This window comes from Pseudomonas sp. xss_4 (genome assembly GCF_043104125.1).
Lineage (GTDB): Bacteria > Pseudomonadota > Gammaproteobacteria > Pseudomonadales > Pseudomonadaceae > Aquipseudomonas > Aquipseudomonas parafulva_B.
Genome location: NZ_JBICKJ010000083.1, coordinates 57,672 through 107,157, shown reverse-complemented (window position 1 = coordinate 107,157; position 49,486 = coordinate 57,672). Strand labels below are relative to the sequence as shown.

At 62.0% G+C, this 49,486-nt stretch carries 39 protein-coding genes and 11 tRNA genes (1 of these 50 running past the window's edge); 40 read left to right on the top strand and 10 right to left on the bottom strand.

The genetic code is table 11. The features are described 5' to 3' along the window. Window positions 1-723: 723 nt before the first annotated feature. The 4 genes from ACF8GB_RS18215 to ACF8GB_RS18200 all read left to right on the top strand — a co-directional run bounded on the left by ACF8GB_RS18215 (window position 724) and on the right by ACF8GB_RS18200 (window position 5,697). Window positions 724-1,359: a TetR/AcrR family transcriptional regulator gene (locus ACF8GB_RS18215; RefSeq protein WP_058605557.1), complete on the top strand. Its 636-nt coding sequence runs from the start codon at window positions 724-726 to the stop codon at window positions 1,357-1,359. A gap of 100 nt (window positions 1,360-1,459) precedes the next feature. Next, on the top strand, window positions 1,460-2,065 hold the full coding sequence (locus tag ACF8GB_RS18210; protein WP_058605556.1) for a DUF4823 domain-containing protein: 606 nt from the start codon (window positions 1,460-1,462) through the stop codon (window positions 2,063-2,065). A 9-nt stretch (window positions 2,066-2,074) separates the two neighbouring features. Further along, entirely contained in the window at window positions 2,075-2,641 is a 567-nt protein-coding gene (locus tag ACF8GB_RS18205) for a DUF1285 domain-containing protein (protein ID WP_197844350.1), read from the top strand. 122 nt (window positions 2,642-2,763) lie between these two features. Next, window positions 2,764-5,697: a membrane-targeted effector domain-containing toxin gene (locus ACF8GB_RS18200; protein WP_197844349.1), complete on the top strand. Its 2,934-nt coding sequence runs from the start codon at window positions 2,764-2,766 to the stop codon at window positions 5,695-5,697. A 211-nt stretch (window positions 5,698-5,908) separates the two neighbouring features. On the opposite strand, the gene ACF8GB_RS18195 is transcribed toward ACF8GB_RS18200, so the two are convergent. Together ACF8GB_RS18195 and ACF8GB_RS18190 are read right to left on the bottom strand one after the other, a co-directional pair. Then, window positions 5,909-5,984: transfer RNA gene (locus tag ACF8GB_RS18195), tRNA-Asn, on the bottom strand. Between the two features lie 61 nt (window positions 5,985-6,045). Continuing rightward, the gene (locus tag ACF8GB_RS18190; protein ID WP_058605554.1) at window positions 6,046-7,242 is read right to left on the bottom strand and encodes an amino acid aminotransferase; all 1,197 of its coding nucleotides are present in this window, start codon (window positions 7,240-7,242) and stop codon (window positions 6,046-6,048) included. 282 nt (window positions 7,243-7,524) lie between these two features. On the opposite strand from ACF8GB_RS18190, the gene uvrB reads away from it, so the two are divergent. The 11 genes from uvrB (at window position 7,525) to ACF8GB_RS18135 (ending at window position 14,376) form a co-directional block, all read left to right on the top strand. Continuing rightward, the gene (gene uvrB / locus ACF8GB_RS18185) at window positions 7,525-9,540 is read left to right on the top strand and encodes an excinuclease ABC subunit UvrB (protein WP_058637685.1); all 2,016 of its coding nucleotides are present in this window, start codon (window positions 7,525-7,527) and stop codon (window positions 9,538-9,540) included. Window positions 9,541-9,715: 175 nt separating this feature from the next. Next, entirely contained in the window at window positions 9,716-11,197 is a 1,482-nt protein-coding gene (gene gltX / locus ACF8GB_RS18180) for a glutamate--tRNA ligase (protein WP_392475201.1), read from the top strand. Between the two features lie 272 nt (window positions 11,198-11,469). Next, window positions 11,470-11,545 (top strand) — tRNA-Ala (locus tag ACF8GB_RS18175). 73 nt (window positions 11,546-11,618) lie between these two features. Further along, window positions 11,619-11,694: transfer RNA gene (locus ACF8GB_RS18170), tRNA-Glu, on the top strand. Between the two features lie 51 nt (window positions 11,695-11,745). Then, window positions 11,746-11,821: transfer RNA gene (locus tag ACF8GB_RS18165), tRNA-Ala, on the top strand. 42 nt (window positions 11,822-11,863) lie between these two features. Continuing rightward, a tRNA-Glu gene (locus ACF8GB_RS18160) sits at window positions 11,864-11,939 on the top strand. A 51-nt stretch (window positions 11,940-11,990) separates the two neighbouring features. After that, window positions 11,991-12,066: transfer RNA gene (locus ACF8GB_RS18155), tRNA-Ala, on the top strand. Between the two features lie 42 nt (window positions 12,067-12,108). After that, window positions 12,109-12,184: transfer RNA gene (locus ACF8GB_RS18150), tRNA-Glu, on the top strand. A gap of 159 nt (window positions 12,185-12,343) precedes the next feature. Continuing rightward, window positions 12,344-12,778, top strand: coding sequence for an acyl-CoA thioesterase (locus ACF8GB_RS18145; protein WP_392475313.1), 435 nt, complete (start codon window positions 12,344-12,346; stop codon window positions 12,776-12,778). Between the two features lie 50 nt (window positions 12,779-12,828). Further along, complete coding sequence (locus ACF8GB_RS18140) at window positions 12,829-13,800, top strand: tRNA-dihydrouridine synthase (RefSeq protein WP_058637682.1); 972 nt, start codon at window positions 12,829-12,831, stop codon at window positions 13,798-13,800. Window positions 13,801-13,932: 132 nt separating this feature from the next. After that, window positions 13,933-14,376 carry an Hsp20 family protein gene (locus ACF8GB_RS18135; protein ID WP_027916483.1) on the top strand — a complete coding sequence of 148 codons (444 nt, stop codon included), beginning with the start codon at window positions 13,933-13,935 and terminating at the stop codon, window positions 14,374-14,376. Window positions 14,377-14,442: 66 nt separating this feature from the next. On the opposite strand, the gene ACF8GB_RS18130 is transcribed toward ACF8GB_RS18135, so the two are convergent. Both ACF8GB_RS18130 and ACF8GB_RS18125 read right to left on the bottom strand, forming a co-directional pair. Then, entirely contained in the window at window positions 14,443-17,727 is a 3,285-nt protein-coding gene (locus ACF8GB_RS18130) for a bifunctional diguanylate cyclase/phosphodiesterase (protein ID WP_078478225.1), read from the bottom strand. Between the two features lie 56 nt (window positions 17,728-17,783). Beyond that, window positions 17,784-18,662 carry a LysR family transcriptional regulator gene (locus ACF8GB_RS18125; protein ID WP_058637680.1) on the bottom strand — a complete coding sequence of 293 codons (879 nt, stop codon included), beginning with the start codon at window positions 18,660-18,662 and terminating at the stop codon, window positions 17,784-17,786. Between the two features lie 130 nt (window positions 18,663-18,792). On the opposite strand from ACF8GB_RS18125, the gene leuC reads away from it, so the two are divergent. From leuC to ACF8GB_RS18020, 21 genes are all read left to right on the top strand, one after another. Then, a complete protein-coding gene (gene leuC / locus ACF8GB_RS18120) occupies window positions 18,793-20,226 on the top strand; it encodes a 3-isopropylmalate dehydratase large subunit (protein ID WP_058637679.1) in 1,434 nt (477 codons plus the stop codon). Beyond that, window positions 20,223-20,867 (top strand): 3-isopropylmalate dehydratase small subunit, encoded by a 645-nt coding sequence (gene leuD, locus ACF8GB_RS18115; RefSeq protein ID WP_058605545.1) that lies wholly within the window; start codon window positions 20,223-20,225, stop codon window positions 20,865-20,867. Before leuC ends, leuD begins: the two co-directional genes overlap by 4 nt. A gap of 139 nt (window positions 20,868-21,006) precedes the next feature. After that, window positions 21,007-21,771 carry a class I SAM-dependent methyltransferase gene (locus tag ACF8GB_RS18110; protein ID WP_058637678.1) on the top strand — a complete coding sequence of 255 codons (765 nt, stop codon included), beginning with the start codon at window positions 21,007-21,009 and terminating at the stop codon, window positions 21,769-21,771. Between the two features lie 54 nt (window positions 21,772-21,825). Then, a complete protein-coding gene (gene leuB / locus ACF8GB_RS18105; protein WP_023535973.1) occupies window positions 21,826-22,908 on the top strand; it encodes a 3-isopropylmalate dehydrogenase in 1,083 nt (360 codons plus the stop codon). 62 nt (window positions 22,909-22,970) lie between these two features. Continuing rightward, entirely contained in the window at window positions 22,971-24,083 is a 1,113-nt protein-coding gene (gene asd, locus ACF8GB_RS18100) for an aspartate-semialdehyde dehydrogenase (RefSeq protein WP_058637677.1), read from the top strand. 181 nt (window positions 24,084-24,264) lie between these two features. Then, complete coding sequence (locus tag ACF8GB_RS18095; RefSeq protein WP_078478227.1) at window positions 24,265-25,269, top strand: aspartate-semialdehyde dehydrogenase; 1,005 nt, start codon at window positions 24,265-24,267, stop codon at window positions 25,267-25,269. 71 nt (window positions 25,270-25,340) lie between these two features. Next, window positions 25,341-27,956: a FimV/HubP family polar landmark protein gene (locus ACF8GB_RS18090; protein ID WP_392527408.1), complete on the top strand. Its 2,616-nt coding sequence runs from the start codon at window positions 25,341-25,343 to the stop codon at window positions 27,954-27,956. 111 nt (window positions 27,957-28,067) lie between these two features. Continuing rightward, window positions 28,068-28,922 (top strand): tRNA pseudouridine(38-40) synthase TruA, encoded by an 855-nt coding sequence (gene truA, locus ACF8GB_RS18085; RefSeq protein WP_392527407.1) that lies wholly within the window; start codon window positions 28,068-28,070, stop codon window positions 28,920-28,922. 58 nt (window positions 28,923-28,980) lie between these two features. After that, complete coding sequence (locus ACF8GB_RS18080; RefSeq protein ID WP_145256428.1) at window positions 28,981-29,601, top strand: phosphoribosylanthranilate isomerase; 621 nt, start codon at window positions 28,981-28,983, stop codon at window positions 29,599-29,601. A 218-nt stretch (window positions 29,602-29,819) separates the two neighbouring features. After that, on the top strand, window positions 29,820-30,713 hold the full coding sequence (gene accD, locus ACF8GB_RS18075; RefSeq protein ID WP_058605537.1) for an acetyl-CoA carboxylase, carboxyltransferase subunit beta: 894 nt from the start codon (window positions 29,820-29,822) through the stop codon (window positions 30,711-30,713). Beyond that, window positions 30,713-32,020, top strand: coding sequence for a bifunctional tetrahydrofolate synthase/dihydrofolate synthase (gene folC / locus ACF8GB_RS18070; protein WP_182140604.1), 1,308 nt, complete (start codon window positions 30,713-30,715; stop codon window positions 32,018-32,020). The genes accD and folC overlap by 1 nt, the downstream gene beginning before the upstream one ends. After that, window positions 32,004-32,660: an SPOR domain-containing protein gene (locus ACF8GB_RS18065; RefSeq protein ID WP_392527405.1), complete on the top strand. Its 657-nt coding sequence runs from the start codon at window positions 32,004-32,006 to the stop codon at window positions 32,658-32,660. The genes folC and ACF8GB_RS18065 overlap by 17 nt, the downstream gene beginning before the upstream one ends. A gap of 159 nt (window positions 32,661-32,819) precedes the next feature. Next, window positions 32,820-33,377, top strand: coding sequence for a CvpA family protein (locus ACF8GB_RS18060; RefSeq protein WP_392527404.1), 558 nt, complete (start codon window positions 32,820-32,822; stop codon window positions 33,375-33,377). Window positions 33,378-33,419: 42 nt separating this feature from the next. After that, window positions 33,420-34,925, top strand: a complete 1,506-nt coding sequence (gene purF / locus ACF8GB_RS18055; RefSeq protein ID WP_058605533.1) for an amidophosphoribosyltransferase — start codon at window positions 33,420-33,422, stop codon at window positions 34,923-34,925. Window positions 34,926-34,942: 17 nt separating this feature from the next. Then, a complete protein-coding gene (locus ACF8GB_RS18050) occupies window positions 34,943-36,154 on the top strand; it encodes an O-succinylhomoserine sulfhydrylase (RefSeq protein WP_027916499.1) in 1,212 nt (403 codons plus the stop codon). Further along, a complete protein-coding gene (locus ACF8GB_RS18045) occupies window positions 36,151-36,924 on the top strand; it encodes an SDR family oxidoreductase (RefSeq protein WP_058605532.1) in 774 nt (257 codons plus the stop codon). Before ACF8GB_RS18050 ends, ACF8GB_RS18045 begins: the two co-directional genes overlap by 4 nt. A 220-nt stretch (window positions 36,925-37,144) precedes the next feature. Then, a tRNA-Val gene (locus ACF8GB_RS18040) sits at window positions 37,145-37,220 on the top strand. A 66-nt stretch (window positions 37,221-37,286) separates the two neighbouring features. Then, window positions 37,287-37,363: transfer RNA gene (locus ACF8GB_RS18035), tRNA-Asp, on the top strand. Window positions 37,364-37,461: 98 nt separating this feature from the next. Next, window positions 37,462-37,538: transfer RNA gene (locus ACF8GB_RS18030), tRNA-Asp, on the top strand. Window positions 37,539-37,671: 133 nt separating this feature from the next. Further along, window positions 37,672-37,748 (top strand) — tRNA-Asp (locus ACF8GB_RS18025). Window positions 37,749-37,944: 196 nt separating this feature from the next. Beyond that, window positions 37,945-38,823 (top strand): DUF2242 domain-containing protein, encoded by an 879-nt coding sequence (locus ACF8GB_RS18020; protein WP_058637670.1) that lies wholly within the window; start codon window positions 37,945-37,947, stop codon window positions 38,821-38,823. Window positions 38,824-38,872: 49 nt separating this feature from the next. On the opposite strand, the gene ACF8GB_RS18015 is transcribed toward ACF8GB_RS18020, so the two are convergent. From ACF8GB_RS18015 to ACF8GB_RS18000, 4 genes are all read right to left on the bottom strand, one after another. Beyond that, complete coding sequence (locus ACF8GB_RS18015; RefSeq protein ID WP_058637669.1) at window positions 38,873-39,532, bottom strand: 3-oxoacid CoA-transferase subunit B; 660 nt, start codon at window positions 39,530-39,532, stop codon at window positions 38,873-38,875. Continuing rightward, entirely contained in the window at window positions 39,529-40,230 is a 702-nt protein-coding gene (locus tag ACF8GB_RS18010; RefSeq protein ID WP_058637668.1) for a 3-oxoacid CoA-transferase subunit A, read from the bottom strand. The genes ACF8GB_RS18015 and ACF8GB_RS18010 overlap by 4 nt, the downstream gene beginning before the upstream one ends. 435 nt (window positions 40,231-40,665) lie before the next feature. Further along, complete coding sequence (locus ACF8GB_RS18005) at window positions 40,666-41,706, bottom strand: AraC family transcriptional regulator (RefSeq protein WP_392527403.1); 1,041 nt, start codon at window positions 41,704-41,706, stop codon at window positions 40,666-40,668. A gap of 4 nt (window positions 41,707-41,710) precedes the next feature. Then, on the bottom strand, window positions 41,711-42,829 hold the full coding sequence (locus ACF8GB_RS18000; protein WP_392527402.1) for a nitrilase-related carbon-nitrogen hydrolase: 1,119 nt from the start codon (window positions 42,827-42,829) through the stop codon (window positions 41,711-41,713). Between the two features lie 185 nt (window positions 42,830-43,014). Here ACF8GB_RS18000 and ACF8GB_RS17995 point away from each other — a divergent pair, with 185 nt between their 5' ends. Both ACF8GB_RS17995 and ACF8GB_RS17990 read left to right on the top strand, forming a co-directional pair. Beyond that, a complete protein-coding gene (locus ACF8GB_RS17995) occupies window positions 43,015-45,051 on the top strand; it encodes an NADPH-dependent 2,4-dienoyl-CoA reductase (protein ID WP_058637665.1) in 2,037 nt (678 codons plus the stop codon). 42 nt (window positions 45,052-45,093) lie between these two features. Further along, window positions 45,094-45,984 (top strand): 1-aminocyclopropane-1-carboxylate deaminase/D-cysteine desulfhydrase, encoded by an 891-nt coding sequence (locus tag ACF8GB_RS17990; RefSeq protein ID WP_392527401.1) that lies wholly within the window; start codon window positions 45,094-45,096, stop codon window positions 45,982-45,984. On the opposite strand, the gene ACF8GB_RS17985 is transcribed toward ACF8GB_RS17990, so the two are convergent. Together ACF8GB_RS17985 and ACF8GB_RS17980 are read right to left on the bottom strand one after the other, a co-directional pair. Continuing rightward, on the bottom strand, window positions 45,975-46,520 hold the full coding sequence (locus tag ACF8GB_RS17985) for a cytochrome b (protein ID WP_058605524.1): 546 nt from the start codon (window positions 46,518-46,520) through the stop codon (window positions 45,975-45,977). The two genes, ACF8GB_RS17990 and ACF8GB_RS17985, sit on opposite strands and share 10 nt — an antisense overlap. Before the next feature lie 129 nt (window positions 46,521-46,649). Then, entirely contained in the window at window positions 46,650-47,579 is a 930-nt protein-coding gene (locus ACF8GB_RS17980; RefSeq protein WP_153008544.1) for a DUF1853 family protein, read from the bottom strand. Window positions 47,580-47,669: 90 nt separating this feature from the next. On the opposite strand from ACF8GB_RS17980, the gene ACF8GB_RS17975 reads away from it, so the two are divergent. Together ACF8GB_RS17975 and ACF8GB_RS17970 are read left to right on the top strand one after the other, a co-directional pair. After that, window positions 47,670-48,560: an NAD(+) kinase gene (locus ACF8GB_RS17975; RefSeq protein WP_023533692.1), complete on the top strand. Its 891-nt coding sequence runs from the start codon at window positions 47,670-47,672 to the stop codon at window positions 48,558-48,560. Further along, window positions 48,560-49,486, top strand: partial view of a metallophosphoesterase gene (locus ACF8GB_RS17970; RefSeq protein ID WP_058605522.1) — the 5' portion only. 45 nt of this gene lie beyond the right edge of the window; the window shows 927 of its 972 coding nt (coding positions 1-927); its start codon is at window positions 48,560-48,562; its stop codon lies off the right edge, out of view. Before ACF8GB_RS17975 ends, ACF8GB_RS17970 begins: the two co-directional genes overlap by 1 nt.

Genomic DNA, 49,486 nt, shown 5'->3' with positions numbered 1-49,486 from the left:
TGCCTGTTTGAACGCCAGGTTGTATTTCGTCATGGAACACCCTCCGGTGAGATAGGTGTCCAACATTCGGGGGTCAGTTCAACGGCGAGTCACTTTTTGTCAAACGCGACAAAAAGTAACCAAAAAACGCTGCGCTCCATTCATACGGCCCCTACGCTGCGATTCGGGGTTCCCTCACTCCGGTCTTGCTCCCGGGAGGACCGCGCTGTAGGCCCCATCCTGGGGCCCAGCGCTTGACAGGCATCCATGCCTGTCACCTCCCTCCGCAAGCCCTGCGTTCGGCCTTCTGAAGTCGCGAAGATCAAAAGCAAGATCAAGATCAAGATCAAGATCAAGATCAAGATCAAAAGCAAGAGCAGAGGGATAGCGGGGAGATGGCGGGACCTGCCTCAAACACCTTACCCAAAAAAAACCCGGCTTCTGGGGGAGGAATCCGGGTTAAGACCATTAGGAGTAGAACAAAGGTACGCGGTCCCTGAGTACCTTTATCGCCGCGTCACTCGGGGGGATGCGCCGCGACGACCCTTTGAGTATCGCCCAGGCTACGCACAATGCCAGCCAAAACTGATCGTTTTTTAAACAGATTTGGAATACCCCAGGCCAAGCTGCCAACGATCGAGATCCCCCTCACACCAGTACAAACCGAGATGACCACGGATGATCCGTGCAATTTCGCGCAAGTTAGGCATAATAATCCGCTTCGATCGTCAGCCAGTCCTTCCCATGCAGAAAGAACCTCGTAAGGTCCGTGAGTTTCGCCGTCGCGAACAGGAAATCCTAGACACCGCCCTCAAGCTGTTCCTCGAGCAAGGCGAGGACAGCGTCACCGTCGAAATGATCGCCGACGCCGTGGGTATCGGCAAAGGCACGATCTACAAGCATTTCAAGTCCAAGGCAGAAATCTACCTGCGCCTGATGCTGGACTATGAGCGCGATCTCAACGAGCTGCTGCACTCGGCCGATGTGGACCGCGACAAGGAAGCCCTGTCGCGCGCCTACTTCGAATTTCGCATGCGCGACCCGCAACGCTACAGGCTCTTCGATCGTTTGGAGGAGAAGGTCGTCAAGGGTAACCAGGTGCCCGAACTGGTCGAGCAACTGCATAGTATTCGCGCCTCCAACTTCGATCGCCTTACGCAACTGATCAAAGGCCGCATCAGTGAGGGCAAGCTTGAAGATGTACCCCCTTATTTCCACTATTGCGCCGCCTGGGCACTGGTCCATGGGGCTGTAGCGCTCTATCACTCCCCGTTCTGGAGCAATGTGCTGGAAGATCAGGAAGGCTTCTTCCAGTTCCTGATGGACATCGGCGTACGCATGGGCAATAAACGCAAGCGCGACCCCGACCCCGCCAATTGAGTCAGCACCGGCCCACGCTGGTGATCAAATCAAAGCTGGCGCAAAAGCTGCATTCGTCAGCCATTCGCCGGCTTTTTTGACGCCGGCCATTGGAGGAATGATGCGGAGCCTGGTCTTGGTGCTGACGCTTGCGGCGTTGGGCGGGTGCATGAAAGTGAGTGATATGGGGGAAGGTGTTCGCTATCACATGAGCGATGCCGGCCTGCTGGATCACAGCGATACCCGTCGTACGCTGTCGATTCGACTGCAGCCCGATTCCTTCATCTTCATTGGGCAAGGCGCATTCGTGCCGCCCGGCAAAGGCCCTGTTCCGCAGCACAATGCGGTGGCCGAAGAGGCCTTCAAAAGCTTCGTCGAGTATTTCCCGATGGTGCGCCGTGCCGAGGCACCGCTGGGTCTGGAAGAGGCGATCGCGCAGGCACGTTCATTTGGGGCCGACTACGTGCTCTATACCCGTTTCGCTCGCACCGATGACCGCATCGGCAATGGGGACGAGTGGTATGACGAACAGGCCGTGGACCGACTGGGTTGGGATAGCGGCGTGGTACAGATGATGCTCATCGAAACCAGTACCCGCTACCTGATAGACACGGTCCGTATCAAAAGCCGTGGCGGTTTGTTGACGTTCCATGACCAGACGCCCAGGGATTTGCTTGCGGCGCCCATGCGCGAGTACGCTCGTAGCCTTCTTGGCATGAGTCGGTGAGGCACTGCGATGAATGAGACGGGCAAGGCCAATGACCTGCTGACGCAGCTACCAACGTCCAAGGGCTTGCCGCCTGTGCACCTCTGGAATCCCGATTTCTGCGGCAACATCGACATGCGTATCGCACGGGACGGGACCTGGTACTACCTGGGCACGCCTATCGGCCGCAAACCGATGGTAAAGCTCTTTTCTTCGATCATCCGCCGCGACGGGAATGATTACTTTCTGGTGACGCCGGTCGAGAAGGTCGGCATCACAGTTGATGACGCGCCGTTCGTGGCCGTGGCCCTGGATGTGACGGGGGAGGGGGAGCAGCAGGTGTTGCGCTTCACCAACAATGTGGACGATCAGGTCGAAGCAGGGCCTGACCACCCGCTGCGGGTAGTGACTGACCCCGTCACCCAAGCGCCTTCACCTTATGTGCTGATGCGCAGCAATCTTGAGGCGTTGATTCACCGCAATGTCTTCTATCAGCTGGTCGAGTTGGCCGTTACCCGGCAAATCGCAGATCAGCAATGGCTGGGCGTGTGGAGCCGAGGTGAGTTCTACCCCATAGGGCAGGTGGATCACTCCTGACTTACGCTTCACCGCACGTTTCACGGAGGATGAAGGCCGTGTGGAAGGTGGTTGATAACTAGCGCTCCAAAAAATTGTAACGGCTCAACCTCATGGCTTCATACACCTTGAGGAACTTAACCATGGGCCTGCAGATTCTGTCCCCGCACGCCGAATCCCAGCTACGCGCCATCGCCGCTCCGCTTGTGGCAGCCTGCCCTGATATGCGCCAGTCGGCCCGGGACACCGCCGTGGCGCTGTTGAGAAAACACAACTTGTCGCACCTAGACCCTGACCAGGTCTACCTCAACCGTTTCGATACCGCCCAGAGCAGCCCTCGCACCTTCAGCGGCTGGCAGCACCTGGACCCGCCTGTCCAATCCTTCACACTGCCGCAGTTGGTCATGCACCGTTTCGACGTTCATGACCAGGACAACAGCGACCTGCTCAGTTATCTGACCGGCTTTTACAGTAATGGCCCTGGCCCTGGTTTCTATGACGAGCACAATGAGATCCGTTTGGAGCCCCAGGCTGTGCTCGAGGATTTCTGGCAAATCGACTTCAGTACCCAGTTCCACCATAGGCTCCAGGCGTTCTGGCAAAAACATGCTGAGCATTTTCGCGTACTGGCGAAGGTCAACTTCCTCGCCAAGGTGATCGAGATGTGCGCGGCCGACAGCAGTACCGCGTTGGCCCACCTCGTTCGCCGCGTCGCCACGGCGCTGACGGGTCTTGATATCGCATCACCCACGTTGGAGCAACTTCAGGCAGTTGTACCGCCAGCTGCCGGTTATCGCGTGTGTACCTTCGACATTGGCGGGCACGTTGCCAGCGATTTTCTGCGCATTATGCTGGAGGATGGTTCGCAACTGCTGTACACCCCAGGTGAAACGGAGGCCCTGCACTTTTTCCCAACGCGTCAGGACCTTTACTGGTGGGTATTGAACAATACCAATGAAGCCGAAAACCGGGCGCGCTTCATGGCGCACTTCCCATTGTCCAGCCGTGCGCAAAAAGACGATCGCCTCGGCCTCAATCACCTGATCGATCTACTGTTCTTCAATTGGGGTGGTGATGATCACAAGTGCCTCAATCAGCTCGATTCGACCCTGTCGGGCGATGCGTTCAGCCACCTGCGCGATGCCGCGCACCAGCGCATGATCGACGACGCACAGTTCGCCCTGCGCAGCAACGCTGACCTGCGTAAACAACTGTGGATCGGCTACCTCAAGGCCTTCGGCCAGGTAGCAGGGCCCATGACAGCGGTCGACTGGCCGATTGCACTGGCGGTGGTCGGCGCAGGCCTTGCGGATATGGGGCTGAACATCGACCAGGCTGTCAACGGTCATACTACGAGCGAGCGACAGGCCGGTGTGACCGGCGCAATCTTCGCCGCCATCGACACCCTGTTCAACACCGCCATGCTGGCCGGTGCCGTAGGCGTAGGTGACGAGCAAATGCTGATTGATCCACAGGTGCCTGAGGGCGAAACCCTGGCCACGCCGGAAGAGGAGGCGGCCTGCGCGACACCCGCCGAGATTGAAACCTGGGTACCTGAACCGTTCCGGCCGGTTGACCAGCACGACCTGCTGGCGCCTTTTGAAACCAACATCATCCTCAGCGCTGAGCCTGGGAGTGGCGGGCAGGAGGGTATCTATCTGCAGAATGGCAAGTTCTATGCGCTGATTGACGAGCGACCCTTCGAGGTCCGTTTTGTGCAGCAGATGGGCAGCTGGGTGGTCATCGACCCGGAGAATCCATACTCGTTCTATCGCAACCTGCCCATCCGCATGACAGCAGACGGCCAGTGGCAACCTCTACAGCGCTCGGGTTTACAGGGTGGCGGGCTGCCCCGCAAATTGCTCGGGGCATGGGGGCGGCGAAGCGATGCGCCTGCCGTGCAGTCTCTGCCTGCAACGCCCTACGAGATTCCGAGCGAAACGCGTCCTCTGCTTGAGGCCGCCGCCAATGCCCCGGGGGAGGAGCGCGCGCTGAGTGGAATCATGAGCAGCTTAGACCCTCAGGTAGAAGCAAGCTACCGGGCATTCCGTGCCAGCCGCGACGCGCTTGCAACCGACGCCGTCGGCTATCTTGAAAATGTCATACCACCCGCGCGGCCTGCAATACCGACTCTGCCTCGTGATGCCAGCGCCAAGCTGATCATCCGCAGCCTCTACCAGAACAGCGAAGGGCTGGTCATCGGTGAAAGTCATTCGGGGCTGGGCAGCAAGCAGTTTCTGATAGACAACATGCCTATGCTCAGGCGCGAAAAAATCAAGGTGCTCTACGTTGAGCATTTCATGACCGACTTCCATCAGGCTGACCTTGATGTATTCAACCGCTCGGGCAAGATGCCCGCCCGGTTGAGCACCTATGTGAATAATCTGGATGAAGGTCACGGGGTCGATCTGGCGAGCCGTTATTCGTTTCGCAACGTGCTGATTGCGGCGCAGAAGGCCGGTATCCGTATCCAGTCCATCGACTGCATGGCCAGTTATCGCCAGGCTTGGGCCGACCCGCCATCGGCGGTGATCCGCCAGCAAATGATGAACTTTTACGCGCATGAAATCATCGAGGCGGACCAGGGGGTGCGAGGCCCGAGCCGGTGGGTTGCGCTGGTGGGGAATAGCCACGCCAGCGATTTCGAAGGTGTGCACGGCGTAAGCGAACTTCAGGGGGCAATCAGCTTGCGCGTCGAGGATATTGAGGTGGGTCTGCCCGGCGGCATTGGTGCCGATCCTGGACTGGCGGCCATTGATGAGGCCATGGATGTACGCCGGGTCAAGAGCGATCTTCGCCTGCAGGTAGCGATTAAAGCGGCGAAGCCGGCCAGCGAGGAACTGTCGGTCATGCTCAGGCATACCGGCGCATTCACGTTCGAGAGCACCGATGGGCAGTTGCAGTTGGTGCATCGCAGCCGCACGGGCGGGCTGGTGTATACGCCCATCGCTCAGGAAGGTGAGCGGTTTCATGTCCGGCGACCGGAGTGGCCGTGGATCAGTGAGCGACGGCTCGTCAGCCTGCGAGAAATGCGTACCCTGCTGGAGCATCACGGGTTGCAGTATGTGCTGACGTGATGAGTCGATGCGCTGGAGAAAGGTCTATGGCCTTGGACCCAGTTGAGCGCCTGAACGGTATCCACGCCACGCGGATCAAGCTATAAGCACCAGCCCAGGCATACCCACAGCGGGCACAAAAAAGCCGCTTTGGGTATGTCTGTTTCGACAGCATCCCTCAAAGCGGCGTTTCTGGATTCTTCTCAAAACCCTGTGAAGGATCTTGATTATCTGGCTCCGCGACCTGGACTCGAACCAGGGACCCAATGATTAACAGTCATTTGCTCTACCGACTGAGCTATCGCGGAATGTGCACGTATCTTACTCAACAGCAGGGGTAAGTCAAGTCACCCCTGCGAAATCAATCAGTTACAGCACTTCAACGATGGCTTTGGTCACCACATGGATATTGCTCTGGTTCAGCGCAGCCACGGCTATGCGGCCAGTGTCCAGTGCGTAGATGCCGAACTCGTTCTTCAGCCGGGCGACTTGCTCCACGGTCAGGCCCGAGTAGGAGAACATGCCGACCTGGCGACCCACGAAGCTGAAGTCGCGCTTGGCACCATAATGGGCCAGCAACTCGACCATCTGCTTGCGCATACCATGAATGCGCTCGCGCATTTCTGCCAGCTCGGTTTCCCACATCTGCCGCAACTCTGTGCTGTTGAGCACCGTCGCAACGATCGTGGCGCCATGGGTAGGCGGGTTGGAGTAGGTGGTACGGATGACCCGCTTGACCTGGGACAGGACGCGGGTGCTTTCGTCTTTGGACGCCGTCACGATCGACAGTGCGCCCACGCGCTCACCGTACAAGGAGAACGATTTGGAGAACGAGCTGGAGACGAAGAATTCAAGGCCCGACTCGGCAAACAGGCGCACGGCAAAGGCGTCCTCGGCGATGCCGTCTCCAAAGCCTTGGTAGGCCATGTCCAGGAAAGGCACATGACCTTTGGCCTTGACCACTTGCAGGACGTTCTTCCAGTCTTCCAGGTCCAGGTCCACCCCGGTCGGGTTGTGGCAGCAGGCGTGGAGCACCACGATGGAGCCAGCGGGCAACGCTTCGAGGTCCTCGAGCATGCCAGCCCGATTCACGCCGTTGGTCGGGGCGTCATAGTAACGATAGGTATGAACCGGGAAGCCCGCTGACTCGAACAGCGCGCGGTGGTTTTCCCAGCTAGGATCGCTGATGGCGACCACGGCCTCGGGGGATACGCGCTTGAGGAAGTCGGCGCCGATCTTCAGTGCGCCCGTACCGCCCACTGCCTGGACGGTAACCACCCGGCCATCGGCCAGCAATGGGGACTGGGCACCGAACAACAGTTTCTGCACCGCTTGGTCATAGGTCGCGATGCCGTCGATCGGCAGGTAGCCACGCGAGGCATGCTGGGCGGCACGCTGGGTCTCGGCTTCGATCACGGCCCGCAGCAGCGGAATGCGGCCTTCCTCATTGCAGTAGACGCCCACCCCAAGGTTCACCTTGTCGGTGCGTGGGTCGGCATTGAATGCTTCGTTGAGGCCCAGGATAGGGTCGCGGGGTGCCAGCTCGACAGCGGAAAACAGGCTCATTGTTACCTTGGCTCGGATAGGAGTGTAAGGGGAGTATCCGCTCCAGCCGAATGCACTGAAGCGGGGCACAAACGGGGAGTCAGTATAGTGATCCGGCACGGTCACTGCGACACTGCGACGCCGCTTTTACGACTATTTGCGCAAAAAAATTTCGACCCTTGCAGCCTTTGCCCTGTCCACCGTAACACGGGGTCACCGTTGGGCCTTCAAAGCGTCCCCCAGCGTGCCCATTTGGGTATAGACTACTGGCTAAATTTACAGTGCAGCACCGCGAGGTTCGACATGTCCGAGTTCCAGCTCGTCACCCGGTTCCAGCCAGCAGGCGATCAGCCAGAGGCCATTCGGCAAATGGTCGAGGGCATCGAGGCGGGGTTGGCGCACCAGACTTTGCTGGGCGTGACCGGCTCTGGCAAGACCTTCAGCATCGCCAACGTGATCCAGCAGGTGCAGCGCCCCACTTTGGTCCTGGCACCGAACAAGACGCTGGCAGCACAGTTGTACGGCGAATTCAAGGCCTTCTTCCCCAATAATGCGGTGGAGTACTTCGTCTCCTACTACGACTACTACCAGCCCGAAGCCTATGTGCCCTCATCGGACACCTTCATCGAGAAGGATGCCTCGATCAACGACCATATCGAGCAGATGCGCCTTTCCGCCACCAAAGCGCTGCTCGAACGGCGTGACGCAATCATCGTCACCACCGTGTCCTGCATCTACGGCCTGGGCAGCCCTGAAACCTACCTCAAGATGGTGCTGCACATCGACCGGGGCGACAAGCTCGACCAGCGCGCGCTGCTACGCCGGCTGGCCGACTTGCAGTACACCCGCAATGAAATGGACTTCGCCCGTGCCACCTTCCGTGTGCGTGGGGATGTCATCGATATCTACCCGGCCGAATCGGACCTCGAAGCCATCCGCGTCGAGCTGTTCGACGACGAGGTGGAAAACATCGCCGCATTCGATCCGCTGACGGGCGAAATCCTGCGCAAGTTGCCAAGGTTCACGTTCTACCCCAAGAGCCACTACGTGACGCCGCGAGAAACGCTGCTTCAGGCGGTGGAAGGCATCAAGGAAGAATTAGCCGACCGGCTTGAGTACCTGCACAAGGCCAACAAGCTCGTGGAGGCCCAGCGTCTTGAGCAGCGTACCCGCTTTGACCTGGAAATGATCATGGAGCTGGGTTACTGCAACGGTATCGAAAACTACTCTCGCTATTTGTCCGGTCGTCCTGCAGGTGCACCACCACCTACGCTGTATGACTACCTGCCCGCCGACGCGCTGCTGGTCATCGATGAGTCGCACGTCAGCGTTCCCCAGGTGGGTGCCATGTACAAAGGGGACCGTTCGCGCAAGGAAACGCTGGTGGAGTACGGGTTTCGTCTGCCGTCGGCGCTGGACAACCGCCCCATGCGCTTCGACGAATGGGAGAGCGTCAGTCCGCAGACCATCTTCGTATCCGCAACGCCCGGCCCCTACGAAGAGGCTCATGCTGGGCGCGTCGTCGAGCAGGTAGTGCGTCCGACAGGTCTGGTCGACCCGCAGATCGAAATACGCCCTGCGCTGACCCAGGTAGACGACCTGCTGTCGGAGATCCGCAAGCGTGTGGCCCTGGGCGAGCGTGTGCTGGCCACCACATTGACCAAGCGCATGTCCGAGGACTTGACCGATTACCTGGCAGACCATGACGTAAGGGTCCGTTACCTGCACTCAGACATCGACACCGTGGAACGTGTCGAGATCATCCGCGACTTGCGGCTGGGCACGTTCGATGTACTGGTCGGCATCAACCTGTTGCGCGAAGGCCTGGACATGCCCGAGGTTTCGCTGGTTGCCATTCTGGATGCGGACAAGGAAGGCTTCCTGCGCTCCGAACGTTCACTGATCCAGACCATTGGCCGTGCTGCGCGCAACCTCAATGGCCGGGCGATTCTGTATGCCGACGCCATCACCGGTTCGATGCAGCGGGCCATTGACGAGACCGAGCGGCGTCGAGAAAAACAGATCGCCTTCAACCAAGCGCACGGTATCGTGCCCAAGAGCGTGGTCAAGGACATCACCGATATCCTTGAAGGTGCAACCGTCCCGGGTGCTCGTAGCAAAAAACGCAAGGGGATGGCCAAGGCGGCAGAGGAGAGCGCGCGCTACGAAGCCGAGTTGCGCACCCCAGGCGAGATCACCAAGCGTATCAAGCAGCTCGAAGACAAGATGATGCAGTATGCCCGTGACCTGGAGTTCGAAGCCGCTGCCCAGTTGCGTGACGAGATCTCCCAGCTGCGAGATCGCCTGATCGCAAGTTGATGCCTGGTGGCCTGCATGAGCAGGCGACATCGCCCTGCACGCAAGCCGCCCCACGGTAGGCCATACCGAGGGCGCGGCATCATGAGGGCAGGCCCAGGTTAACCGCATCGCTGGAGCCCGGTGCCCGCCACCTGCTAACATCGAGGCTTTGTTTCATCTTCCGTTCGAGACTCCCATGACCACCGTACGCACGCGTATCGCGCCATCGCCTACCGGCGACCCCCATGTCGGCACCGCTTACATCGCCCTGTTCAACTACTGCTTCGCCAAGCAGCACGGCGGCGAGTTCATCCTGCGCATCGAAGACACCGATCAGTTGCGCTCCACGCGCGAGTCAGAGCAGCAGATCTTCGATGCTTTGCGTTGGCTGGGTATCGAGTGGAACGAGGGCCCGGACGTGGGTGGCCCGCATGGCCCGTATCGGCAGAGCGAGCGCGGTGAGATCTACGCCCAGTATGCCAAGCAGCTGGTCGACGCCGGTCATGCGTTCTACTGCTTCTGCACCGCCGAGGAGCTGGAGCAGATGCGCGCCGAACAGCAGGCCCGCGGCGAGACGCCTCGTTACGACGGGCGTGCACTGCTGCTGAGCGCCGATGAAGTGCAGCGCCGGCTGGACGCAGGCGAGCCCCATGTGATCCGTATGAAAGTGCCCACCGAGGGTGTGTGCGTGGTGCCGGACATGCTGCGCGGCGACGTGGAGATCCCGTGGGATCGCATGGACATGCAAGTGTTGATGAAAAACGATGGCCTGCCCACGTACTTCCTCGCCAATGTGGTCGATGATCACCTGATGGGCATCACCCACGTACTGCGCGGTGAAGAGTGGCTGCCGTCGGCGCCCAAGTTGATCAAGTTGTACGAGTACTTCGGTTGGGAGCAACCCAAGCTGTGCTACATGCCCCTGCTGCGTAACCCGGACAAGTCCAAGCTTTCCAAGCGCAAGAACCCGACGTCGGTGACCTTCTACGAGCGCATGGGCTTCATGCCCGAGGCCATGCTCAACTACCTGGGCCGGATGGGTTGGTCCATGCCCGATGAGCGCGAGAAGTTCTCGCTGGCCGAGATGGTCGAGCATTTCGACCTGTCTCGCGTTTCGTTGGGCGGGCCGATCTTCGACATCGAGAAGCTCTCCTGGCTCAACGGCCAATGGCTGCGTGAGCTCCCGGTGGAGGCCTTTGCCCAGCGCCTGCAGAAGTGGGCGTTCAACAGCGACTACATGATGAAGATCGCGCCGCATGTGCAGGGCCGGGTTGAAACGTTCAGTCAGGTGGTGCCCCTGGGCGGGTTCTTCTTCGAAGGCGCACTGAAGCTTGACGCCAAGCTGTTCGAAAGCAAGAAGTTGTCGGCCGATCAGGTGCGCCAGGTGTTGCAATTGATCCTGTGGAAGCTAGAGAGTCTGCGTCAATGGGAGAAAGAGCGCATCACCGGTTGCATCCAGTGCGTGGTCGATGCATTGGAACTGAAGCTGCGTGACGCCATGCCCTTGATGTTCGCCGCCATTACTGGGCAGACAAGCTCGGTGTCGGTGCTCGATGCCATGGAAATCCTCGGCCCTGACTTGACCCGCTATCGTCTGCGTCAGGCATTGGATTTGCTGGGCGGTGTTTCCAAGAAAGAAAACAAGGAATGGGAAAAGCAGCTGGCTACCATCGCTTGAGATGAGGCAGGCGGGCAGGCTGTCGTTTCCATGACGGTCTGCCGGTCTCGCGCGCAATGATCCAAGGCTGAAGACTGTTCTGACCCTGCTGATCGGCCGACATTGCGGGGCAGGGCGGTAAGTGATTGTTATCTGTGAAAAAAATTTTGGTTTTTTTGAAGATTTAGTTTGACAGGCCTGCACCTGGAACTTAATATGCGCCCCGTCCACAGCGATGAACATAAACGAAATGCTAGGCACCCAGCCAGCGTATCGGTTCAGCGTGACTCTGTGGGGCTATAGCTCAGCTGGGAGAGCGCCTGCATGGCATGCAGGAGGTCAGCGGTTCGATCCCGCTTAGCTCCACCAAATTCCTGTTGTCAGCCAATGGCTGGCACGTAGAACGGGCACCAGCAGCACGTTCTTGAAGGTAAGAAGGTTCGTCCCCTTCGTCTAGTGGCCTAGGACACCGCCCTTTCACGGCGGTAACAGGGGTTCGAGTCCCCTAGGGGACGCCAGTTTTATACAAGCATTGTTTCGGCAGTGCTGGGCCGCGAGGCTAAAAATCTGGGGCTATAGCTCAGCTGGGAGAGCGCCTGCATGGCATGCAGGAGGTCAGCGGTTCGATCCCGCTTAGCTCCACCAATTATTGCCAGGGTTTGCATTGCAGACTTTTGCGAAGGTTATGTCCCCTTCGTCTAGTGGCCTAGGACACCGCCCTTTCACGGCGGTAACAGGGGTTCGAGTCCCCTAGGGGACGCCAGTTTTACACAAGCAGTGTTTCGACAGTGCTGGGCCGCGAGGCTAAAAATCCGGGGCTATAGCTCAGCTGGGAGAGCGCCTGCATGGCATGCAGGAGGTCAGCGGTTCGATCCCGCTTAGCTCCACCAATTACTGCCAGGGTTTGCATTGCAGACTTTTGCGAAGGTTACGTCCCCTTCGTCTAGTGGCCTAGGACACCGCCCTTTCACGGCGGTAACAGGGGTTCGAGTCCCCTAGGGGACGCCACGTTTACCCGCGTTTTGCGGGACTTTAAAGGCTCATTCGCATATTGAATGGGCCTTTTGTTTTTTCTACCGAAAAAATCCCAACGCCGCCCTCCGTTCTGGGGTAGACATTTTTCGTTCGCTCACTGCTAAATCCCCCTTTTGCCCTTGGGACATCAACATGAGCTGGGACCTGCCCACACCTTTCATCATCGACGTGCATGTCGGCAGTGAAGACATCGATGGCCTGGGGCATGCCAACAATGCCGTCTACGTCACCTGGCTGGAGCGGTGCGCCTGGCGGCATTCCCAACGCCTGGGATTGGACCTGGCGGCGTATCGCCGGCTTGATCGCGCCATGGCGGTGGTCCGTCACGAAATCGATTACCTCGCCGCCGCTTACGAAGGTGACGAATTGGAATTAGCCACCTGGATCGTCGACTGGGACCAGCGTCTGCGCATGACCCGACGCTTTCAGCTGCGCCGTGCGCGCGATGGGGTAGTATTGCTCCGCGCCCGGACCACCTTTGCCTGTATCGAGCTCTCTACCGGCAAACCCAGGCGCATGCCTGCCGAATTTCTGGAAGGTTACGCGCCAGCGCTGATCCTGGCCTGAAGTACGCGCAAATTTTGCTAGACTGCCGCCTTTTGCGCCGAGATCATTCCATGCAAATTGCTCTGGCCCCGATGGAGGGGCTGGTCGACAACATTCTGCGAGACGTGCTGACCCGCGTAGGCGGCGTCGATTGGTGCGTCAGCGAATTCATCCGCGTCTGTGATCGTCTGCTGCCAGCTTCTTCGTTCCATAAACTGGCCCCCGAGCTGAGCAACGGCGCGCATACGGCGGCAGGGGTGCCCATGCGTGTGCAACTGCTGGGGTCTGACCCGGCGTGCCTTGCCGATAACGCTGCATTGGCCTGCGAGCTGGGCGCCCCGGTAATCGACCTCAACTTTGGCTGCCCTGCCAAGACGGTGAACAAGTCCCGGGGCGGGGCGGTGCTGCTCAAGGAGCCTGAGCTGCTTCACGCCATTGTCCGCGAGGTCCGGCGCGCGGTGCCTGCCTCGATCCCCGTCACCGCCAAGATGCGCCTGGGTTTTGACAGCCCGGACGGGGCGCTGGACTGTGGCGTGGCCCTGGCCGAGGGCGGGGCGGCCCATTTGGTGGTGCATGCGCGGACCAAGGTTGAAGGCTACAAGCCACCCGCGCACTGGGAATGGGTGGCGCGCGTTCAGGACGTGGTCAAGGTGCCGGTGTTTGCCAATGGCGAGATCTGGACAGTCGAGGACTGGCGTCGTTGCCGGGAAGTCAGCGGCGCCGAGCACATTATGCTGGGGCGTGGCCTGGTGTCTCGCCCGGACCTGGGTATGCAGATCGCCGCCGCCAATGCCGGGACGCCCTACCAGGCCATGGGTTGGGATCAACTGCTGCCGCTACTTCAGGCATTCTGGCGGCAGGCCCAGGCCAAACTGTCACCCCGTTACGCCCCTGGACGCATGAAGCAGTGGGTCGCCATGCTAACGCGCAGCTACCCCGAGGCCGTACTTCTGTTTGCCGAGTTGCGCCGCGAAGAGGACTGCACGCGCATCGGGCGCTTGCTTGGCCTGACGCCGACGGCAGATGAAGCACAGGTAGCGTGACCGCCTGGCACCGCCGAAATTTTTTTTGGCACTGCCCTTGAAAGCACATTGATGGGCCATATCTCTTGAGTACGCGATGCCGAATTCGGGTCGCGTAATGACTTACTTGCTGATATCTCAGGAGTTATGACCATGACTACCGCTTTCTCTCTTGCACCACTGTTCCGCCACTCCGTTGGTTTCGACCGCTTCAATGACCTGTTCGAATCCGCGGCCCGCAATGAGGCCGGTAGCAGCTACCCGCCCTACAACGTGGAAAAGCACGGTGATGACCAGTACCGCATTGTGGTTGCCGCGGCTGGTTTCCAGGAAGAGGATCTCGACCTTCAGGTCGAAAAAGGCGTGCTCACCGTTACCGGTGGCAAGCGTGACAATGGCTCGGCAGAAGTGACATACCTGCACCAGGGCATTGCCCAGCGCGCCTTCAAGCTCTCCTTCCGCCTGGCTGACCACATCGAGGTCAAGGCTGCTGGCTTGGCCAACGGTCTGCTCAGCATCGATCTGCTGCGTATCGTGCCTGAAGAAGCCAAGGCCAAACGCATCCCGATCAACGGCGAGCAACCCGCGCTGAATTGATCCAGCGCATCAACAGGAAGGGCACCCTAGGGTGCCCTTCTTGCGTTGTGCTGGCGCGCCGCCACTTCAGGGCGCTTGCAACAGTTGCCGAAACGCCTGCAGCGGCAAAGGCCGGCTGTGCAGGTAGCCCTGGTACAGGTGACACCCCAGTTTTTCCAGAAACGCCAGCTGTTCGGCCAGCTCTACACCCTCGGCGATTACCGCAAGCCCAAGGCTAAGCGCCATGGCCACGATGGCGCGGACGATTTCAGCATCGTTGGGGTCTATCGTCACGTCACGGACGAACGTCTGGTCGATCTTCAGGGCATCGACTGGAAGGCGTTTGAGGTAGGTCAGCGAGGAATACCCTGTGCCGAAGTCGTCCATGGCAAACGTTACCCCGTGGCTTTGCAACTCTCGCATCTTGGCGATGGTGTCTTCTAGGTTCTGGATGACGATACCTTCGGTGATCTCGAGCTTGAGCAGTTTCCTGGGCAGTTGACTGTCGTCGAGGCAGCGCAAGACGCGGCCAACAAAATCTTTCTGGCGAAATTGCCGCGGGCTGATGTTGACGCACAGGCTGAAATCGTCGACATCGATCAAGCCGTCGGCCAGCAGGTGGGCGCAGGCAACGCACGCCTCATCGAGTACCCAGTTGCCCACCTCCAGAATCAACCCGCTTTCCTCCAGGACCTGGATGAACTGGCCCGGCGACTGCTGGCCGAGTTGAGGGTGGTGCCAGCGTAGCAGCACCTCGGCGCCGACGATCCGTTTGTCGCGCGCGTCGACCTGTGGTTGGTAATGCAGGGCCATTTCGCCACGGGCCAGCGCCAGGCGTAGATCACTCTCCATGCGCAGGCGTTCGCTGGCCGCCTTCTGCATGGTGGCGTGAAACAGTTGAGTCGTATTGCGCCCGGAGTCCTTGGCGCGGTAAAGCGCGATGTCGGCGCGTTTGAGCAGATCGGCTGGGGTTGTGCCGTGGTCCGGGATCAAGGCCACGCCAATGCTGGGGGTCACCTGCAGGCGCTGGCCGTCGAGTGACATGGGCTGGGCCAACAGGGCGCGTACGGTGTCAGCCAGCTGGCGAACCGTATGCTCCACCTCATCACGATTGCCTTCCAGGCCGCTGAGCAGTACCACGAACTCGTCACCACCCAGCCGTGCCACGGTGTCCTCCACACGTACGCTGGCCTCAAGCCTGGCCGTGATGATCTTGAGCACGGCATCACCGACCGGGTGGCCCAGCGAGTCGTTGATGTGCTTGAAATGATCCAGGTCGAGGAAAAGCAGGGCACCACGCAAGTCGCGCCGCTTGAGCAGGGCGATCTGCTGACCCAGCCGCTCCATCAGCAGGGCACGGTTTGGAAGATTGGTCAGCGGGTCATGGTAGGCAAGGTGACGGATCTGTGCCTGGGCTTGTTTCAGTTGGCTGACGTCCCGGGCGGTCATCAGCAGGCACTCTACATCGTTGAGCATGATCTGCTCCACGGACACCTCTACCGTCAGGAGATCGCCGCGCTTGTTGCGCCCCAGCATTTCCCGATGATGTACCCGGCCATGCTCGCGCAGTTCAGCCAGCAAGGCGGTTCGCTGTTGCGCATCGGTCCAGATTCCGATGTCGAATACGGTGCGCCCGACGACGTCGCCCACCGAGTATCCAGTCAGCCGGCAGAAACCGTCGTTGATTTCCAGGTAGCGCCCGGTTAGGCATTCGGTGATGGTGATGGCGTCCGGGCTTGAGTGAAACGCCTTGGCGAATTTCTCTTCGCTGGATTTGAGCGCTGCCTCTGCCCGCTGTTGTTGAGTGATGTCGCGCAGCGTGGTGACGCTGCAGGGTTGGTTGTCCACGGTGATGAGGCGGCTGGAGATCAGGCAGGTCAAGGCTTCGCCACTGCGGTGGTGGACGACCAACGCCACGTTGGTCAAGGCCTGCTCGCGGATGACCCGCTCGATGCGGTGGGCTCGCAGGGCAGATTCGGCCCACAGGCCTATCTCCTGGGCCGTGCGGCCGATCAACTGCTCGGTCGTCCAGCCGAAGGTGTGGGTAAAGGCGGGGTTGATCTCGATGAACTGTCCCGTGTCCTGACGCGTCACGCAGATCGGGTCGGGGCTGACTTGAAACAGGCTGGCAAACTTTTCTTCCGAGGCACTGAGGCGAAGCTCGCGTTCAACCTGGTCGGTGATGTCGAGCAGGGTGCCCGCCATGCGCAGAGGGTTGCTGTGCTCGTCGCGATACAAGCGCGCACGGCTTTCGATATACCGCGAGACGCCGTTCTCCAACTGTACCCGGTACGTGAACTGATAATTGCCGGCCGGCCCTTCGCGCAGGCTGCTGTAGGCCTTGCGCATGGAGAGGCGCTCCTGTTCCGGAACGCCTTCGAAAAACGCATCGAAGGATTCGTGAAAGGCTACTGGCGGCAACCCGTGTAGTTGTGCAGCCCGGGCCGAACCGTAGAGCATGCCGCTGGGAATGTGCCAGTCCCACGTGCCCAGCTGCGCCGAGTCCAGCGCCAGGTCCAGACGCTCCTGGCTGTCCTTGAGGGCAAGGTCCGCGCGCTTGCGCTCGGTGGTGTCGACGAAGGTACTGAGCTGATAGGTGGTGCCTTCGAGCTCGATGCCCTGGGTGCAAAGGATGCCATCATGGACCTTGCCGTCGCTGCCGCGGAATTGCACCTCCATGGTCAACGGGCCGCCGCTCAGGCGGGAAGAATCGAGCATGTGCTGGCGTTGCGCGGCGTCGGCCCACAACCCCAATGCCACGCTGGTGCGGCCGATGACTTGGCTGGCGGGCCAGGCGAACGTATCTTCGAAGTGCTGATTGACTTCGAAGATCATGCCGTCATCACGACGGGTCAACAAAATGGCATTCGGGCTCAGGTGGAAGAGGGTAGCGAGGCGCTTTTCGGAATTCATTAGCGCGGTTTCCCGCTCGCGCTGGCGCGTGATCTCGCGTACTACCCCAATCATCTGCGGTCTGCCGTGCGGGTCGCAAGTCAGGCTGCCATTGATCTCCAGCCAATGCAGGCTGCCGTCTGGCCAGCGAATGCGGTGGCGCATGGCTCGCCCTACCGGTTCGCCATCGAACACCGCCTGAAACGCCTTGCGTGTTCGCGCGCGGTCCTCCTCGGCCAGCAGGTCCAGGTAGTCGATGTCTCCGGGCAGGGCGCGCAGCGGGTCGAAACCGAACAGGGCCTGGGTGCCCCGGGACCAACTGACCCGGCCGCTTTCGATATCCCAAAGCCACGCACCCAGGCGTGCACCGTTCAGGGCAGCCAACAGCTGCGGCGCACTCTGCCAAGCCTGCTCCGCCGCCTCGGGCTCTGCCGCATGGATTCGCGGCAGGCGCATCAAGCGATTTGCTGATTTGGGCATGATTACCAGACCTTTGGCATGGGACACATCCTTGAAGGGGCCGGGCTGACGGCTATTCAGGCGCTTGCCGCATGGCCATCGAGCAGGGCCATGAACGCCTTGGCAGCGTTGGACAGGGTGCGCTCGGTGTGCAGAATGTAGCCTAGCTGGCGGGACAACCCAATGCCGGGCAAGGCGATGGGCGCCACCTGTTCGTCAAGCATCGTGCGCGGCAGCACGCTCCACGCTAGGCCGATCGATACCATCATCTTGATGGTTTCCAGGTAGTTGGTGCTCATGGCGATGTTCGGTGTCAGGCCTTGGCTTTCGAACAGACGCTGGACAATGTGGTGGGTGAACGTATTGCCCCCTGGAAACACGGCGGGGTGGCACGCCACATCAGCAAGGGTAACGGCGTCGTTGTTGGCCAATGGGTGCTCCGGGGCGGCTACGAAATCCAGCGCGTCCTGCCATACCGGTACAGCGTTGATCAGGGGATGAGGTTCAGGTGCCAGGGTGATGACGGCGAGTTCGGCTCGACCATGCAGAATCTCATCGTAGGCCTGTTCCGAATCCAGGAACTGAATATCCAGCGCCACTGCCGGGTATTGGCGGGTGAAAGCCCGCAGCAGTGGGGGGAGGCGGTGCAGGCCGATGTGATGGCTTGTTGCCAGGGTCAGGCGCCCCCCCACTTCCCCTGACAGATTGGTCAGCGCCCGTCGGGTATCCTCCAGTACGTTGAGAATCTGGTAGGCCCTGGGCAACAGTGCCCGCCCGGCTTCGGTCAAGGTTATCTCGCGGCCCAGGCGGTCGAATAACCGTGTGCTCAACTGCTGCTCCAGGCCAGCAATGCGCTTGCTGACAGCGGGCTGGGTCAGGTACAGGCGTTCTGCCGCACTGGAAAAGCTGCCAGTTTCCGCAATGGCGATAAATGCGCTGAGATTGGCCAAGTCCATTTACTGAATTCCTTTTGGTTATCCAAAGGATAAAAAATATGAATTTGAGTTATTCAATCTAACCCCCTAGCATCGCCCATACAAGCCAAGTGGTCTTTGGCATAGAAAGACGCTGATGAGGAACAGTCCGATGGCTGGCAAAACGCTCTACGACAAACTCTGGGAAGCCCACGAGGTCAAGCGCCGTGACGACGGCTCGTCCTTGATCTACATCGACCGTCACATCATCCATGAAGTGACCTCCCCGCAGGCTTTCGAAGGGCTGCGCCTGGCCAAGCGCAAGCCATGGCGTATCGATGCCAACATCGCCACGCCCGACCATAACGTGCCGACCACCCCCGAGCGCAAGGGCGGGATCGAGGCCATCGTCGACCAGGTGTCGCGCCTGCAGGTGCAGACCCTCGACGAGAACTGTGACGAATACGGCATCGTCGAATTCAAGATGAACGACGAGCGCCAGGGCATCGTTCATGTCATCAGCCCCGAACAGGGCGCTACCTTGCCAGGCATGACCGTGGTCTGCGGCGACTCGCATACCTCAACCCACGGCGCCTTCGGTGCGCTGGCCCACGGCATCGGCACCTCCGAGGTCGAGCACGTGCTGGCTACCCAGTGCCTGGTGGCCAAGAAGATGAAGAACATGCTGGTGCGGGTCGAGGGGCAACTGTCGCCGGGTGTCACGGCCAAGGACATCGTCCTGGCGGTAATCGGCAAGATCGGCACTGCCGGTGGCAACGGTCACGCGATGGAGTTCGCCGGCAGTGCCATTCGCGCGTTGTCGATGGAAGGCCGCATGACCATCTGCAACATGTCCATCGAAGCCGGTGCCCGTGTCGGGTTGGTGGCCACTGACGCCACCACCATCGCTTATGTCGAAGGCCGCCCGTACTCGCCCAAGGGCGAGCAGTGGACCCGTGCTGTCCAGGCCTGGAAAGACCTGGTCTCCGATGAGGATGCGGTTTTCGATACCGTGGTCGAACTCGATGCCACGCAGATCAAGCCGCAGGTCAGCTGGGGCACCTCGCCAGAAATGGTGCTTGCCGTCGACCAGCGTGTGCCGGATCCGGCTGCCGAAGCCGACCTGGTCAAGCGTGGCTCCATTGAGCGCGCCCTGAAGTACATGGGCTTGCAGGCCAACCAGGCGATCACTGATATCCACCTGGATCGCGTGTTCATAGGCTCGTGCACCAATTCGCGCATCGAAGACCTGCGCGCGGCAGCGGAGATCGCCAAGGGCCGCAAGGTGGCGAGCAGCGTCAAGCAAGCCATCGTCGTCCCCGGCTCGGGCCTGGTGAAGGCTCAGGCCGAGCGCGAAGGCCTGGACAAGATATTCGTCGAAGCCGGCTTCGAATGGCGCGAGCCAGGTTGCTCGATGTGCCTGGCCATGAACCCCGATCGGCTGGAAAGCGGCGAGCACTGCGCATCCACCTCCAACCGTAACTTCGAAGGGCGTCAGGGCGCAGGTGGCCGCACGCACCTGGTGAGCCCGGCCATGGCCGCCGCAGCCGCCGTCACCGGCCACTTCATCGATGTCCGCGAGTTGATCCAAGGGAGCGCAGCATGAAAGCTTTCACTCAGCACATTGGCCTGGTTGCGCCGTTGGACCGTGCCAACGTCGATACCGACCAGATCATCCCCAAGCAGTTCTTGAAGTCGATCAAGCGCACAGGCTTTGGCCCCAACCTGTTCGACGAATGGCGCTACCTGGACGTAGGTCAACCCTATCAGGACAACAGCAAGCGCCCGGTAAACGAGGAATTCGTGCTCAATCACCAGCGCTACCAAGGCGCCAGCGTGTTGTTGGCGCGGGAGAACTTCGGTTGCGGGTCCAGCCGTGAGCATGCCCCTTGGGCACTGGACGAGTACGGCTTTCGGAGCATCATCGCGCCCAGCTTTGCCGACATCTTTTTCAACAACAGCTTCAAGAATGGCTTGTTGCCGATCATCCTCAGCGATGAAGACGTCGATGAGCTGTTCAAGCAGGTGGAAGCTGCGCCAGGTTACCAGCTGACCATCGACCTGCAGGCCCAGGCGGTCACACGCCCAGATGGCAAGGTGCTGCATTTCGAGATCGACGCATTCCGCAAGCATTGCCTGCTCAATGGCCTGGACGACATTGGCCTGACCCTGCAGGACAGCGATGCGATCAAGGCGTTCGAGGACAAGCACCGTGCTGCGCAACCCTGGCTGTTTCGCGACGCCTGACTAAAGCCTGCGCGCTCGCCGGCCTGCTTGCCAGCAGGTCGGTGCAAGCGGCGTCACCCACGCACCGTGGCTCAAGCCAGTGCCACTGGCGCAATGGCCGAGCCAATATCGGCGACTACTCCAACACCAGGACATTCCAATGACGCGTACGCAGCATACCGATGTGGTTCAGCGCCAATTCGGCGATCAGGCGGGTGCCTACCTCAGCAGCGCCGTGCATGCTCAAGGCAGCGAGTTCGCGCTGTTGCAGGCCCAGTTGCAGGGGCAGGTCGACGCACGCGTGCTGGACCTGGGCTGCGGGGCAGGTCACGTCAGCTTCCAGATTGCGCCGTTGGTGGCGCAGGTGGTCGCGTACGACCTTTCCCAGTCCATGCTGGACGTCGTCGCCAACGCTGCCGCCGATCGTGCGCTGACCAATATCATGACCGAGCGTGGCGCGGCAGAATCCCTGCCGTTTGCCGATGCTTCGTTCGATTATGTGTTCAGCCGCTACTCAGCCCATCACTGGAGCGACCTGGGCCTGGCGCTGCGCGAAGTGCGCCGCGTGCTCAAGCCAGGCGGTGTGGCTGCATTCATTGACGTCATGTCGCCGGGTAGCCCGCTGCTGGACACGTATCTGCAAGCAGTAGAGGTGTTGCGCGACACCAGTCACGTTCGCAATTACTCTGCTGCCCAGTGGCAGCGCCAGGTCAGCGAGGCCGGCCTGCGTGTTCGCAGTCATGCCCGGCAGTCACTGCGCCTGGAGTTCGGCAGTTGGGTCGAGCGCATGCGCACCCCTGAGCTGATGCGCCTGGCCATCCGCGAACTGCAGCAAGCCATGGGCGAAGAAGTACGGCAGTATTACCAGATCGAGGCCGATGGCTCGTTCAGCACGGATGTGCTGGTGCTGTGGGCAGAACGTTAAGCCTTTTTCGGCGCGGCCCCATTCGCCGCGCTGCGTGAATGCATAGAGGAAAGCATGAGCAAGCAGATTTTGATTCTTCCGGGTGATGGCATTGGTCCTGAAATCATGGCCGAAGCCGTCAAGGTGCTGGAGCTGGCCAATGACAAGTTCCAGCTCGACCTGAGCCTGACCCATGACGTGATCGGTGGCGCAGCCATCGACAAGCACGGGGTGCCGCTGGCCGATGAAACCCTGGAGCGTGCACGCCAGGCCGATGCCGTGCTGCTCGGCGCCGTGGGCGGTCCCAAGTGGGACAAGATCGAGCGTGACATTCGCCCTGAACGCGGCCTGCTGAAGATCCGCTCGCAGCTGGGGCTGTTTGCCAACTTGCGCCCGGCCATTCTCTACCCGCAGCTGGCCGATGCGTCCTCGCTCAAGCCGGAAATCGTCTCTGGCCTGGACATCCTCATCGTGCGCGAGCTGACCGGCGGCATCTACTTCGGTGCCCCACGTGGTCAGCGCGAACTTGAAGGTGGCGAGCGCCAGGCCTACGACACCTTGCCCTACAGCGAAAGCGAAGTGCGGCGCATCGCCCGCGTGGGTTTCGACATGGCGCGGGTGCGTGGCAAGAAGCTGTGCTCGGTGGACAAGGCCAACGTTCTGGCTTCCAGCCAGCTGTGGCGTGAAGTGGTCGAGAGCGTGGCACAGGATTACCCGGATGTGGAACTGAGCCATATGTATGTCGACAACGCGGCGATGCAGCTGGTGCGCGCGCCGAAGCAGTTCGACGTCATGGTGACCGACAACATGTTCGGCGACATTCTGTCGGATGAAGCTTCCATGCTGACCGGTTCCATCGGCATGCTGCCTTCGGCGTCGCTCGATGCCAACAACAAGGGCATGTACGAGCCTTGCCACGGCTCGGCGCCAGACATTGCCGGTGCAGGGATCGCCAACCCGTTGGCCACCATCCTGTCCGTGTCGATGATGCTGCGCTACAGCTTCGACCAGTCGGCTGCCGCCGAGGCCATCGAGCAGGCGGTCAGCCTGGTGCTTGACCAGGGCTTGCGCACTGGCGACATCTTCTCCGAAGGCTGCCGCAAAGTAGGTACGCAGGAAATGGGCGACGCAGTAGTCGCAGCGCTGCGGAATCTGTAATCTCTCTGGCCCGCCATCCCCAATCCCGATGGCGGCCCACTTTTAGCAAAGGTGTAGTTGCGATGAAACGTGTAGGTCTGATCGGTTGGCGCGGCATGGTTGGTTCCGTGCTCATGCAGCGAATGCTGGAGGAGCAGGATTTCGACCTTATCGAGCCCGTGTTCTTCACCACCTCCAATATTGGTGGCCAAGGCCCGAACGTGGGCAAGGATACCGCGCCGCTCAAGGACGCGTATTCCATCGAAGAGCTCAAGACCCTCGACGTGATCCTGACTTGCCAGGGCGGCGACTACACCAATGAAGTGTTTCCCAAGCTGCGCGAAGCAGGCTGGCAGGGCTACTGGATCGATGCGGCCTCGTCTTTGCGCATGCAGGATGATGCAGTCATCGTGCTCGACCCGGTCAACCGCAAGGTCATCGATCACCAGCTCGACGCCGGTACCCGCAACTTCATCGGCGGCAATTGCACGGTCAGCCTGATGCTGATGGGCCTTGGCGGATTGTTCGAAGCCGGTCTGGTGGACTGGATGAGTGCCATGACCTACCAGGCAGCGTCCGGTGCAGGGGCGCAGAACATGCGCGAGCTGATCAAGCAGATGGGCGCCACCCATGCGGCGGTCGCCGATGACCTGGCCAACCCGGCCAGTGCCATCCTCGACATCGACCGCAAAGTGGCCGAGGCCATGCGCAGCGAGGCCTATCCGGCTGAAAACTTCGGCGTCCCCCTGGCCGGCAGCCTGATCCCCTGGATCGACAAGGAATTGCCCAACGGCCAAAGCCGCGAAGAATGGAAGGCGCAGGCCGAAACCAACAAGATTCTGGGTCGCTTCAAGAACCCGATTCCGGTCGATGGCATCTGCGTGCGCATCGGTGCCATGCGTTGCCACAGCCAGGCGCTGACCATCAAGCTGAACAAGGATGTGCCGATCGCCGACATCGAAGGCATGATCAGCCAGCACAATCCTTGGGTGAAGCTGGTGCCCAACCAGCGTGAAATCAGCATGCAGGAACTGACCCCTACCAAGGTGACCGGCACGCTGAATATCCCGGTTGGACGTTTGCGCAAGCTGAACATGGGTTCCCAGTACCTGGGGGCGTTCACGGTGGGTGACCAACTGCTGTGGGGCGCTGCCGAGCCGCTGCGTCGCATGTTGCGGATCCTGCTGGAACGTTGATACAGCCATCTGTACCCGAACCCGCGCTACTTCCAGCGCGGGTTTTTTTTTGCGGCGCGCAGTGCAGGTGGCAGGGGAAGCCTGCGCACAGCGGGCGACTCCCTGCCACGGGTCGGCGTTGGCCTCGGTTGTGTAATGCAGGTAAAGTGCCGCTCCCGTTTCGCCAGAGGCAGCCTGCAATATGAAACCTTCATTCGATATCGCCGTCGTCGGTGCCACCGGCAGCGTCGGTGAGACGTTGGTCCAGATTCTCGAAGAGCTGGATTTCCCGGTCGCCACCCTGCACCTGCTCGCCAGCATCGAGTCGGCGGGCAGTAGCGTGATGTTCGCCGGCAGGAAGCTCAAGGTACGTGAGGTCGAGGGGTTCGATTTTGCGCAGGTCAAGCTGGCGTTCTTTGCAGCCAGTGCCGCGGTCAGTCGCAGCTTCGCCGCCCAGGCTGTGCAAGCGGGCTGCACCGTCATCGACCTGTCCGGTGCCCTGGACAACGCACTGGCTGTCGTTCCAGAAGCCAACGCCGATCAAGTGGCTGGGCTGAAGCTGCCCGCGCTGATCACCAGCCCCTGTTCAGGCGCCGTGGCCGCCGCCGCCGCCCTGGCCCCGATCAAGCATTTGCTGGACATCGAGCATGTTCAGGTGGTGGCGTCTTTGGCAGTGTCGGCTCAAGGCCGTGAGGCGGTCAACGAGCTTGCGCGGCAAACGGCCGAGTTGCTCAATGCCCGCCCGTTGGAACCGCACTTCTTCGACCGCCAGGTCGCCTTCAACGTGTTGGCCCAGGTCGGCAAGGTCGACGAACAGGGCCATACCACCGTGGAGCGGCGCATGGTGCAGGAGCTGCGCGAGCTGTTGGGCCAGCCTGAACTGAGTATTTCAACAAGCTGCATTCAAGTCCCGGTCTTTTTCGGCGATAGCTTCAATGTGGCCGTGCAGTGCCGCCACGCCGTGGATCTGGCGGCCGTCAACCAGGCGTTGGAGGTGGCGCCTGGCATCGAACGGGTAGACCTGGACGATTATCCAACGCCGGTGGGCGACGCAGTCGGGCAGGACGTGGTCTATGTTGGACGTGTACGCCATGGTGTTGATCAAGCGCAGCAGCTCAACCTTTGGCTGACCACCGACAATGTGCGCAAGGGCGCGGCGCTAAACGCTGTGCAGGTGGCGCAATTGTTGATTAAACACGGTCTGTAAAAGATACTGGCAGGCACTTTTGTCCTGCTCTGCCTGCACGTTTCGGGACGATCCATACAAGGGAAGAGTTCATGCTTCGAATCCGCAAACTGGTTCTGGCCATGGCAGCAGCCTCGGCGCTGTCCTCGGGCATGGCCAATGCTCTGGGCCTGGGAGAGCTGACCCTCAAGTCGGCGCAGAACCAGCCCCTGGAGGCCGAGATCGAACTGCTCGATGTGCGAGACCTGACCGCGGCGCAGTTGGCACCGAGCCTGGCCCCGCCTGAGGAATTCGCCAAGGCAGGCGTGAACTTCTCGAGCGCCTTGCAGGACTTGCGCTTCACGCCCGTGATCAACCCCAATGGCCGAAGCGTGCTTCGCGTGACCTCCAGCCAGCCCATGCCGGGGCCAGTGGTCAAGTTCCTGGTGCAGGTGATGTGGCCTCAAGGCCGCCTGTTGCGTGACTACAACGTCCTGCTGGATCAGGCCAAGGCCCAGGGCCCAGAAGCCGCAACAGGCAATGTCGCCGCTGCGACCACCGGCCCTGGCAGCTACACGACCCAGCGCCGCGATACTCTGTGGCAGATCGCAGCGCGTAATGCCCAGGGTGGATCGATCCAGCAAACGATGATCGCGATCCAGGCGCTGAACCCGGATGCGTTCATCGGCAATAACATCAACCAGCTCAAGGTTGGCCAGGTATTGCGCCTGCCCGATCAGCAACAGATCCAGAGCATCGCCCAAGGCGAAGCCAATCGCGAGGTCGCTGAGCAGTACGCGGCTTGGCGCGAGGGGCGTCGCCTGGGGCCGCGTGCCCGCCAGCTCGACGCCACCCGGCGTGGTGCCGCAGACGCCGCGCCCGCTGCCATCGCCCAAGGCGACAACCTGCGTCTGGTCAGCCCCGGCAACCAGCCTGGTGCTGGGCAGGCCAAGGCGCTGAACGACAAGTTGGCAGTGGCGCAGGAAAGCCTGGACACCAGTCGCCGCGACAACGAAGAACTCAAAAGCCGCATGGCCGACCTGCAGAGCCAGTTGGACAAGCTGCAGCGCCTGATCGAGCTCAAGAACGATCAGTTGGCCCGGCTGGAAGCGCAAGGCGCGGCTACCCCTGCGCCAGCAGCGACTGTCCCTGGCGAACCCGGTCAGCAGGCCCCGGCGCCGTCCCAGGCGGCTGTGCCTGTGACCGATCCGGTGCCGACGGCGAGCCAGCCGACCGTTCCCGATCAACCCGTGATCGCGCCAGCGCCCTCGGTTGCGCCAGACGCTCAACCCGCCGCACAAGCTCCGTCGGGCAGCACCCTGGACGACGTGCTCGCAAGCCGCTGGTTGCTATGGCTGATCGCCGGTTCTACCGTCTTGGTCCTGGCGCTGCTGCTCTGGCTGCTGGCGCGTAAGCGCAGGGCCCAACAGGAAGCCGAAAAGCATTTGCGCATGGCGCGCGCTTTGGAGGAGGAGCAGATCGAGGGTTTCGATCCAGAGGACGACAGCCTTGATGGCGTAGAAGTCGTGTCCCCGACCGTTACGCTGTCGCCAGCCGCAGTCGCCGCCTCAGCGGCAGCCGCAGCGGCCTCTGAAAAACCGGCTGCACAGCCTGTGCGTGAGCCTGCGGCAGACCCTTATGGGCCATTGTTGGCACAGGCGGACACGTGCATTGCCGAAGGCCGCCTGAACCGCGCCACCGAGCTGCTGGAGCCTGCAGTTGCCAGCGCGCCCAGACGCGATGACCTGCGCTTGAAGTTGATGGAGGTCTATGCCCGCCAAGGTGATCAAAGCGCATTCGCCGAGCAGGAGCGCCAGTTGCCGGCGACGGCCGGGAACACGGCAGAAGTGGCCAGCCTTCGCGAGCGTTACCCGGCGATGTTGGCCCTCGCCGCAGCCGGCGTGGGGGCTGCTGCCTTGGCAGCCAAGCTAGACGAGCAGTATGTGCAAGGGCTGCTCGATGATCAGCCAGGTTCACCGCATGCAGAGCCAGCAGAGTCGGACACACAGGCCGCCGCCGGGCCGGACGCCTTCGACGATATTCCGACGCTCGACACTGCGGCGCTGGATGATCAGGCGCTGGAGGACAACTTCGACTTGAGCCTGGACGACCCCTCTCCCGAGCCCGCGACATCGGCTGCCGACCCGGCCGATGAGGCGCTCTCTGCAGGAGGGCAGATACAAGACCCGGCCGATGCAGACTTCGAAACCTTGCTGGCGCAGGCCAGTGCTGGAGCTCAACCCGCCCAGGACCTGTCCGATTTCGACCTGGACATCGGTGAGCCCGAGGGGGCAGGTGGTCGGGATGACGCTGCGCCAAGTACGGTCGATCCGGTACCGGCTTTCGATCCGGCCACCGATTTCGACCTGCCGGCGGACTTCGACCTGTCCCTGCAGGACGACTCGCCAGGCGCGCAGCAGTTCGCCTCCGAGCTCGATGACGTCAACGCCGAGCTGGACAAGCTCTCGCAGAGCCTGGAGTCGCCCTCCCTGGAGCCGCACTTCACTGCCGAGGACGCCGCTGCGCAACCTGAGCTCGAACCGATCGACGACCTGGATTTCGACTTCTTTTCCGGAGCCGACGAAGTGGCCACCAAGCTCGATCTGGCCCGCGCCTACATCGATATGGGTGATCACCAGGGCGCCCGCGACATCCTCGATGAAGTGGTCAAGGATGGCGATGAGCGTCAGCGCGAGGAAGCAGAGGACATGCTTTCGCGTCTGGTCTAGGCCCTCGCGTGAAGCCCTTGGGTTGTAACGCGTGAACCTGATGGCAGCCCTGAACGGCTGCCATTGTCGTTATAATCCCCGGCATTTGGTTCACCAACAGGTTGCAGATTCTTGGACATCATCGACACCGCCTCGGCCGAATTCGCTGCCGAAGGCTGCACGCGCATCGCCCTGGGTGTGGAATACAAGGGCGCCCGCTACCGCGGCTGGCAGCGTCAGGCCAGCGGCGTGCCCAGCGTTCAGCAAGCGTTGGAACAGGCACTTTCCAAAGTGGCCAACGAACCCATTTCAGTCGTTTGTGCAGGGCGTACCGATGCCGGCGTGCATGGCTGTGGGCAGGTCGTGCACTTCGACACCCGAGCGGTGCGTGATGAACGTGCCTGGACCATGGGCACCAATTTCAACTTGCCCCATGACATCAGCGTCGTGTGGTCCAGGCCCATGCCTGCCGATTTTCATGCGCGGTTCAAGGCTTGTGCCAGGCGCTATCGCTACGTGATTTACAACGACCCGATTCGGCCTGCTCACCTGGCCGAGGAGGTGACCTGGAATCATCGCCCGCTCGACGTCGAGCGCATGGCCCAGGCTGCCTCAAGTTTGCTTGGCACCCATGATTTCAGCGCGTTCCGCGCTAGCCAGTGTCAGGCCAAGTCGCCGATCAAGCACATTTACCACCTGCGGGTGACGCGTCACGGGCAGATGATCGTGCTGGATGTCCGGGCTACCGCCTTCCTGCATCACATGGTGCGCAACATTGCTGGCGTGCTGATGGCTATCGGCGCAGGGGAGCGGCCGGTTGAGTGGGCGCGCCAGGTGCTGGAGGGACGGGACCGCCGCGAAGGTGGCGTCACGGCCCACCCCTACGGGCTTTACCTGGTCCAGGTGGAGTACCCGGAGGCGTTTGCGCTGCCTGAGCGTTACATTGGCCCACACTTTCTGACGGGCTACGATGCATTGGCGGACTGACGCACGAAGCGCCATTTGCTAAGATTCCGCCTTTGACCGCGCAAACAGGTGGCTGTCCATGAGCATCGTTCGCAGTAAAATCTGCGGGATCACCCGCATCGAAGACGCTCTTGCAGCTGCCGAGGCCGGCGCCGATGCCATCGGGCTGGTCTTCTATGCCAAGAGCCCGCGTGCCGTGAGCGTACAGCAGGCGCGTGCCATCATTGCCGAGCTGCCGCCCTTCGTGACCACGGTCGGGTTGTTCGTCAATGCCACGCGTTGCGAGCTGAGCGAAATACTCGAAGCGGTGCCCCTGGATCTTTTGCAGTTCCATGGTGATGAAACCCCGCACGATTGCGCAGGCCATCACCGGCCGTGGATCAAGGCACTGCGAGTACGTCCGGATGACGACCTGAAGCTTGCGTGCCGGCAATATGCTGGCGCATCCGGTATCTTGCTGGACACCTTCGTGCCGGGTGTGCCTGGGGGCACGGGCGAAGCGTTCGACTGGTCACTGGTGCCTGCCGACCTGGGCAAGCCGATCATCCTGGCCGGTGGCCTGTCGGCGGACAACGTCGGGCAGGCGATCGCCCAGGTGCGCCCGTACGCGGTCGATGTCAGCGGCGGGGTCGAGCAAGCCAAGGGCATCAAGGATGCGGCCAGAATAGAAGCATTCGTACGCGCGGTGAAACAGGCTTGAGCAGATGTGACGGCAGGCAGCGTGCCATCGTCCATAGCTATCTCAGCCCGTGGGCCGGCTGGCCCCGCGTGGGGCGGTCAACCGAATTGTTCAGGGTGGCGCGGCAGGGGTACTGAACCCGGGTCGCCGTTTCACCCACGTTTTAAGCATTTGAGCTCAAAAGGGAAGGGCAGGCCGGCTACGCTGGTCCCCTCCCGCCGATACTGGAGAAAGAAAGCATGAGCAACTGGTTAGTCGACAAACTGATCCCTTCCATCATGCGTTCCGAGGTGAAGAAGAGCTCGGTACCTGAAGGCCTGTGGCACAAATGCCCGTCCTGTGAGGCCGTGCTGTACCGTCCGGAGCTGGAAAAGACCCTGGACGTATGCCCCAAGTGCAACCACCACATGCGCATCGGCGCACGTGCTCGCATCGATATCTTCCTGGATGCCGAGGGCCGTGCCGAGCTGGGCGCTGATCTTGAGCCGGTCGACCGGTTGAAGTTCCGCGACAGCAAGAAGTACAAGGACCGCCTGACCGGCGCGCAGAAGCAGACCGGTGAAAAGGACGCCCTGATCTCCATGAGCGGCACCCTGATGGGCATGCCGATCGTGGTCAGTGCGTTCGAATTCTCCTTCATGGGCGGTTCCATGGGTGCCATCGTCGGCGAGCGCTTCGTGCGCGCAGCCAACTATGCCTTGGAGCATCGCTGCCCAATGGTGTGTTTCTCGGCTTCCGGCGGTGCCCGCATGCAGGAAGCGCTGATCTCGCTGATGCAGATGGCCAAGACCTCTGCCGTGCTGGCGCGTCTGCGTGAAGAAGGCATCCCGTTCATCTCGGTACTGACCGACCCGGTCTACGGTGGCGTGTCCGCCAGCCTGGCGATGCTGGGCGATGTCATCGTTGGCGAACCCAAGGCCCTGATCGGCTTTGCCGGCCCGCGCGTCATCGAGCAGACCGTACGCGAGAAGCTGCCTGAAGGCTTCCAGCGCAGCGAATTCCTGCTGGAGCACGGTGCCATCGACCTGATCATCTCTCGTGGCGACCTGCGTCCACGGCTGGCGCGCCTGCTGGCCCAGATGACCGGCCAGCAGACACCGGTCGAAGCCCTCGAGGCGGCTGCGGTCGCGTGATGACCCAGCGGACCCTTGGCGAGTGGCTCGCCTATCTTGAGCAGTTGCACCCCTCGGCCATCGACATGGGGCTGGAGCGGTCGCAGGCGGTGCTGGCGCGCCTGGCGTTGGGCAAGCTTGCCCCACGTGTGGTGACGGTAACGGGCACCAACGGCAAGGGCTCGACCTGCGCGTTCCTCGCTTCGCTGCTGCGTGCCCAGGGGTTGAAGGTCGGCGTGTACAGCTCGCCGCACCTGCTGCGCTACAACGAGCGGGTGATCATCGACGGCGTTGAAGCCAGCGATGCGCAGTTGTGCGAAGCGTTCGCAGCGGTCGAAGCGGCACGCGGCGAAATCTCCCTGACCTATTTCGAGATGGGTACCCTGGCCGCGTTCTGGCTGTTCGAGCGTTCGCAGCTCGACGCAGTGGTGCTGGAAGTCGGGCTGGGCGGGCGGTTGGACACGGTGAATGTCGTGGACGCCGACATCGCGCTGGTGACCAGCATCGGGGTCGACCACATCGATTACCTGGGCGATACCCGCGAGCAGGTAGCCTTCGAGAAGGCCGGTATCTTCCGTGCCGGCAAGCCTGCGCTCTGTGGCGACCTCGATCCGCCCCAGCCGCTGCTGGACAAGGCCAGCGAACTGGCGGCCCCGCTGCGGTTGCGGGGTCGCGACTTCGACCTTCAGGTGGCCGAGCATGGCTGGAGCTGGTACGGGACGTCCGGCGAAGGTGAAAAAGTCGCCTTGATGGACCTGCCCCTGCTGGACCTGCCCATGGAAAACGCAGCCTTGGCCCTGCAAGCCTACCTGCTGAGCGGCCTGCCCTGGAGCCCTGCGCAGCTGAGCCAGGCATTGGCCCAGACGCGCATCACGGGTCGTCTCGACCGGCGCGTGATCCACTGGCGTGGCGTCGCGGTTGAACTGCTGCTGGATGTAGGGCATAACCCACATGCAGCGCAGTACCTGGCCCGGCGTCTGGCATCCCGACCACTGGTCGGTCGGCGTCTGGCCGTGTTCGGCTTGCTTTGCGACAAGGACCTCGAGGGTGTGATTGCGCCCTTGCAGGCCCTGGTCGATGAGTGGGCCGTTGCGCCGCTTGCCACCCCGCGTACCCGGCCTGCCGCGCAATTGGCAGAGGCCCTGACGAACCTCGGCGCCACGGTGAAGTCTTATGCCAGCGTCGACGCTGCCCTGGAGGGGCAGTGCGCGAACGCCACGGCAGATGATCAGATCCTGCTGTTCGGTTCGTTTTTCTGTGTCGCTCAGGCGCTGGAATGGTTGCAGCGGCATCCCCAGGAGGGTGGGATAGATGGCAGTGCTGGATAAAGGAATGAAGCAGCGCATGATCGGTGCGCTGGTGCTGGTGGCGCTGGCGGTGATTTTCCTGCCGATGCTGTTTTCGCGGCAGGATGAAATGCGTGAGGTGCACATCGATGCCCCAAAAGCGCCTGCTGCACCGTCGCTGCCTGAAGTAAAGGTCGACCCTGTTGCCGTGCCAGAACCCCAGGCCTTGCCGGAGCAAGCGGACCCGTCGCCGGTGGTGGTAGACGAGTCATCAGCGCCTGCGCGTGCGCCCAGCCAACCCATCACGCCGTCGCCGCAGACACAGCAGGCCCAGCCTGCTCCGGCGGCCGTGGCCAAGGCCGAGCCCAAGGCGCCGGCCGCTTCTGCGCCAGCTGCGACGTCGACCAAAGCTGCCGCGTCGTCCAAACTCGACGCCAACGGCCTGCCGGTCAGTTGGTCGATCCAGTTGGCGAGCCTGTCCAACCGGGCAGGCGCCGAGAAGCTTCAGCAGACCTTGCGTAGCCAAGGCTACAACGCCTATATCCGTGCTGCCGGTGGCATGAACCGGGTGTACGTCGGCCCGCTTATCGAGCGTACCGACGCCGAGCGCACCCGCGATGCCATCAACCGCCAGAACAGCCTCAAGGGCTTTGTCGTGCGCTTCCAGCCGGAACGCAGCTGAAGGCGAGGGGCGGCATCACCGTCCCGTGCCAGGCAGCGAGCCTGCGGGCGGTGCCCTGCAGGCTCGCTGTGCTGGCTGGATCATCCACTGACATTCCGCTTACCCAAGCCCTCGTCGCTCTGGTAAAATCCGCCGCCTCAACGATCTGCAGGCAGCACCGTGGCATTTACCCTGGTTGATTGGGCGATCATTGCGATCATCGCCGTCTCCACACTGATCAGTCTCAAACGCGGCTTCGTCAAGGAAGCCCTGTCCTTGCTCATCTGGATCATTGCCGGTGCGGTGGCGTGGATGTTCGGTGGCTCACTTTCGGTGTACCTGGAAAGCTATATCCAGACGCCCTCCATGCGCGTGATCGCAGGCTGCGGTATCTTGTTCGTCGCCACCTTGCTGGTGGGGGCGATGCTCAACTTTCTCATCGGCGAACTGATTCGTGTCACCGGCTTGTCGGGCACCGATCGATTTCTAGGCATGGTCTTCGGCGCCGCCAGGGGCGGCCTGCTGGTGGTCGTGGCACTCGGGCTGCTGAGCCTGGGGCCGGTTCAACAAGACACGTGGTGGCAGGAGTCTCGCCTGATACCTCGGTTTCTACTGGTAGCCGACTGGTCCAAAAACCTGGTTGTGGGCTTCACCAGCCAATGGATGTCCAGCGGAGCGATCAGCACACCGTCTGATCTTCCGTTCAAGGAGCAGCTGCTCGGGCCGACCCGGCCTTGAGCGCTATTCACTCAAGTTTCATCAAAGTAGGGGTTGCGTCGCATGTGTGGCATCGTCGGTATCGTCGGTAAGTCGAACGTCAATCAGGCGCTGTATGACGCGCTTACGGTCCTCCAGCACCGCGGCCAGGACGCTGCCGGTATCGTGACCAGCCATGACGGCCGGTTGTTCCTGCGCAAGGATAATGGCCTGGTGCGCGATGTGTTCCAGCAGCGCCACATGCAACGCCTGGTGGGCAGCATCGGCATCGGCCATGTGCGCTACCCGACGGCGGGCAGCTCGACCTCCGCCGAGGCCCAGCCGTTCTACGTCAACTCGCCCTACGGCATCACCCTGGCCCACAACGGCAACCTCACCAACGTCGAGCAGTTGGCCAAGGAGATCTACGAGTCGGACCTGCGTCACGTCAACACCAACTCCGATTCCGAAGTGCTGCTCAACGTATTCGCCCATGAGCTGGCCGTTCGCGGCAAGCTGCAGCCTACCGAAGAGGACGTGTTCGCCGCGGTCTCCCATGTACACAGCCGTTGCGTCGGCGGTTACGCTGTCGTTGCCATGATCACCGGCTACGGCATCGTCGGTTTCCGCGATCCCAACGGTATCCGCCCGGTCGTCTTCGGTCAGCGCCACACCGACGAAGGCGTGGAGTACATGATTGCTTCGGAAAGCGTTGCGCTCGACGTGCTCGGCTTCACCCTGATTCGCGACCTGGCGCCAGGCGAGGCGGTCTACATCACCGAAGAAGGTCAGCTGTACACCAAGCAGTGTGCCGAGGCGCCGAAACTGCAGCCCTGCATTTTCGAACACGTCTACCTGGCCCGCCCGGACTCGATCATGGACGGTGTCTCGGTGTACAAGGCGCGTCTGCGCATGGGCGAGAAGCTCGCCGACAAGATCCAGCGCGAACGCCCGGACCACGGCATCGACGTGGTCATCCCCATTCCGGACACCAGCCGCACGGCCGCGCTTGAGTTGGCCAACCACCTGGGCGTGAAATTCCGCGAAGGCTTCGTCAAGAACCGCTACATCGGCCGCACCTTCATCATGCCGGGCCAGGCTGCCCGCAAGAAGTCGGTCCGCCAGAAGCTCAATGCCATCGAGCTTGAGTTCCGCGGCAAGAACGTCATGCTGGTTGACGACTCCATCGTGCGCGGCACCACCTGCAAGCAGATCATCCAGATGGCGCGCGAGGCCGGCGCCAAGAATGTCTATTTCTGCTCCGCAGCCCCTGCAGTGCGCTACCCCAACGTCTACGGCATCGACATGCCGAGCGCTCACGAACTGATCGCCCACAACCGCACCACCGAGCAGGTGGCCGAGTTGATTGGCGCCGACTGGCTGGTCTACCAGGACCTGCCTGACCTGATCGATTCGGTCGGTGGCGGCAAGATCAAGATCGAGCACTTCGATTGCGCGGTATTCAACGGTGAGTACGTCACTGGCGATATCGACGAAGCCTACCTTGACCGCATCGAGCAGGCCCGCAATGACCTGGCCAAGGTCAAGACGCAGGCGGTCAGCGCAATCATCGACCTCTACAACAACTGATTTCAGGGAGCGATGGCATGACCGATCAATGGGATGCCGGGCGACTGGACAGCGACCTGGAGGGTGTCGGCTTCGACACCCTGGCAGTGCGCGCCGGTCAGTGCCGTTCACCGGAGGCCGAGCACAGCGAAGCGCTGTTCCTGACCTCCAGCTACGTGTTCCGTACAGCTGCCGATGCGGCTGCGCGTTTTGCCGGTGAAACCCCGGGCAATGTCTATTCGCGCTATACCAATCCGACCGTACGGGCATTCGAAGAGCGCCTGGCGGCGATGGAGGGTGCCGAGCAGGCCGTGGCCACCTCCACCGGCATGGCGTCGATTCTGGCCGTGGTCATGTCGCTGTGCAGTGCAGGCGATCACGTACTGGTCTCTCAGAGCGTGTTCGGGTCGACCATCAGCCTGTTCGAGAAGTATTTCAAGCGCTTCGGCTTGCAGGTGGACTACGTACCGTTGGTCGATCTTGCCGGCTGGGAGCAGGCCATACAGGCCAATACCAAGCTGCTGATCGTCGAGTCGCCGTCCAACCCACTGGCCGAATTGGTCGATATCGCTGCGCTCAGCGAAATCGCCCATGCCCGTGGGGCCATGCTGGTGGTCGACAACTGCTTCAGCACACCGGCCTTGCAGCAACCGCTCAAACTCGGTGCCGACATCGTCTTCCACTCCGCCACCAAGTTCATCGATGGCCAAGGCCGCTGCATGGGCGGTGCAGTGGCAGGCCGTGCCGAACAGATGAAGGAAGTGGTCGGTTTCCTGCGCACGGCAGGCCCGACGCTCAGCCCATTCAACGCGTGGGTATTCACCAAGGGCCTGGAGACGCTGCGTCTGCGTATGCGGGCTCACTGCGAGAGTGCTCAGGCACTGGCGCAATGGCTGGAACAGCAGGACGGTATTGAAAAAGTGCATTACGCCGGCCTACCAAGCCATCCGCAGCACGAATTGGCCAAGCGCCAGATGAGTGGCTTCGGCGCTGTGGTGAGCTTCGAAGTCAAGGGCGGCAAGGAAGGGGCCTGGCGCTTCATCGATGCTACACGGGTCGTTTCGATCACCACCAACCTGGGTGACAGCAAGACCACCATCGCTCATCCGGCCACCACCTCCCACGGCCGCCTGACGCCCCAGGAACGTGCGGCTGCCGGCATCCGCGACAGCCTGATTCGTGTGGCCGTGGGCTTGGAGGACGTGGCGGATCTGCAGGCCGACCTGGCGCGTGGACTGGCGGCATTGTGATCGAAATTGGTCTCAACACGCCCGGCCACAACGGCCGGGTCGCTTTGGTCACCGGTGCTGCGCGCGGTATCGGCCTTGGCATCGCCGCCTGGCTGATCTGCGAAGGTTGGCAGGTGGTGCTCAGTGACCTCGACCGCCAGCGGGGGGCGAAAGCGGCCAAGGCCCTGGGGGATAACGCCTGGTTCATCACCATGGATGTGGCAGATGAGTCCCAGGTCAGTGCCGGGGTGTCCGAGGTGCTCGGGCAATTTGGCAGGCTTGACGCGCTGGTGTGCAATGCTGCGATTGCCAACCCCCACAGCCAGACGCTTGAAAGCCTGAGCCTGGCTCAATGGAACCGCGTGCTGGCCGTCAATCTCAATGGCCCGATGCTGCTGGCCAAGCACTGTGCGCCTTACCTGCGCGCGCACAATGGCGCCATCGTCAACCTGACGTCCACGCGGGCGCGGCAGTCCGAGCCTGACACTGAAGCTTATGCCGCCAGCAAAGGGGGCCTTGTGGCACTCACCCATGCGCTGGCCATCAGCCTGGGCCCGGAGATTCGTGTCAACGCCGTGAGCCCGGGGTGGATCGATGCCCGGGATCCCTCTCAGCGCCGTGCCGAGCCGTTGAGCAATGCTGACCACGCCCAGCACCCCACCGGTCGCGTGGGCACCGTCGAGGACGTTGCAGCGATGGTCGCCTGGCTGCTGTCCCGGCAAGCAGCGTTCGTGACCGGTCAGGAGTTCGTGGTCGACGGCGGCATGACCCGCAAGATGATTTACACCTGAAGGCCCTTTTGGACAGACCAGAAGAGGAGGGGACCGCAAGGTCCCTTTTTCGTGCCCGGGCTTGGCTGGGCACAAATCAAGGTGTGCTCGGCTTTGCACTGGGTTAGCGTTAGCCGCACCTGCGAGTTGGAAAAAAACTCAACAGGGCTATTGACTTAGCGTCGTCACCTGCGTAAATTTCGCGGCCTCAGCGAAGCAAACGCAACACGTTACATCGCGAGGGTGATTAGCTCAGCCGGGAGAGCATCTGCCTTACAAGCAGAGGGTCGGCGGTTCGATCCCGTCATCACCCACCACTTCCTGAGATGTTCCTGACGCTCAAGGCTTCGCAAGAAGCTAACAGCCAGAGAGGAATGCACTGCGCAGCGGTAGTTCAGTCGGTTAGAATACCGGCCTGTCACGCCGGGGGTCGCGGGTTCGAGTCCCGTCCGCTGCGCCATTTTGATTAACAGATGGGTGCTTGTCGCCGGTCTGAAGCCACAAGGTCCAGCACCTTGGGCTGACCCAGTTTCAATCGGGCGCAAGCCTGAACGATACGCAGCGGTAGTTCAGTCGGTTAGAATACCGGCCTGTCACGCCGGGGGTCGCGGGTTCGAGTCCCGTCCGCTGCGCCATCTTCGCTCCAAGGTCCCTAGAACACCTTGAGGCACCCATGAACGAATGGTCATTGCACCGTTTTTCATGCCTTCCCCCAGCTTATCTGGTGGGTAGACCCAAGTTTCAATCGGGCGTAAGCCTGAATGATACGCAGCGGTAGTTCAGTCGGTTAGAATACCGGCCTGTCACGCCGGGGGTCGCGGGTTCGAGTCCCGTCCGCTGCGCCATCTTCGCTCCAAGGGCCTTTGAACACCTTGGCGCTACGTGAAAGCGACCTTCGGGTCGCTTTTTGCGTTTTTGGCGTTTGCCGTATTTACCTTGCCGCCTGCATGAAACCTTGCGGGTACTTCACCGACCAGTGGTTCCTGTACCTGGCTGCTGTGTTGCACAATAGGCACCTTCTTGAAATACCCGGAACCCTCGATGACAAGATCTTCCGTTTCTGGTGCGCTCGTGCTGGCCGCCCTGTTGGCCGTACTGAGCGGTTGTGCGTCCAAGAAACCTGCGGTGTACGAGCATGAGAACTTCGATGACTCAGGCACGTTCTCGCGCAGCTTTCCCGTAGGTGATGCCAACTCCTGCGAAGCGGCCCGCCGTGCGTTGCTCAGCCAAGGCTATATCATCACCAGCAGCGGCCCCAACCAGGTGGTTGGCAACAAGAGCTTCCAGCAGAACAGCGATAACCACCTGCAGATCAGCTTCAACGTCACGTGTGCCCCGGATGCGAGCGACGAACAGCACTCGACCATGTTCGCCAATGCCCTGCAGGACCGCTATGCCCTGAAAAAGTCCAATACATCGGCAAGCTTGGGCGTAGGGGTGCTGGGTTCGGTGTCGATGCCGATTGGCTCGAGCGATGACTCGATGGTGAAAGTCGCCAGTGAGACAGTCACGGCCGCGCAGTTTTACGACCGCTACTTCGCGTTGGTGGAAAGTTACCTGCCCAAGCCCAAGCCCAAGGCGCAATCGTTGAGCCAGCCCAAGGCCGAACAACCCGCGCCGAAGACCGAGAAGCCTGCGGTGGAACTGGGCTTGCCGGAGCAGGCTGCGGCCAGCCCGGCGCCGGTACCGGTCGAGGCTGCACCGGCTGCGCCAGACACGGCCCCCAAGGACGGTGCCTCACCCGCCGCGTTCGCGCCCGACCAGCAGACTGTCCAGGCACCTGCCAGTGGGGATCAACTGAGCTCGCAGCCCGTCGCGCCTCCCGCCGATGCAGCACCCATCGAGGTGCAGCAGGCTGAGCCGGTCACGCCAGCCCCGCAGGATCAAACGGCCCCTCAAGGCCAGCCCTCGACGCCATGAGTCTGCAGGGCCGGTGCCGCCACGATTCGGGCGTCGAGGCGGCCAGGCCCTAGCCAGGTTTGACAGACCGGTCGATCAGCGGCACGCCGCTGAGTTCTTGCAGCGCTTGGAACGTGATTTGCGCGCAAATCTCGACCACTTCGAGCCCCGCTGGTGTCACGTCCATTACCGCGAGGTCCGTGTAGATGCGGCTCACGCAACCAATGCCTGTCAGCGGGTAGGTGCATTTGCTCACCAGTTTGCTTTCGCCGGTTTTGGTCAGGTGGTCCATCATCACGAACACCTGTCGGGCGCCGGTGGCCAGGTCCATCGCGCCGCCCACTGCCGGGATCGACCCCTCGGCGCCGGTGTGCCAGTTAGCCAGGTCGCCGTTTACGGAAACCTGGAAAGCGCCGAGCACGGCGATGTCCAGGTGCCCACCGCGCATCATCGAAAATGAATCGGCATGGTGGAAATAGGCGCCACCGGTCAGCAGCGTCACATGCTGCTTGCCAGCGTTGATCAAGTCATCGTCCTCCTCGCCTGGCGCAGGGCTTGGGCCCATGCCCAGTACACCATTTTCACTGTGCAGGAACACTTCCTTGTCGCCCAGGTAGTTGGCGACCAGGGTGGGTGCGCCGATACCCAGGTTGACGTAGGCACCTTCCTCGATGTCGGCTGCAACGCGCTGGGCCATTGCCTCACGCGAGCGTCGTTGGGTGATGGTCATGGACGGGCCTCAGAATGGGTGATTGGATGGGCGGCGTCCGGGACCGCCACCACGCGTTGCACGAAGATGCCCGGTGTGACGATATGCTCCGGGTCCAGCTCACCCAGCGCGACGATCTGGTCGACCTGGACGATTGCAGTCTTGGCAGCCATGGCCATGATCGGTCCGAAATTGCGGGCGGCCTTGCGGTAGATCAGGTTGCCCCAGCGATCACCCTTGTGCGCCTTGATCAAGGCGAAATCGGCATGCAACGGCATCTCCAGTACGTACTGGCGACCGTCGATCTCCCGCGTTTCCTTGCCTTCGGCGAGCAAGGTGCCATAGCCGGTGGGTGAAAAGAAGGCGCCGATGCCAGAGCCTGCCGCGCGAATGCGCTCGGCCAGGTTACCTTGCGGTACGACCTCCAGCTCGATCTTGCCAGCCCGGTACAAGGCGTCGAAAACATACGAGTCGGATTGGCGCGGGAACGAACAGATGATCTTGCGCACGCGTGCGGCCTTGAGCAATGCAGCGAGGCCGGTGTCGCCGTTGCCAGCATTGTTGCTGATGATGGTCAGGTCGCGTGCACCCGTGGCGATCAACCCGTCTATGAGCTCAGAGGGCATGCCAGCGGTACCGAAGCCGCCGACTAGCAGGGTCGAGCCATCGGTGATGCCCGCCACGGCGCTGGCAATGGTTGCATGGGTCTTGTCGATCAAGGCGTAGCTCCCGTCGATGCTTTTAAAAATGCCATCGTGCAGTGCACGATGCGCCCAGCACTGGCTGGCGCTTGTTGGGGGATGAACGTGAGCTAGCTTGCCGCAAGCCGGGCCATGGGCGCAGTGGTCAAGGCAGTTTCTGGGCGATTACCGAACCATTGTTGCAAGCGCGCGCCGCGTCGGTCCGTGTTAGGGACGTATTGGATTAAACGAACGCGCCCGTCCACAGGTCCATGTTCCTGATACAAGAGGGCGCACGGCGCGAAAAGCATCGTCACGTCACCCCCATGTCATGTCACCGCTAAGGTGCCGACGAACTCAGCAACCCGTATTCGGATAAGGACGCAGGAAGATGGACGATTACCAGGAAGAGCTACTGGAATTTCAGGCCCACGAGATGGACACGCCCGAACCGGCAGAAGACGCAACCGAACTCTAGTCCCCGCGTCGCTGCGTGCGGCGGTACGTGCCAGGCGTAAGGCCAGTCCAGCGCTTGAACGCGCGCTGGAAGGCCTCTGCCGAAGCGAACCCCAGCAGGTAGGCGATTTCGCCGAAGCTCAACTGGGTATCGCGGATGTAGGTCTCGGCCAGGTCACGCCGCGTGCCGTTCAACAGGTCACGAAAACGCGTGCCTTCTTCTGCCAGCCTGCGCCGCAGCGTCCAGGGCGGCAGTTGAAGCTGCAGGGCAATTTCGTCGAGCTCCGGCTCACGTCCCCCATTGAGCAGCGGCCCGAGCAGGTGGGTGATGCGTTCGCCCAGGCTACGCACGCGCGTCAGCTGCTGCATGTGTGCCTCGCTTACGGTCAGCAGTTGATGCCAGGTGCTGGGGCAATGCCTGGGGTTTGGCAGTTGCAGCGTGGCGCGGCTCAGGCGCAACTGGTTGCACTCGGCGGCAAAGCGGACCGGCGCGCTGCACAGGGGCTGATAGAGGGGGGCGTAGCTTGGGGCTGCAAACTCGATGTCCACGCGCTCGGCCACCACTGGCGTACCGACCAGGTCGCCCAGCTGGGCCAGCCAGCCGGCGAGCAGCGAGTCGACCACAAAGCGGTTGTAGGCGTTGTACGGGCTGATGGAGTAAAAACGCAGCCAGGCGCCTTCGCCATCTTCGCAGTAGGTGGAGTGGCCTCGATAGTTGGAGGCGTACAGCGGTTCGAAGCGCAGCAAGGTGCGCGCCGCCTCGCCCAGGGTTGGCGCTTGCGCTGCCGTGACCCCGGCCAGCCCGGTATGGGCCAGCCGGCTCAACTGGCCAATCTGCAAACCCAGTGCAGGTTCGGCGCACAATGCGATGGCGGCGTGGCCCAGGTGCATGTAGCGCGGTATCGACAGGCGCGCATTGGCCTGGGCCAGCCGCGCCGTGTCCAGGCCATAGCGTTCGAGCAAGGGTGCAGGGTCGTGGCCCAGCCGTCGAATCGCGTCCGCCAAGGGTTGCACGAAGCCTACCGACAGGTCGCCCAGCCTTACCTGCGGGCGGCTCATGGTGCTAGAGCCATATATTCAGCAAGCGGGCACCTGGGCTGGGTGGCCCGGTCAACAGGTCGCCGGCTTGCCAGGCAAATCCTTGCCCATCGGCGCCTTGCTCCCAGAACTGGCCGCGCATGAAGACGCTCACACTGCTCACCTGATGACCGACAGGCGCGGTCAGCCGGTGCCAGGCCTCTTGCTCGCTGACCTCGCCACGCTTGACGGGCAAGCGCGTGCTGACAGGCTGGTGGCGATTGCCGCGCCAGGGTGTCAACCAGCTGTGCCTGCCGCTCAGAAAGGCAGGGATGGCCACCAGTTCGACCGATTGGGCCAGCAGCTGCTGGTGATTCTGCGGATACCAGCTGTCGCTCCCCACCAATACCCCAAGCCGCCCCGCAGGCGTGTGCAGCACCTGCAGAGGCTGGTCCACACCAGGGTGGATGAACCGCCTGTTCTCGCTGTCCGGATAGTGCTGGCGCTGGGGTTGGCCCAGGATGTTACCGTCACCGGCGAATACCACGCTGCTGTTGAACAGCGGCCCGCGCCCGGGGTGCAATGCACCCTCGCTGACATAGGGCTGCGGAAGCACGATCGAGCCAGCTACCAGGGTGACGCCGAATTCCTTGGCCAAGCCGCCGAACACCTGCTGGTAATCGGCTGCCATCTGATCGGCCTTCATGCGCAGATGGGCATCGGCCCGTCGGTCATCGCCCTCGGCCGCAAGCATGGCCCAGCCATAGCGGAGCGGGTTACTCAGCTCGAACCATTGCAGTGCTTCACGCTGCTGGGTCACCTGGTAGAACGCGTTTTTCTCGCCACGTGCCCACAGCCAGGTACCGATGTGCTCAGGCAATACCACCACGGTGCGAGGCGTGATCAGGCCTAGCGTGCGCGCCTGCTCGAGGTAGGCGGCAAGTTTGCGGTGCAGGCGTTGCAGGTCCTGGTAGTCCCCTGGGTACAGCAGCGGCTCGACGCCCAGCAGGTTGCCATGCTCGCCGGGTTGCCCGTGGTTGACTGCCAGCTCGATGCGCAGATCGGACAGGTAGTGCCCCTGTGGGCGCTGTTGGGTCCAGAAGGCGTAACCACACAGGGCGGCGATCACCCCCAGCAGCAGGGCACTTGTCAGAAATTTTTTCATGAAACGCTACAAGGCAATGGGCATGAAGGAGCCTTAGGGTAGACGCGCTGTTCGGGATGATCAATAACTTGTCAGTTCTGGTCATTGAGCCGGTTCAAACGGCTGTTTACTGTCTGCTTCATATAACGACAGGGCCGCCTCAGGGCGAAATGCCCGTTTACCGTGATCACCAGAGAAGCCGAACCATGACCGACACTCGCTACCCGCACCTGCTGGCCCCGCTGGACCTGGGCTTCACCACGTTGCGCAACCGTACCCTGATGGGCTCCATGCACACGGGTCTTGAGGAACGTCCAGGCGGGTTCGAGCGCATGGCTGCCTATTTTGCCGAACGGGCGCACGGCGGCGTAGGCCTGATGGTCACCGGTGGCATTGCACCCAACGATGAAGGCGGTGTTTACGCAGGCGCCGCCAAACTCAGCACCGAAGCCGAAGCCGAGCAGCACCGTATCGTCACCGAGGCGGTGCACGCCGCAGGGGGCAAGATTTGCCTGCAGATTCTTCACGCCGGGCGCTATGCCTACAGCCCGCGCCAGGTGGCGCCAAGCGCCATTCAAGCGCCGATCAACCCGTTCAAGCCGCGGGAATTGGACGAGGCGGGGATCGAAAAGCAGATTGCCGACTTCGCCCACTGCGCGCTGCTTGCGCAGAAAGCTGGTTACGACGGTGTCGAGGTCATGGGCTCGGAAGGCTATTTCATCAACCAGTTCCTCGCCGCCCACACCAACCACCGCACCGACCGTTGGGGCGGCAGCTACGACAATCGCATGCGCCTGGCCGTGGAAATCGTCAGCCGGGTGCGCCGCGCGGTGGGCCCTAACTTCATTATCATCTTCCGCCTTTCGATGCTCGACCTGGTCGAGGGCGGCAGCACCTGGGACGAGATCCAGACCCTGGCCAAGGCCATCGAACAGGCGGGGGCTACGTTGATCAATACCGGTATTGGCTGGCACGAGGCGCGCATTCCCACCATCGCCACCAAGGTGCCGCGTGCAGCCTTCAGCAAGGTCACCGCCAAGTTGCGCGGGGTAGTGGGTATTCCTTTGATCACCACCAACCGTATCAATACGCCAGAAGTGGCCGAGGCGGTGCTGGCCGAAGGGGATGCGGACATGGTGTCCATGGCCCGTCCGTTCCTGGCCGATCCTGCCTTCGTCAACAAGGCTGCAGCCGGGCGTGCTGATGAAATCAATACCTGCATCGGCTGCAACCAGGCGTGTCTGGACCATACGTTTGGCGGCAAGCTGACCAGTTGCCTGGTAAACCCAAGGGCCTGCCATGAAACCGAACTCAACTACCTGCCCGTGCGCATGGCCAAGCGCATCGCTGTCGTGGGCGCCGGCCCAGCAGGCCTTGCCGCTGCAACGGTGGCTGCTGAGCGTGGCCATGTGGTGACCTTGTTCGAATCGGCCAGCGAAATTGGCGGTCAGTTCAATGTTGCCAAGCGCGTGCCAGGCAAGGAGGAATTCAACGAGACCCTGCGGTATTTTCGCAACAAGCTGCGCAGCACTGGCGTCGACGTGCGCTTGAACACGCGCGTCGACGTGCCAGCGCTTGTGGCCGGCGGCTATGACGACGTCATCCTCGCGACCGGCATCCTGCCGCGTGCACCGGCGATCCCGGGGATCGCGCACCCCAAGGTGCTCAGCTACCTGGATGTGCTGCTCGAGCGTAAGCCTGTGGGCAAGACAGTGGCCGTGATCGGCGCAGGGGGCATCGGTTTCGATGTCTCCGAATACCTGGTGCATCAGGGCGTGTCCACCAGCCTGGACCGCGAAGCGTTCTGGAAGGAGTGGGGTATCGACACCCACCTCGAAGCCCGCGGCGGTGTAGCCGGTATCACACCCCAGCCCCACCCACCTGCTCGGCAGGTGTACCTGATGCAGCGCAAGACCTCCAAGGTAGGGGATGGCCTGGGCAAGACCACTGGCTGGATCCACCGTACCGGCTTGAAGAACAAGCAGGTGAAGATGCTCAATGGGGTCGAGTACCTGGCCATTGATGACGCAGGCCTGCACGTGCGCATTGGCGGTGGCGAGCCACAGGTGCTGGCGGTGGACAACGTGGTGATCTGCGCAGGCCAGGACCCGCTGCGCGAATTGCAGGACGGGCTGGTGGCTGCGCGGCAGTCGGTACACCTGATCGGCGGTGCTGACGTGGCGGCAGAACTCGACGCCAAGCGGGCGATCGACCAGGGGTCGAGGTTGGCGGCGCAGCTTTGATTCACCGCCCGCGCCAGATGCTCTGCTGATAGACTGGCGCCCATGCCTGTCGAACTCCCCTTGGCCCCCCTGCAACGCCTGACATTGCCCTGGCTGGCGATGGCCCAGGTCGAGGCTGCCATCCTGCGCCTTGACCTGATCGACCCCCTGATCAGCGGCAACAAGTGGTTCAAGCTGCGCCACCATCTGGAACAGGCGCTCGATGCCAAGGCCCCCGGCCTGGTGAGCCTGGGCGGCAACCATTCCAACCACCTGCATGCTCTGGCCGCTGCCGGCAAGCGCTTGGGCCTGGCCACGGCCGGCCTGCTGCGGGGTCATCCACGCCAAACACCCACCGTGCAGGATTTGCAGGCCATGGGCATGCAACTGCACTGGCTGGGCTACGAGGGCTACCGTGGTCGTAACGAGGCGGGTTTCTGGACGCCTTGGCACACGCATTATCCCGGCTGGCATTGCATCCCCGAAGGCGGAGGCGGGCAGGCCGGTGCGCAGGGGTGCGCGTCGATCGTGACTCAACTGCACGCGCAGCTTGCGACGCTGGGCTGGTCGGACTTTGACGCCTGGTGGTTGGCCGCTGGCACGGGCACCACGCTGGCGGGCCTGGTGCTGGCCGAATCAGGAGCCCATGCCGTGCATGGGGCGCTGGCCGTACCCGAGCACTATGGCGTGGCCGAGACCGTGGCGGCACTTGCCGGCACGCAGGGCTACCGCCTGCACAGCGCCAGCCGGGGCGGCTTCGGCAAGTTCGACGATCAACTGCTGGCCTTCATCGCCGATTGCGAGCAGCAGGCCGGCGTTCCTTTCGAGGCGCTCTACACCGGCAAGGCATTGCTTGCGCTCAAGGCTCAGGTCGAAGCCGGGCTGTTCGCGCCCGGCACTCGCCTGGTGTTCGTCCATACCGGCGGTTTGCAGGGCCGCCGGGGTTACTTGTAAGGCAGCATGCGCAACAACGTATTGTCGCGTTTGACGTAGTGATGATAAAGGCCGGCCAGTGCATGCAGTCCGATCAGCCAATAGCCCCATGTGCCGATACGCTCATGCCAGCCTTTGATGAACTTGGCCAGGTCCAGATCAGGACCGATCAGGTGCGGCAACTCCAGGCCATAGAACGGTACCGGTTTGTCGGCGGCGCTGAGGATCAACCAGCCGGCCAGCGGCATGCCGATCATCAGCAGGTAGAGCAGCAGGTGAACCAGATGGGCCAGCCCGGTTTGCCAGGCCGGAGGTTTAGGGGATATGGGCGGCGCGCGATGAAGCACGCGCATGGCCAGGCGCAGCCACACCAGCACGAATACGCTCAGGCCCAACATGAAATGCAGGTCTTTCATCAGGTTGCGCTCTGCACTGTCGCGCGGGAAGATTCCGCGAAACTCGATACAGGCATAGACAGCGGCCAGCAGCACCAGCATCAGCCAGTGCAGGACAATGGACACGCGCGCGTAATGGCGCGCCGGGGTGCTCGAAACCATGCTTGTTCCTCATCGGTCGGTGGGGTGGCGCTCTTGGTGGCGCTCAGGTCCAGTTTACGGTTTACCCAGGCTGTATCATTGCTCTAGGTCGGTGAAAAATATGTTGCCGCCCATGAGCGGGATCTGAGGTCAGAGGGCCAAGTCGCCCGGCCACTGATCAGCAACCAGAAACACCCGCTCTATCTCTTGCCAGCTGCCGTCCTGCTGCCGCTGCACATTGACCAGCAATTGCGCAGGCGCATCGGGTGCCAGCAAGTGCAGCCAGGCGGCGAACTGAGCTGCGCTCCAGACCTCGCAGGCCGCACACCGTGCGGGGGCGAGCCAGGCACTGCGCACCAGCGGTTGCCAATGCGCGCCGGGTGCGCTGATCCAGTCCTTGCGATGCAACCAGCGGCCACGCAGGTGCAGGGGGTGTACACCCAGTGGCGCCTCGCTCGGGGCCAGCGCCGGGTAGAACAGGTAGCCCCCCATCCACATGCTGGCCTGCACCGGGGGCAGGTCGAGCCGCTCAAGGGCGGTACGGCCCTGGGTGCTGGCCGACATGGGCAACTGGTGGCGGCGGATGTGTTCCAGCTTGGCTTGCAGGCGATCGTGGCAGCCAGGCCCTAGCCAGCCGCCCGGGTCGGTACCAAAGCGCTCGGGGCCCAGGTACAGCTTGATGGCCAGCTCCAGGTGATGCACCCCGTCGCGATCACGCAGCACCACATCCAGCTCGCCCAGGGTCCGGCCGTCTTCACGGATAGCCAAGTTGGCCGCCAACAGTTCCACGCCGGGCGCCTGTTGCAACGCAAATTGCCACAGGCGCTCGTAATACAGCCCAAGGCGGCGACTGCCAAGGCCCTTGAGCCAGTGCTGCAAGGGCGTGTCATCAATGTCCAGCCCGTACAACCAGGCCTGCAATGCCTGCGGCCGTTCGATCCAGAGGCTGCCTGCCAGCGGGTGGCGCTGGGGGCAGCCTGCGCGCTCGAGCAGCGGCGGCGAGAGCAGGGTCCAGGCAAGGTCACGCACCGCAGGGCGCTGTAATAGCCGGGGCAGGTGCACGAGCGAAGGAAATGGCATCATCCTGCGAGCATAGCCGGTTTGCCGCTGCTTTGTGGTTCGCCCATAATCGCTGCATCGTCACCCGTCGCAGAGCCTTGCAGGAGCCCCATGGAGCAATTTCGCAATATCGGTATCATCGGTCGTCTCGGCAGCTCGCAGGTGCTGGACACCATCCGCCGACTGAAAAAATTCCTCCTCGAGCGCCACTTGCACGTGATCCTCGAAGACACCATCGGTGAAGTCCTGCCGGGCCATGGGCTGCAGACCTCCACCCGCAAGCTGCTGGGCGAGGTCTGTGACCTGGTCATCGTGGTCGGCGGCGACGGCAGCCTGCTGGGCGCTGCGCGTGCCCTGGCGCGGCATAATATCCCGGTACTGGGCATCAACCGGGGCAACCTGGGCTTTCTTACCGACATTCGTCCGGATGAGTTGGAAGAGAAAGTCTCCGAAGTGCTCGATGGTCACTACCTGGTCGAGAACCGTTTCCTACTGCAAGCCGAAGTGCGCCGTCACCAGGAGGCGATCGGCCAGGGTGATGCGCTCAACGACGTGGTCCTGCACCCAGGCAAGTCCACCCGCATGATCGAATTCGAGATCTACATCGACGGCCAGTTCGTCTGCAGCCAGAAGGCCGACGGCCTGATCGTCGCCACCCCGACCGGCTCCACGGCCTACGCTTTGTCCGCCGGCGGCCCGATCATGCACCCCAAGCTTGATGCAATCGTCATCGTGCCCATGTACCCGCACACCTTGTCTGGGCGGCCGATCGTCGTCGATGGCAACAGCGAACTGAAGATCGTGGTGGCCAAGGACCTGCAGATCTACCCGCAGGTGTCGTGCGACGGTCAGAACCACTTCACCTGTGCACCCGGTGACACCATCACGGTGAGCAAGAAGCCCCAGAAGCTGCGCCTGATCCACCCGCTGGACCACAACTACTACGAAGTCTGCCGCACCAAGCTTGGCTGGGGCAGCCGCCTGGGGGGCAGGGACGACTGATGCTGGATCCGGCGCGCAGTTTCGACATCATCGGTGACGTTCACGGCTGTGCCTTGACCCTTGAGCGCTTGCTCGATGCCCTCGGTTACCAGCGCATTGCCGGCGTCTGGCGCCACCCTCGGCGGCAGGCGCTGTTCTTGGGCGATATCGTGGACCGCGGCCCGCGTATCCGCCAAGCCCTGCACATCGTTCACGACATGGTCGCCGCCGGGCAGGCGCACTGCATCATGGGCAATCACGAATACAGTGCACTGGGCTGGGTGACGCCGGCACTGCCGGGCAGCGGCAAGGCCTTCGTGCGCGAACATACCCCTCGCCACGCCAGGCTCATCGACGAAACCCTCACCCAGTTCGCCAATCACCCTGCGGACTGGCAGGCGTTTCTCGACTGGTTCCAGACGCTGCCACTGTTCATCGATGCCGGTCGTTTCCGCCTGGTGCACGCCTGCTGGGATGCAAGCCTGATCGAGCCGCTGCGGCGCCAGTACCCCGACGGGCGCGTCGATCGCCACTTCGTCCAAGCCTCGGCGGTGAGCGGCAGCTTTGCCGCCAACGTTTGCAACCGTCTGCTGCGCGGCACCGACATGCGCCTGCCCGATGGCCTCACCCTGACCGGTGGCGATGGCCTGACCCGCGCGTTCTTCCGCACCAAGTTCTGGGAAGATGATCCGCAGACCTATGGCGATATCGTCTTCCAGCCCGATGCGCTGCCGGCGGAGGTGGCCAACACACCGCTCAGCCACAGCCAGAAAAGCGCGTTGCTGCGCTATGCCGAGGACGAGCCCATGCTGTTTGTTGGCCATTACTGGCGCAGCGGCCGGCCCGCACCGATTCGCAGCAACCTGGCCTGCCTGGACTACAGCGCCGTGCTGTACGGCAAGCTGGTCGCCTACAGGCTGGACGATGAAACCCGTATCGACCCCCGC

Coding starts and splice junctions, on each gene's coding strand:
- ACF8GB_RS18090 (WP_392527408.1), top strand. CDS start 25,341: ATGCTTCGAATCCGCAAACTGGTTCTGGCCATGGCAGCAGCCTCGGCG.
- ACF8GB_RS17975 (WP_023533692.1), top strand. CDS start 47,670: ATGGAGCAATTTCGCAATATCGGTATCATCGGTCGTCTCGGCAGCTCG.
- ACF8GB_RS18140 (WP_058637682.1), top strand. CDS start 12,829: ATGCAAATTGCTCTGGCCCCGATGGAGGGGCTGGTCGACAACATTCTG.
- ACF8GB_RS18200 (WP_197844349.1), top strand. CDS start 2,764: ATGGGCCTGCAGATTCTGTCCCCGCACGCCGAATCCCAGCTACGCGCC.
- ACF8GB_RS18130 (WP_078478225.1), bottom strand. CDS start 17,727: ATGCCCAAATCAGCAAATCGCTTGATGCGCCTGCCGCGAATCCATGCG.
- ACF8GB_RS18080 (WP_145256428.1), top strand. CDS start 28,981: ATGAGCATCGTTCGCAGTAAAATCTGCGGGATCACCCGCATCGAAGAC.
- ACF8GB_RS18005 (WP_392527403.1), bottom strand. CDS start 41,706: ATGAGCCGCCCGCAGGTAAGGCTGGGCGACCTGTCGGTAGGCTTCGTG.
- ACF8GB_RS18145 (WP_392475313.1), top strand. CDS start 12,344: ATGAGCTGGGACCTGCCCACACCTTTCATCATCGACGTGCATGTCGGC.
- ACF8GB_RS18210 (WP_058605556.1), top strand. CDS start 1,460: ATGCGGAGCCTGGTCTTGGTGCTGACGCTTGCGGCGTTGGGCGGGTGC.
- leuC (WP_058637679.1), top strand. CDS start 18,793: ATGGCTGGCAAAACGCTCTACGACAAACTCTGGGAAGCCCACGAGGTC.
- ACF8GB_RS18015 (WP_058637669.1), bottom strand. CDS start 39,532: ATGACCATCACCCAACGACGCTCGCGTGAGGCAATGGCCCAGCGCGTT.
- ACF8GB_RS18215 (WP_058605557.1), top strand. CDS start 724: ATGCAGAAAGAACCTCGTAAGGTCCGTGAGTTTCGCCGTCGCGAACAG.
- ACF8GB_RS18020 (WP_058637670.1), top strand. CDS start 37,945: ATGACAAGATCTTCCGTTTCTGGTGCGCTCGTGCTGGCCGCCCTGTTG.
- ACF8GB_RS17985 (WP_058605524.1), bottom strand. CDS start 46,520: ATGGTTTCGAGCACCCCGGCGCGCCATTACGCGCGCGTGTCCATTGTC.
- ACF8GB_RS18065 (WP_392527405.1), top strand. CDS start 32,004: ATGGCAGTGCTGGATAAAGGAATGAAGCAGCGCATGATCGGTGCGCTG.
- ACF8GB_RS18095 (WP_078478227.1), top strand. CDS start 24,265: ATGAAACCTTCATTCGATATCGCCGTCGTCGGTGCCACCGGCAGCGTC.
- gltX (WP_392475201.1), top strand. CDS start 9,716: ATGACCACCGTACGCACGCGTATCGCGCCATCGCCTACCGGCGACCCC.
- ACF8GB_RS17990 (WP_392527401.1), top strand. CDS start 45,094: ATGCCTGTCGAACTCCCCTTGGCCCCCCTGCAACGCCTGACATTGCCC.
- ACF8GB_RS17995 (WP_058637665.1), top strand. CDS start 43,015: ATGACCGACACTCGCTACCCGCACCTGCTGGCCCCGCTGGACCTGGGC.
- ACF8GB_RS18000 (WP_392527402.1), bottom strand. CDS start 42,829: ATGAAAAAATTTCTGACAAGTGCCCTGCTGCTGGGGGTGATCGCCGCC.
- folC (WP_182140604.1), top strand. CDS start 30,713: ATGACCCAGCGGACCCTTGGCGAGTGGCTCGCCTATCTTGAGCAGTTG.
- uvrB (WP_058637685.1), top strand. CDS start 7,525: ATGTCCGAGTTCCAGCTCGTCACCCGGTTCCAGCCAGCAGGCGATCAG.
- ACF8GB_RS18190 (WP_058605554.1), bottom strand. CDS start 7,242: ATGAGCCTGTTTTCCGCTGTCGAGCTGGCACCCCGCGACCCTATCCTG.
- purF (WP_058605533.1), top strand. CDS start 33,420: ATGTGTGGCATCGTCGGTATCGTCGGTAAGTCGAACGTCAATCAGGCG.
- ACF8GB_RS18135 (WP_027916483.1), top strand. CDS start 13,933: ATGACTACCGCTTTCTCTCTTGCACCACTGTTCCGCCACTCCGTTGGT.
- ACF8GB_RS17980 (WP_153008544.1), bottom strand. CDS start 47,579: ATGCCATTTCCTTCGCTCGTGCACCTGCCCCGGCTATTACAGCGCCCT.
- accD (WP_058605537.1), top strand. CDS start 29,820: ATGAGCAACTGGTTAGTCGACAAACTGATCCCTTCCATCATGCGTTCC.
- ACF8GB_RS18205 (WP_197844350.1), top strand. CDS start 2,075: ATGAATGAGACGGGCAAGGCCAATGACCTGCTGACGCAGCTACCAACG.
- ACF8GB_RS18110 (WP_058637678.1), top strand. CDS start 21,007: ATGACGCGTACGCAGCATACCGATGTGGTTCAGCGCCAATTCGGCGAT.
- asd (WP_058637677.1), top strand. CDS start 22,971: ATGAAACGTGTAGGTCTGATCGGTTGGCGCGGCATGGTTGGTTCCGTG.
- ACF8GB_RS18050 (WP_027916499.1), top strand. CDS start 34,943: ATGACCGATCAATGGGATGCCGGGCGACTGGACAGCGACCTGGAGGGT.
- leuD (WP_058605545.1), top strand. CDS start 20,223: ATGAAAGCTTTCACTCAGCACATTGGCCTGGTTGCGCCGTTGGACCGT.
- leuB (WP_023535973.1), top strand. CDS start 21,826: ATGAGCAAGCAGATTTTGATTCTTCCGGGTGATGGCATTGGTCCTGAA.
- ACF8GB_RS18125 (WP_058637680.1), bottom strand. CDS start 18,662: ATGGACTTGGCCAATCTCAGCGCATTTATCGCCATTGCGGAAACTGGC.